General features: G+C 67.3%; 40 protein-coding genes (1 of these 40 running past the window's edge). 10 read left to right on the forward strand and 30 right to left on the reverse strand.

The window, feature by feature from the left end:
• The 3 genes from AC07NX_RS10560 to AC07NX_RS10570 all read right to left on the reverse strand — a co-directional run.
• Positions 1-75, reverse strand: a 75-nt coding sequence (locus AC07NX_RS10560) for a hypothetical protein (protein ID WP_494641857.1), incomplete at its 3' end; no start/stop codon positions are given.
• A 25-nt stretch (positions 76-100) separates the two neighbouring features.
• On the reverse strand, positions 101-313 hold the full coding sequence (locus AC07NX_RS10565; protein ID WP_494641618.1) for a hypothetical protein: 213 nt from the start codon (positions 311-313) through the stop codon (positions 101-103).
• A 100-nt stretch (positions 314-413) separates the two neighbouring features.
• Positions 414-1,895: an amidohydrolase gene (locus AC07NX_RS10570; RefSeq protein ID WP_494641619.1), complete on the reverse strand. Its 1,482-nt coding sequence runs from the start codon at positions 1,893-1,895 to the stop codon at positions 414-416.
• A gap of 213 nt (positions 1,896-2,108) precedes the next feature.
• Here AC07NX_RS10570 and AC07NX_RS10575 point away from each other — a divergent pair, with 213 nt between their 5' ends.
• Entirely contained in the window at positions 2,109-4,916 is a 2,808-nt protein-coding gene (locus AC07NX_RS10575) for a M14 family metallopeptidase (protein WP_494641621.1), read from the forward strand.
• Positions 4,917-4,993: 77 nt separating this feature from the next.
• Here AC07NX_RS10575 and AC07NX_RS10580 read toward each other — a convergent pair whose 3' ends face one another.
• Positions 4,994-6,019 carry a FecR family protein gene (locus AC07NX_RS10580; RefSeq protein ID WP_494641623.1) on the reverse strand — a complete coding sequence of 342 codons (1,026 nt, stop codon included), beginning with the start codon at positions 6,017-6,019 and terminating at the stop codon, positions 4,994-4,996.
• Positions 5,976-6,548, reverse strand: coding sequence for an RNA polymerase sigma factor (locus tag AC07NX_RS10585; RefSeq protein ID WP_494641625.1), 573 nt, complete (start codon positions 6,546-6,548; stop codon positions 5,976-5,978). The genes AC07NX_RS10580 and AC07NX_RS10585 overlap by 44 nt, the downstream gene beginning before the upstream one ends.
• Positions 6,549-6,832: 284 nt before the next feature.
• On the opposite strand from AC07NX_RS10585, the gene AC07NX_RS10590 reads away from it, so the two are divergent.
• The gene (locus tag AC07NX_RS10590) at positions 6,833-9,349 is read left to right on the forward strand and encodes a TonB-dependent receptor (protein WP_494641626.1); all 2,517 of its coding nucleotides are present in this window, start codon (positions 6,833-6,835) and stop codon (positions 9,347-9,349) included.
• A gap of 104 nt (positions 9,350-9,453) precedes the next feature.
• On the forward strand, positions 9,454-11,772 hold the full coding sequence (locus AC07NX_RS10595; RefSeq protein ID WP_494641628.1) for a TonB-dependent receptor: 2,319 nt from the start codon (positions 9,454-9,456) through the stop codon (positions 11,770-11,772).
• Positions 11,773-12,376: 604 nt separating this feature from the next.
• On the opposite strand, the gene AC07NX_RS10600 is transcribed toward AC07NX_RS10595, so the two are convergent.
• From AC07NX_RS10600 to AC07NX_RS10625, 6 genes are all read right to left on the reverse strand, one after another.
• Positions 12,377-13,336: a formylglycine-generating enzyme family protein gene (locus tag AC07NX_RS10600; RefSeq protein WP_494641629.1), complete on the reverse strand. Its 960-nt coding sequence runs from the start codon at positions 13,334-13,336 to the stop codon at positions 12,377-12,379.
• Between the two features lie 21 nt (positions 13,337-13,357).
• Positions 13,358-15,001 (reverse strand): sulfatase family protein, encoded by a 1,644-nt coding sequence (locus tag AC07NX_RS10605; protein WP_494641631.1) that lies wholly within the window; start codon positions 14,999-15,001, stop codon positions 13,358-13,360.
• The gene (locus AC07NX_RS10610) at positions 14,998-16,692 is read right to left on the reverse strand and encodes a sulfatase-like hydrolase/transferase (protein ID WP_494641633.1); all 1,695 of its coding nucleotides are present in this window, start codon (positions 16,690-16,692) and stop codon (positions 14,998-15,000) included. Before AC07NX_RS10610 ends, AC07NX_RS10605 begins: the two co-directional genes overlap by 4 nt.
• 60 nt (positions 16,693-16,752) lie before the next feature.
• Complete coding sequence (locus AC07NX_RS10615; RefSeq protein WP_494641635.1) at positions 16,753-19,260, reverse strand: TonB-dependent receptor; 2,508 nt, start codon at positions 19,258-19,260, stop codon at positions 16,753-16,755.
• A gap of 102 nt (positions 19,261-19,362) precedes the next feature.
• The gene (locus tag AC07NX_RS10620) at positions 19,363-20,343 is read right to left on the reverse strand and encodes a FecR family protein (RefSeq protein WP_494641637.1); all 981 of its coding nucleotides are present in this window, start codon (positions 20,341-20,343) and stop codon (positions 19,363-19,365) included.
• Positions 20,340-20,852 carry an RNA polymerase sigma factor gene (locus tag AC07NX_RS10625; RefSeq protein ID WP_494641639.1) on the reverse strand — a complete coding sequence of 171 codons (513 nt, stop codon included), beginning with the start codon at positions 20,850-20,852 and terminating at the stop codon, positions 20,340-20,342. Before AC07NX_RS10625 ends, AC07NX_RS10620 begins: the two co-directional genes overlap by 4 nt.
• Positions 20,853-21,309: 457 nt before the next feature.
• On the opposite strand from AC07NX_RS10625, the gene AC07NX_RS10630 reads away from it, so the two are divergent.
• Positions 21,310-23,247 carry a glycoside hydrolase family 127 protein gene (locus AC07NX_RS10630; RefSeq protein ID WP_494641641.1) on the forward strand — a complete coding sequence of 646 codons (1,938 nt, stop codon included), beginning with the start codon at positions 21,310-21,312 and terminating at the stop codon, positions 23,245-23,247.
• Here the strand turns inward: AC07NX_RS10630 and AC07NX_RS10635 are convergent.
• The 13 genes from AC07NX_RS10635 to AC07NX_RS10695 form a co-directional block, all read right to left on the reverse strand.
• Entirely contained in the window at positions 23,226-26,441 is a 3,216-nt protein-coding gene (locus AC07NX_RS10635; protein WP_494641643.1) for a family 78 glycoside hydrolase catalytic domain, read from the reverse strand. The two genes, AC07NX_RS10630 and AC07NX_RS10635, sit on opposite strands and share 22 nt — an antisense overlap.
• Before the next feature lie 285 nt (positions 26,442-26,726).
• Positions 26,727-28,247 (reverse strand): tryptophan halogenase family protein, encoded by a 1,521-nt coding sequence (locus AC07NX_RS10640; protein WP_494641645.1) that lies wholly within the window; start codon positions 28,245-28,247, stop codon positions 26,727-26,729.
• 186 nt (positions 28,248-28,433) lie between these two features.
• Positions 28,434-31,832, reverse strand: a complete 3,399-nt coding sequence (locus AC07NX_RS10645; RefSeq protein ID WP_494641647.1) for a TonB-dependent receptor — start codon at positions 31,830-31,832, stop codon at positions 28,434-28,436.
• Positions 31,833-32,204: 372 nt separating this feature from the next.
• Positions 32,205-33,104: an IclR family transcriptional regulator gene (locus AC07NX_RS10650; RefSeq protein ID WP_494641649.1), complete on the reverse strand. Its 900-nt coding sequence runs from the start codon at positions 33,102-33,104 to the stop codon at positions 32,205-32,207.
• A gap of 277 nt (positions 33,105-33,381) precedes the next feature.
• A complete protein-coding gene (locus tag AC07NX_RS10655) occupies positions 33,382-34,467 on the reverse strand; it encodes a glycoside hydrolase family 62 protein (RefSeq protein ID WP_494641651.1) in 1,086 nt (361 codons plus the stop codon).
• 149 nt (positions 34,468-34,616) lie between these two features.
• On the reverse strand, positions 34,617-36,482 hold the full coding sequence (locus AC07NX_RS10660; protein ID WP_494641653.1) for a glycoside hydrolase family 97 protein: 1,866 nt from the start codon (positions 36,480-36,482) through the stop codon (positions 34,617-34,619).
• A gap of 77 nt (positions 36,483-36,559) precedes the next feature.
• Entirely contained in the window at positions 36,560-38,644 is a 2,085-nt protein-coding gene (locus AC07NX_RS10665) for a beta-galactosidase (RefSeq protein ID WP_494641655.1), read from the reverse strand.
• A gap of 50 nt (positions 38,645-38,694) precedes the next feature.
• Positions 38,695-40,269, reverse strand: a complete 1,575-nt coding sequence (locus AC07NX_RS10670) for an alpha-L-fucosidase (protein WP_494641657.1) — start codon at positions 40,267-40,269, stop codon at positions 38,695-38,697.
• Between the two features lie 42 nt (positions 40,270-40,311).
• Complete coding sequence (locus AC07NX_RS10675) at positions 40,312-41,349, reverse strand: alpha/beta hydrolase (protein WP_494641858.1); 1,038 nt, start codon at positions 41,347-41,349, stop codon at positions 40,312-40,314.
• Between the two features lie 119 nt (positions 41,350-41,468).
• Entirely contained in the window at positions 41,469-43,148 is a 1,680-nt protein-coding gene (locus AC07NX_RS10680; RefSeq protein WP_494641658.1) for a DUF5597 domain-containing protein, read from the reverse strand.
• Between the two features lie 89 nt (positions 43,149-43,237).
• The gene (gene galA / locus AC07NX_RS10685) at positions 43,238-46,120 is read right to left on the reverse strand and encodes a beta-galactosidase GalA (RefSeq protein WP_494641660.1); all 2,883 of its coding nucleotides are present in this window, start codon (positions 46,118-46,120) and stop codon (positions 43,238-43,240) included.
• Positions 46,121-46,161: 41 nt separating this feature from the next.
• On the reverse strand, positions 46,162-46,995 hold the full coding sequence (locus AC07NX_RS10690; RefSeq protein WP_494641662.1) for a FadR/GntR family transcriptional regulator: 834 nt from the start codon (positions 46,993-46,995) through the stop codon (positions 46,162-46,164).
• Between the two features lie 28 nt (positions 46,996-47,023).
• A complete protein-coding gene (locus tag AC07NX_RS10695) occupies positions 47,024-47,326 on the reverse strand; it encodes a hypothetical protein (protein ID WP_494641664.1) in 303 nt (100 codons plus the stop codon).
• A 1,021-nt stretch (positions 47,327-48,347) separates the two neighbouring features.
• Between AC07NX_RS10695 and AC07NX_RS10700 the strand changes: the two genes are divergently transcribed.
• The 3 genes from AC07NX_RS10700 (at position 48,348) to AC07NX_RS10710 (ending at position 50,551) form a co-directional block, all read left to right on the forward strand.
• Positions 48,348-49,100: an IclR family transcriptional regulator gene (locus AC07NX_RS10700; RefSeq protein ID WP_494641666.1), complete on the forward strand. Its 753-nt coding sequence runs from the start codon at positions 48,348-48,350 to the stop codon at positions 49,098-49,100.
• 118 nt (positions 49,101-49,218) lie between these two features.
• Entirely contained in the window at positions 49,219-49,866 is a 648-nt protein-coding gene (locus AC07NX_RS10705; RefSeq protein ID WP_494641668.1) for a DsbA family oxidoreductase, read from the forward strand.
• A gap of 79 nt (positions 49,867-49,945) precedes the next feature.
• The gene (locus tag AC07NX_RS10710) at positions 49,946-50,551 is read left to right on the forward strand and encodes a sigma-70 family RNA polymerase sigma factor (protein ID WP_494641670.1); all 606 of its coding nucleotides are present in this window, start codon (positions 49,946-49,948) and stop codon (positions 50,549-50,551) included.
• Between the two features lie 34 nt (positions 50,552-50,585).
• Here the strand turns inward: AC07NX_RS10710 and AC07NX_RS10715 are convergent, their stop codons facing one another.
• Entirely contained in the window at positions 50,586-51,527 is a 942-nt protein-coding gene (locus tag AC07NX_RS10715) for a DUF808 domain-containing protein (RefSeq protein ID WP_494641672.1), read from the reverse strand.
• A 112-nt stretch (positions 51,528-51,639) separates the two neighbouring features.
• Positions 51,640-51,870: a hypothetical protein gene (locus AC07NX_RS10720; RefSeq protein ID WP_494641674.1), complete on the reverse strand. Its 231-nt coding sequence runs from the start codon at positions 51,868-51,870 to the stop codon at positions 51,640-51,642.
• Between the two features lie 188 nt (positions 51,871-52,058).
• Between AC07NX_RS10720 and AC07NX_RS10725 the strand changes: the two genes are divergently transcribed.
• Both AC07NX_RS10725 and AC07NX_RS10730 read left to right on the forward strand, forming a co-directional pair.
• Positions 52,059-53,135: an alkene reductase gene (locus AC07NX_RS10725; protein WP_494641676.1), complete on the forward strand. Its 1,077-nt coding sequence runs from the start codon at positions 52,059-52,061 to the stop codon at positions 53,133-53,135.
• A 96-nt stretch (positions 53,136-53,231) separates the two neighbouring features.
• A complete protein-coding gene (locus AC07NX_RS10730) occupies positions 53,232-53,666 on the forward strand; it encodes a hypothetical protein (RefSeq protein WP_494641678.1) in 435 nt (144 codons plus the stop codon).
• 161 nt (positions 53,667-53,827) lie between these two features.
• Here AC07NX_RS10730 and AC07NX_RS10735 read toward each other — a convergent pair whose 3' ends face one another.
• From AC07NX_RS10735 to AC07NX_RS10750, 4 genes are all read right to left on the reverse strand, one after another.
• Positions 53,828-54,265 carry a VOC family protein gene (locus AC07NX_RS10735; RefSeq protein WP_494641680.1) on the reverse strand — a complete coding sequence of 146 codons (438 nt, stop codon included), beginning with the start codon at positions 54,263-54,265 and terminating at the stop codon, positions 53,828-53,830.
• Between the two features lie 93 nt (positions 54,266-54,358).
• Complete coding sequence (locus tag AC07NX_RS10740) at positions 54,359-54,541, reverse strand: hypothetical protein (RefSeq protein WP_035075825.1); 183 nt, start codon at positions 54,539-54,541, stop codon at positions 54,359-54,361.
• A gap of 55 nt (positions 54,542-54,596) precedes the next feature.
• Complete coding sequence (locus AC07NX_RS10745) at positions 54,597-56,456, reverse strand: ABCB family ABC transporter ATP-binding protein/permease (protein ID WP_494641682.1); 1,860 nt, start codon at positions 56,454-56,456, stop codon at positions 54,597-54,599.
• Positions 56,457-56,461: 5 nt separating this feature from the next.
• Complete coding sequence (locus AC07NX_RS10750; RefSeq protein ID WP_494641684.1) at positions 56,462-57,280, reverse strand: Ig-like domain-containing protein; 819 nt, start codon at positions 57,278-57,280, stop codon at positions 56,462-56,464.
• A 115-nt stretch (positions 57,281-57,395) separates the two neighbouring features.
• On the opposite strand from AC07NX_RS10750, the gene AC07NX_RS10755 reads away from it, so the two are divergent.
• A protein-coding gene (locus AC07NX_RS10755; RefSeq protein WP_494641686.1) for an LOG family protein crosses the window boundary here: on the forward strand, positions 57,396-57,671 show its 5' end (the start). It continues 354 nt past the right edge of the window; only the first 276 of its 630 coding nucleotides appear in the window; its start codon is at positions 57,396-57,398; the stop codon falls past the right edge of the window.

The following is a 57,671-nucleotide window of genomic DNA, read 5'->3' on the forward strand; positions in this document are numbered from 1 at the left end:
CTGGTTGCAGGCCCAGCCCACGGCGACCCCGAGGACCATGGAGGCGATGATCAGATAGGCAAAACGTTTGTTCATGGAAACTTTCTGCGGGCGGACGCCGTCAGGCGGCCCGGGCCAGGGTCGAGCACACGCGCTCGTAGCGCGCCTGGATCCGCTCCCAGGTGCTCAGCTTGATCGGCTCGCCCTTGCGCAGCTTGCCCCAGGTGGTCTCGCTGATGCCGTAGACGCTGAACAGGTGGTCGCGGGTGATGGCGGGCAAGGCGCCCTTCAGCATCTCGAAACGGTCCCGGGGAACGATGATGGCCTGGGCCATGGGGGATCTCCGCGTTGGAAAACAATGAAGGGGGCGCGGCCGGCGCCAAACCGGGGGCGGGAGCGCCGGCCGCTAACGATCAAAAGGGGGTCTTCGATCGCTACTCGTGTCCGCCAGCGCTGGGCTTGCGGTAGTCGAGGGCCGGCGGGCGGTCGCCCAGCATGGCCTTGTAGGCGAAGGTCGGGCCGCGACGCTGGTCCAGCTCGGCCTTGGCCTTCTTGATGGTCTCGGGATTGGAGAACAGGTCCGCGCCGGTCAGGGCCAGGGTCTTGGCCGCGTTGACCGCGCCCTTGACGCCGATCGTCGAGCCGGCGGCCGCGACGTTCTGCCAGCTGTGTCCGGCCGAACCCGGCACGAAGGTCGCCGTGCCCAGTCCCACGGTCGGCGTCACCCAGCTGATGTCGGACACGTCGGTCGACCCGCCGCCGCCTTCCATTTCGACCTTGTAGGGCTCGACGGTCTTGACGCTGTCGATCGACGGCGCGCCCGGCAGGGACTCCTGCAGCTTCTTGGCGAAGGCGATCTCTTCCGGCGTCCAGGTGACGCCGCCCACCTTGCGCAGGTTGACGTCCATCACCTTGCCCAGGGTGTCGTTGGGCAGCAGGGCATAGACCCCGCCGGTGATCTCGCTCTCCACCGTGGTGCCGGTCGCCATCGCGGCGCCCTGAGCCGCCTTCTCGACGCGAGCCCAGACGTCCTTGACCACCGCCGGATCGGGGTGACGGACATAGTAGTAGACCTCGGCGAAGTTGGGCACGACGTTGGGCGCCGTGCCGCCGGCCGTGATCACGTAGTGGATCCGCGTCTTGTCGGGCGTGTGCTCGCGCAGGAAGTTGGTGGCCACGTCCATCACCTCGACGCCGTCGAGGGCCGAACGACCCTTTTCGGGCGCGCCGGCGGCGTGGGCCGAGATCCCGTGGAAGCGGAACTTGCCGCTGATATTGGCCATCGACACGCCCTGGACGGCGGTGTTGGCGTTGTTGGGGTGCCAGTGCAGGGTGGCGTCGACGTCCTTGAACAGGCCCGCGCGCACTAGGTACACCTTGCCCGAACCACCCTCCTCGGCCGGCGAGCCGTAGACGCGCAATTCGCCCTTGATGTTGTTCTTGACCATCCATGCCTTCAGCGAGACGGCCGCGCCGACCGAAGCCGCGCCGAACAGATTGTGACCGCAGCCGTGGCCGGCGACCTGGCCCGGGATGCCGGTCTTCACCGGGTCATGGGTCTGGGCCAGGCCCGGCAGGGCGTCGAACTCGGCGAGGATGGCGATGACGGGGCCCGGCCCGTTCTTGAAGCTGGCGACGAAGGCGGTCGGCATGCCGGCCACACCGGCCTGGACCTCGAAGCCGCCGGCCTTGAGCTGCTCCTGCAGCAGAGCCGAGCTCTTGGTCTCCTGGTAGCCGACCTCGGCGAAATCCCAGATCTTCAGCGCGGCGTCCGAGATCTGCGGCGCGTCGGCGTCGACGGCCTTGAGGATCTGGGCGCGATCGGCGTCGGTGAGCGGCTTGGCGCCGGCCGGAACCGCGAAGGCGGTCGTCATGGCGGCCGACAGCAGGACGAGCTTCAAGGTCGAAAGCTTCATTATGGACGTTTCCCCAGGGTAAGCGAAGGACGGCGCCGACGGGCGACTGTCCAATGAGACGCAACCTCGCGCCCGTCCCTCACCGCCGAGGCGTCAAAAAAATCTCTGTAATAAAGTAACGTTTTGCATTTTTGACGGTGAGGAAGGTTTCCCAGCTTCCGTCTTGAAGGACGAGGACCGCCGTGGGGGTGGATCCCAGGGGTTTCACCGACCATGCGCAGACCGCTACTGGCGACCGTCGCCATCACGCTCGCCCTGCAGGCCGCCGGACCGACGCTCGCCCAGACCGGTGGCGCGCCGGCGTCCGCCACGACCAAGGCCGCCGTCAACGCCGCCATCACCACGCCCAAGCAGGCTTGGGGCCACGAGGCCGGCGAGGACTATTTCCTGGCCAACTACACCCAGCTGGTCGCCTATTGGAAAACCCTGGCGGGACAGTCCGACCGTCTGAAGATGATCCCGATCGGCCAGACCGAGGAAGGCCGCACCCAGTACATGATGGCCGTCTCCAGCCCGGAGAACCTGGCCAAGCTGGACCACTATCGCCAGATCGCCCGCAAGCTGGCCCTAGCCAAAGGCGTGGACGAGGTCCAGGCCCGCGCCTTGGCCCAGGAGGGCAAGGCGATCGTCTGGATCGACGGCGGCCTGCACGCCAGCGAGATCGTCCCGCCCCAGCACCTGGCCCAGGTCACCTACGAACTGGCCAGCCACGACGACGCCGAGACCAAGCGGTTCCTGGACGGCGCCATCATCCTGATCGGCCAGGCCAACCCCGACGGCATGGAGTTCGTCTCCGACTGGTACATGCGCATTCCCGAGCCGACCAAGCGCGAGGCTAACTGGGACAGCCTGCCGCGCCTGTACAACAAGTACGTCGGCCATGACAACAACCGCGACTTCTACATGATGAGCCAGAAGGAGACCGAAAACCTCAGCCGGGTCTTCTTCCGCGACTGGTTCCCGCAGATCATCTACAACCAGCACCAGCCCAACAGCCCTGGCACCACGGTGGTGATGCCGCCGTTCCGCGACCCCTTCAACTACAACTACGATCCGCTGATCATGAGCCAGCTCAGCGAGGTCGGGGCGATCATGCACAGCCGGCTGATCGCCGAGGGCAAGGGCGGCTCTGCCATGCGCGGCGAAGCCCCCTACTCCACCTGGACCAACGGCCTGGAGCGTACGGTCACCTACTTTCACAACGCGATCGGCCTGCTGACCGAGATCATCGGCCATCCCACGCCGATGAAGCTGGGCATGGTCCCCGACCGCCAGTTGCCGCACAATGACCTTCCCCTGCCAGAGCGCCCGCAGGTCTGGCATTTGAAGAAGTCGATCGACTACAGCCTCAGCCTCGACCGGGCGGTCATCGACTACGCCGTCAGCAACAGGGAGCGCCTGCTGTTCAACGCCTGGCGCATGGGCCAGGACTCGATCGCCAAGGGCCAGACAGACAGCTGGACCATCACCCCCAAACGCATCGAGGCGCTGAAGGCCGCGGCGGGCTCTCAGGAGAAAGTCGACGCCTTCTCGTACGGCGCTCAGGGCGTCGATCCCAAGCTCTACGACGCCGTGCTGCACGATCCGGCCTACCGAGACGCCCGCGGCTACATCATCCCCGCCGACCAGGCCGACCTGCCCACGGCGGTCAACTTCCTCAACGCCCTGATCAAGAGCGGCGTCGAGGTCCAGCGGGCGACCAAGGCGTTCGACGTCAGCGACAAGACCTATCCCGCCGGCTCGTTCGTGGTGAGGACCGACCAGGCCTACCGTCCGCACGTGCTGGACATGTTCGAGCCGCAGGACCATCCGCACGACCTGGAATATCCGGGCGGTCCGCCCAAGCCGCCCTATGACGCCACCGGCTACACGCCGGCCATGCAGATGGCCGTCGGCTTCGACCGGGTGACCGAAGGCTTCGACGGCCCCTTCGAGACCGTGCCCGACGTAATCGCCACGCCGCCCGGCGCGGTCGTCGGTCACGCCGGCGCCGGCTGGCTGGTCAGTCATGCGCCCAACAACGCCTTCACCCTGACCAACCGCCTGGTGAAGACCGGCGCGCCGGTCTTCTGGCTCAAGTCGCCGACCACGGCCCAGGGCCGGACCTTCGCGACCGGGACCCTGTGGATCCCGGCTTCGGCCAAGGTCGACGCCATCGTGCGCAAGGCCGCGACGGATCTGGGCCTGACCGCCTACGGCGTCGACGCCAAGCCGAGCGGCGAGACGATCCGGCTCAAGTCCGTGCGCGTGGGCGTGGTCGACCTCTACGGCGGCCTGATGCCGACCGGCTGGACTCGCTGGCTGTTCGAAAAATACGAGATGCCCTACACGGTCGTGCGGCCGCAGCGCCTGGACGCGGGCAAGCTGGCCAAGGACTTCGACGTGATCCTGTTGCCGGATGGGGCCTATTCGCCCCCCATCGTCGGGGTCCGCTCGGCCTTCCGAACCAAGCAGCCGGACGCGACCACGATCCCCAGCGACTATCGTTCGTGGCTGGGCGCGATCACCCCAGACAAGACCGTCCCCCAACTCGACCGCTTCGTGCGCGACGGCGGGTCGGTGATCGCGGTGGGCGGCTCCAGCGCCATTGGCGCGTTGCTGGGACTGCCGGTGCGCAACGTGCTGATCGACGACAAGGACGGCAAGCCGACCATGGCCGCGACCCGGGACTTCTACATCCCCGGCTCGATCCTGCGCGCCAAGGTCGATCCGAGCCAGCCGCTGGCCTACGGCCTGAGCGACGCGGTCGACGTCTATTACGACAACAACCCCTCGTTCGCCTTACAGGACACCGCCGACGTCAAGCGGGTGGCCTGGTTCGGCGGCGATGATCTGCTGCGCAGCGGCTGGGCCCTGGGGGAAAAGCGCCTCGACGGCACGGCCAGCGTCGTCGACGCCAAGGTCGGCAAGGGACGGGTCATGCTGATGGGGCCCGTGGTCACCCAGCGCGCCCAGACCGCCGGCACGTTCAAGCTGCTGTTCAACGGCCTCTACTACGGTCCGGCGGTGTCGGGGCGCTAGGCGCTCCAGCAGGCCCATGACGGCAAAAGGGCGGGCGTCGCGAGACATCCGCCCTTTTTCATGCGCGTGCGGCGGGGCTAGGCCCGAGGCCGGATCAGGACGATCTCGTCACTGTCGGCGCGGCCGATATCCGCCAGGCCATAGCTGCGGATGGCGGCCACGAAAGCATCGACCTGCCCGGTCTTGAACACGCCGCTGACCGGCGTGGCGGCGACCACGGGATCGGCGACCCGCAGCTTGCGCGTCGAGAACCGGTTCATTTCATCGACCACGGCCGACAGTGGTTCGCCGTCGAACACCAGCCGGCCTTGCAGCCAGCTGGCTTCCTTGACCGTGTCGATGGCCGCGATGGTCCAGTCGGCGGCGTCAGCCGCGACGAACCTGGACCCCGCCGACATCTCGACCATGCGGTCTCCTCGCGGCGACGGACCGGCGATGCGCACGCGGCCCTCGAGCAGGGTCACCGACAGCTTGCCCGGATCCAGGCGAACGTCGAAGGCCGTGCCCACCGCCGTGACCTGCTTGTCGCCCACCGCGACCACGAAGGGTCGTGCGACGTCCTTGGCCACCTTGAAGAAGGCCTGGCCGCGCACCAGGGTCAGCCGCCGTTCGCGACCCCAGGGATCGACCCTGACCGCGGAGTCGGTGCTGAGGGTGACCATCGAACCGTCGGCCAGATGGAAGGTGGACAGCTCTCCCACCGCCGTCGTGAACGTCGGGGCGGCGGAAGGTCCGGCGGCTGGCGCCGCCCTCTTGCCGAGCACGCGCCAACCGACGGCCGCGCCGCCGCCGACCATGGCGACTAGGCCCGCGGCGGTCAGCAGTCCGCGACGGCTGAAACCTTGAGAGGGAGCCTCTCCCGCCGCCAGGGCGTCGGCCCGCAGGGCGGCCAGGGCGGGATCGGCGTCCAGCAGGCTCAGGCCGCTCCAGACATCCTGGCATCGCGCCCAGGCGGTCGTGTTGCGCGGATCGGCGGCCAGCCAGCGCTCGAAGGCCCGGCGGTCCTCCACCAAAACGGCGTCGCCCTGCAGTCGCGCGAACCAGGTCGCCGCGGCGCTGTCAGGGTCGTCGTGTCTGTCGTTGACCGGCGTGGTCGAGGTCATCCTGGTCCCGCAGACGCTCGCCCAAAAGACGCAGCGCCTTCATCACATGTTTCTCGACAGCGCTAACGGAGACGCCCAGGCGCTGGGCGACGAGCTTGTAGCTCATCTCCTCGAAGCGCACGAGGACGAAAACCCGCCGGGTCCGCTCCGGAAGCTCGTTCAGAGCCGCCAGCGCTCGCGCCATCTGTTCCCGAGCCTGTAAGACGCGCTCGGGAGACATTTCATCAACGGGATGATGAATTTCTTGAAATTCGCAGTGCGCCGACCGGCAGCGGGTGCGGTCGGCGCGTCCCTTGTCGATCAGAACATTGGCCGCCACCTCGAAGAGATAGCCCTCGACATTGTTCACCACCGCTTCGGGCTGGCGCTTGTGGATGCGGAGCAAGACTTCCTGAACGAGGTCTTCGACATCGTTCATCGGGGCCCTGCGCGAGAAGAAAGCCCGCAGGGCCGGCGTGAAACGGGCGCCCATGTCGATAAGCGCCTGGCCTCCTCCTGAGGGCGTCGCCGCCCTGCCGATACGCATCATCCACACAGCCCCGACGTCTACGCCAACGAGGTGAAAGCGCCCCGCCCCCTGTGTCAAGGCGCACGGCCGCGTGGAGGCCCGCCAAGCGCTACCCTGAGTGCGTTGCCTAAAGGGTGTGCAAGAGGCGATGTTGCGGAGCGTAAATTGGCGGTCGCAACACAGTTTGGGGTGGACTGGAGCATGGTCCGCGCCCTCTGGGGGCGCGGTTGGCGTACTGTCGGACGAGGGGTGCAAGAGTCGTCGTGTGGGGGTCGGGAGCGTCAAGGCGACTTCGCGTCGCGGCCATGGCCTGCGCCGCGAGCCCGGCGGCCCTTCTGGCGCCGCCTTACGCCCAGGCCGCCGGAGCCGAGGCGGCGTCGCGCTTCGACATCCCCGCCCAACCGCTCAGCCAGGCGCTCAACCAGCTGGCTCTGCAGAGCAACCGCGAGATCTTGTTTTCGCCGCGCCTGACCGCCGGTCGCCGCGGTCCGCCGCTGAGGGGTGTCTTCTCCCCCGAGGACGCCCTGGCGCGACTGCTGGAGGGGTCGGGGCTGATGGTGCGGCTCGAAGGGCGCAGCTTCCTGATCCAGCCGATCCCGGTCGCTCCCCCCGCGCCGCATCCGGCGACAACGACGCCAGGCAGCCAGCCCGACAGCAACGATCCACTGGAGCCGGTGGTGGTCACCGCGCTCAAACGCGACAGCGAAATGCAGAAGACGCCGCTCAGCATGACCGTGCTGACCGGCGAGACCCTGTCACGCCTGGGTATGGTCGATCTGGAGCGGGCCGCGCCCCTGCTTCCCGGGCTGAAGCTGATCTCGACCTCGTTCGGCCGACGGCTGGTGTTACGCGGCGTCTACGGGGCCGGCGAAGCCACGACGGGCCTCTATTACGACGAGACGCCGATGACCGGTCCGGTGGGCACGACCGCCGACCCCGGCGTCATGACGCCGGAGCTGGCCCTGGTGGACGTCGACCGGATTGAACTGCTGCGCGGACCGCAAGGCACGCTTTACGGCTCCGGCTCCATGGGCGGCGCACTGCGCGTGCTGTTCCGGCGCCCCGACCTGGACGACACGGGCGGCTTCGTCAGCGCCAGCGCCACCAGCCTGCGTCATGGCGACCAGGCGGGCGGGGTGAGCGCGGCGGTCAATCCAGTGATCGTGTCAGGCGAGCTGGCCGCCCGCCTGACGGTCTATGGTCTCGACACGCCCGGCTCGATCGACAACGTCCGCCTGGGTCTGTCAGACGTCGATTCCACGGAAGTGAAGGGCGCGCGCCTGGGCTTGCAATGGCGGCCGGACGAACGGCTTTCGGTGCTGCTGTCGGCCACCACCCAGACCACGCACCGCGACGACATCTCGGCCTGGCACGACGTCGCCGGCCCCTGGCGCACCCGCCATGCCGCGCGGGCCCCCTTCGACGGCCAGATCGACCTGGCCAACACCAGCCTTCACTGGCGGGGCGACGACATCGAGGTCACCGCCACGGCGTCCTGGTACCGATGGCGGCTGACCCGGCGGTCCGACTACAGCGGCGTGCTGCTGGGCGAACGCGACAGCGCCTCGGGCTGCGCGCGCTACTACGCGCTGAGCGGCGCCTGCGACGGCGGCCAGATGCAAGGCTACGCCAGCTACGTGGACAGCCTCTATCCGGCGATCCTCTACCAGCCCGCCCGATTGACCTCCTCGATCCAGGAAGTCCGGGCCTCGTCGGTTCGCGATAGTCCGATCAGTTGGACCGTCGGCGTCTACAATGAGGTCCGCGACGACCACATCGACAGCCAGGTCCCGCATATCGACCCGCTGACCGGCGCGCCACAGCAGCCGGTGGTGCTGATCGGCCGGCGCAGCATCGACAACCATCTCAGCCAGAGCGCGGTCTTTGGCGAGATTTCCTATGATCCGGCTCCGGAAACCCGCCTCACCCTCGGCGCCCGGCGCTTCAGCTACGTCAAGCGTGACCGGGGCGAGGTGCAGATCCCCAACGTCGTGTCCGGCACCTGGGCCGACTATGCGATCGACGCGCGGACCCCCGAGCAGGGCTGGAGCCTCAAGGCCCTGGCCAGCCAGCAGTTCACGGCGGACGTCCTGGGCTATGTCCAGGTCTCGCAGGGCTTTCGCCCCGGCGGGGTCAATGTCGTGCCCGGCCTGGCCGACACCCTGGCGCCGTACCGGTCCGATCGGCTCACCAACTACGAGGCGGGCCTGAAGAGCCAGTCGGCCGACCACCGCTTCACGGCGAACCTGGCCGTCTACCAGATCGACTGGCGCGACATGCAGTACAGCGCCCAGACCCAGAACCGCGCCTTCTCGTTCCTGACCAATATCGGCGCCAGCCGCATCCGGGGGGTCGAGGCCGAGTTCGCGGCGCGGTCGCTTTGGGACTGGGACGCCGCCGCCAGCGTCACCTTCACCGACGCACGCCTGACAGCCGACCAGATCACCAACACCGCCATCGGCCTGGGCCTCGAGGGCGACCGGCTGCCGATCGTGCCGCGGTTCGCGACCGCCGGCTCGCTGGAGCGGCGATGGTCGTTGACGAACCAGCTGGAAGGCCGTCTTCGCCTGGACGCGGCCTATACAGGGACCTCGCGATCGGCGTTCAGTCCTGGAAACCCCGACTATCTGAAGATGGGCGGCTACGCGACGTTCGGCGTCAGCTTCGGCCTTGAACACGCTTCGTGGCGCGGCGAGCTGGCGATCGACAACCTGCTGGATCGCGCCGGCCGCGCCTCGGCCCAGCGCAACACCTCCGGGCCCATCGACTACTACGGCATTCCGCCCCGCTCGGTGCGCCTGACGCTGGAACGCGGCTTCTAACGGCGTTCACCCATTTTTTCGCGCGCCGATGAGGACGTCCCCCTCCCTCACGTCTGACCTTTCGGACCGTCGTCGGCGGCGGTCGGAAAAACGAGGGGATAATCATGAGACAGCAGTTTCGAGGCCTGAAGGCCCTGGCCCTGGGCGCGACCGCGCTCACCGCCTTGGGCGCGCATGCGGCACTCGCGCAGGAGGCCGCGCCGCAGCCGGCCGACAACAGCACGATCGAGGAAGTGGTCGTCACCGCCCTGAAGCGCTCGACCACCATCCAGACCACACCCATCAGCATCAGCGCCGTCACCGAGAAGTCGCTGCAGGCCTTGGGCGCCTCGGGAATCCAGGACTATTTCCGCACCGTTCCGAACCTGCAGGTCGAAGGCAACTCGCCGACCAACCGCCGCCTGACCCTGCGCGGCGTGCGCAGCGCCGGCGAGGCGACCGTCGGTCTCTACTATGACGAAACCCCGCTGACCGGCCCGGCCGGCACCACCGCCGACGCCAGCTCGACCAGCGCCGACGTCAACCTGTTCGACGTCGAACGCGTGGAAGTCCTGCGCGGCCCGCAGGGCACGCTGTACGGCTCGGGCTCGATGGGCGGCACGCTGCGCGTCATCCTCAACAAGCCCGACAGCACCCAGTATTCGGGCGCGATCGAGGCCCAGGGCACCGCCCAGAAGGACGGCGGCACGGGCTATTCGGTCAAGGGCATGGTCAATGTGCCGCTGATCGAGAACAAGCTGGCCGCCCGCCTGGTGCTGTATGAGGCCGAGCAGGGCGGCTATGTCGACGACGTCCTGCTGAACAAGAAGGACATCAACGACCAGCACTCGACCGGCGGCCGCCTGATGCTGGGCTTCACGCCCACCGACAACCTGACGATCAACGCCTCGGGCCTGTTCCAGAAGACCACCCTGGACGGCCAGAACAGCTGGTATCCAGCCCTGGGCGCCAAGGACTACTCGACCAACGCCCGCACGATCGCGCCGACCGACGACAACCTGCGCGTCTACAACGTCACGGCCAAGTGGGATTTGGGCTTCGCCACCCTGACGGGCACCTCTTCCTACTACAAATGGACGCTGCTGCGGAACTCCGACTACAGCCCCACCCTCTCGGCCAACCGCGCCAACGCCACCTCGTGCCGCAACTACATCGCCGGCGGCCCGGCCGCCGCGGGGAGCACCAATCCGGCCTGCACCCCCGCCCAGATGACGCAATACACCGCCTATGCGGACAGCCGCACGCCAGGCGCGCTATACCAGCCGATGGGCCTGACCTCGTGGAACCACGAACTGCGGGCCAACGGTTCGCTGTTCGAGGACAAGATCGATTGGACGGCCGGCGTCTACTACGAGGACCGCTCCGACTACATCGAGAGCCAGGTGGCCAAGGCCAACGCTGCGACCGGCGTCATCAACCCTAGCGACCTGACCGCCTGGCGCCACGTGGGCACCGACACCAAGCAAACCGCCTTCTTCGGCGAAGTGACCTACAAGCCGATCGAGAAGCTGAGCCTGACCGTCGGCGCACGGCGCTTCGACTACGACAAGACCGTCTCGGGTCAGGTGCTGATCAGCAACTTCATCACCCAGTCCTATGTCGGTCCAGCCGCCCAGGTCGACGCCAGCGCCAGCGGCTGGGTCAGCAAGTTCAACGTCAGCTACCAGGTCACGTCCGACATCATGGTCTACGGCCTGGCGGCCAAGGGTTTCCGTCCGGGCGGCGCCAACAACGTGCCGGGCCTGGCGTCGGCCCTGCTGGCCTACGCGCCCGACAGCCTGTGGAACTACGAAGCCGGCGTGAAGAGCCAATGGTTCGATCACCGCCTGACCCTGAACGCCGCTGCGTACCAGATCGACTGGAACAACATGCAGATCTCGGCCACCAGCGCCAACGGCGCGTTCAGCTACCTGACCAACGCCGGCAAGGCGCGGATCAAGGGCGTTGAACTGGAAGCGGTCGCCCGCCCGATCCCCGGCCTGACCCTGAGCGCGACGGCGGCCTTCGTTGACGCCAAGCTGACCGAGGACCAGGCCAATTCCACGATCCTGATCACCGGATCGACCGGCCTGCGCGGCGACGAGTTCCCGAACGTGGCCGACTTCAGCGGTTCGGCGGCGATCGAATACAGCTGGCCGTTGACGGACAGCCTGAACGGCCTGCTCCGCGCCGACTACGCCTATGTCGGCGAGTCCGCTTCGCAGTTCCGCCCCACCTATGTCTACTACGAGAAGCAGGGCGACTACGGCTACGCCAACCTGCGTGGCGGCGTCGAAGGGACCGACTGGGGGGCCTATCTGTTCCTCAACAACGTCGCCAACGAAGTCGGCTTGATGAGCGTCACCTCCGCGCTCAACAACAGGCAGCAGGTCGTGAGCATCAATCCGCGCACGGTCGGTTTCTCCCTCCGCAAACGCTTCTAGGATCGACCGGGCGGCCTTGAATAACAGGGCCGCCCTTTGGGCTGCGCCGGCTCGCCTTCATCGCGCACGCCCGCCAGCTTGGTTTTCCGATAGAGGCGATGCTGATCTAGCCAGCTAGGCTAGAGGGCATGTCCGCGTCGCAAGAGGCGGGCGTCTTCACGTTTGCAGCACCGTGGTGCGCTAGGTCGCCCGATACGCTAGAGCCACGTGGGTTACTGCCGATCGAGTAGGACGGTCTAAGCTGCACGAGGGGTCGGTCTGACGCCGCTCCCCCGCCCAGCCGGTTTCGGCGAACCTGCGCCATGTTAAGACGACCGGGGAATCTTGGGCGGGAGATCGGCTTTCATCAAATAGGCGAATCCGCTCGAACAACACCCCCAGCTCTCGATTGGGCGCTCGGCACAAAGTTCGATATGCCTGCACAAAGGGGAGCCACCTCTGGTTTTTGAGAAGAATCCGGCCCTTCGGCCGGATTCTTCGTATCTGGGCCACGGGTTGCGGCGCGGACGCGCTCAAACGGGCTCGGCATTTCCCACAAAAAACGACCCTCGGGCAAAGGGGGCCCCGAGGGTCGGAGTTCGATCGAACCTCGACACGGAAGGTCTCAGGTCGGCGCGGGATCTCGCACGACACAGCGGAAGCCGATATGGCTGGTGGCGCTCTCGACCGTCTGCGGGATGCGCGCGGCGGGTCGGTAGCGCTGGCAGTAATTCTCGGCGCACAGGTGCGAGCCGCCCTTCAGAACCTTGCGCGGCTGGGGCGCCTGCGGCTGGGCGGGATCGAGGCTGGCTTCCGGCGTCCCGCCGCGCGGATTGACGGGCGGACAGCAGCCGGGCGCCTTGGGGCTCGGCAGCGACCACCAGTCCGAGGTCCACTCCCAGACATTGCCGATCATGTCGTGGACGCCGTAGCCGTTGGCCGGGAAGCGCTTCACCGGCGAGGTCCGCTCGAAACCGTCCAGGCGCAGGTTCCGCGCCGGAAACGCGCCCTGCCAATAGTTGCACATCATCTTGCCGCCGGGGGCTAGCTCGTCGCCCCAGGCGAACTCGGCCCCGTCCAGGCCGCCCCGCGCGGCCAGTTCCCACTCGGCCTCGCTCGGCAGCGCCTTGCCCGCCCACAGGGCGTAGGCCTCGGCGTCGCGGTGCGAGACGTGCACCACCGGGTGGTCCTGCAGGCCAAGGACCGAACTGCCCTTGCCGTAGGGCTTTCGCCAGTGGGCGCCGAAGGTGAAGGACCACCACGACAGCGGCGCGTCCAACGAGACCGGCCCCTTCGGCGGCTGGAAGACCAGCGAGCCGGCCCTGGCCATCTCGGGCGGCATGCCCGGATAGTCGCGCGGATCGGGCGCGATCTCGGCGTCGGTGACGTGGCCGGTGGCCCGGACGAACGCGGCGAACTGGCGATTGGTCACCGGCGTCGCGTCGATCCAGAACCCGTCCACGCGCACCCGCCGGACCGGCGCCTCTTCCGGATAGAAGCGCGTCGAGCCCATGGCGAAGGTCGCGCCGTCGATCCGGACCATGCCCGCCGTTCGTGTCTCGTCCATCGCCACGACCTGGCCCATCGCAATCTCCCGGCGGCGCGGCTAGTGGCGCGGAAAGTAGGGCTCGCCCTTGCGCTCGGCCTCGAGCTTGGCTGGCGAGTCGGGGAACAGTCCGTTGAAGCGGTCGACCGGATTGGCCGGCCGCAGCCAGGTCTCCGGGAACTCGGCGGCTTTGGCGCCGGCCAGGCTGCGGAACACCTGCCCCTGGCTGGTGCGCTCGGTGAACGGCACCACCCTCTGGCCCTTGGCGTTGGACAGCTGCTGAAACAGCGCCTTGCGCAGCTCGACCTTGGTCTGGAGATAGGCCGGGTCGTCGATGAGGTTGTTCATCTCGTCCGGATCCTTGGCCAGGTCATACAGCTCATCCAGGTCCCAGACGCCATGGTACTGGATGTACTTCATCCGGCCGCGCTCGATGGCGAAGGTGGTCGGGGTCTGGGGGAAGGTCCACTCCCAATAATACTCGTAGATGAAGTCGTCCGCCTTCCAATCCTCGGGCTTGACCTTGCCCGTGGCCAGGGGAAGCACGCTCTTGCCCTCGAACTGCGCCGGCCGTGGCGCGCCGGCCGCGTCCAGGAAGGTCGGGGCCAGGTCGAGATTGCGCACGCGGCTCTGGATCACCGCGCCCTTGGGGAACCGGCCCGGGGCGTAGGCGACCATCGGCACGCGGATCGAGGCCTCGTAGGCGTCGCGCTTGTCGATCAGGCCGTGCTCGCCGAACTGGAAGCCGTTGTCGCTGAAGAACACGATGATCGTGTTCTCCTCCAGGTGGTTGTCACGCAGGTACTTCAGGATGCGCCCGACGCTGTCGTCCACGGGGCTGAGGCCGCGATAGTACTCGCGCATATAGTCCTTCAGCGGCCGATCCTGGTTGTAGAAGAAGTCGACGCCGTGCCAGCTGTTGCGCTGGTTGCGCACCCACATCGGCTTGCCGCGATTGTTCTCGGGCGTGTCGGCCATGCTGGCCGGCAGCTTGATGTCAAGATCCCTGTATTGGTCGGCGTAGCGCTCGGGCGCCTTGACGTCGGAGTGCACGGCCTTGTGCGAAAGATAGAGGAAGAACGGCTTGGACCTGTCGCGGCCCTGTTCCAGCCAATCCAGGGCGTAGTCGCTCAGCTCGTCGGTGATGTAGCCCTTCTGGGCCACGCGCCGGCCATCGACATTGAGCAGGTTGCGCTGACCCGCCGCGACCTGCTGGGGCGTCAGGCCGTCGGTCGGCAAGTAGTTCCCCTGCCCCAGGAAGCTGATCCACCGGTTGAAGCCCGGCCGCGGTCCGTCGCTGGCGTCGCCCATGTGCCACTTGCCGATGAAGGCGGTCTGGTAGCCCGCGTCCTGGAGGTACCTGGGAAAGAAGGTCAGGCCGACCTCGGACGAGTTGTTGTTGTCGACGACCCCGTGGTTGCGGGCGGTCATCCCCGTCAGGATGGTCGCGCGGCTGGGCGAGCAGAGCGACGAGGTCACCACCGCATTGGGGAAGTAGACGCCGTTGCGGGCCAGGAAATCGATGTTGGGCGTGCGCAGGCCCGGCGTCAGGAACCCCAGGGCGTCGTAGCGCAGGTCGTCGACCAGCACGAAGACGATGTTCGGCCGCGTGGGTGGCGGCGGTTCGGCGCGGGCGACGCCCGCCCAGGCGGCGGCCAGCAGCATCACGCCAACCGCGCGCAAGATCGAAAGCAGGGATTTCATGGCTGCGTCTCCTGGGCGGTCCAGCCGCGTGGATTGGCCTGCGCCTCGGCGCGGAAGGCGGCCAGGCGCTCGGACAGGCGCCTGGCCTCGTCGGGGTGTTTGGCGCTGACGTCGTGGGATTCGTTATCGCCGGTGATGCGATAGAGCGCCGGTCCCGCGCCGTGCGGCAGGGGCGTCCCGGCCGGGGCCAGCGGCCACTTCTCCGACAGCATCTCGCGGTACTTGAACTGGGTGTCCCGGACCGCCTGGAACTCGCCCGAAAAGGCGGTGACATAGTAGAGGTAGTCATGGGGCGAGGCGCCGCCCGACAGCAGGCCGGCCATGTCGCGACCGTCGATCGCGCGGTCCTTCGGCAGCGGAACGCCCAAGGCCGCCAGCAAGGTCGGAAAGAGGTCGATGTTCATCGCCATGGCGTCGCTGACGGCGCCCGGCCTGGCGCGCCCCGGCCAGACCACGAAGCACGGCACGCGCATGCCGCCCTCGAAGGTCTCGCCCTTGCGGCCGCGCAGGGCGCCGACGCTGCCGGCCTGGTCGCCGCCATTGTCGCTGGTGACGATGACGATGGTGTCGTCGGCGATCTTCAGTTCGTCCAGGGCGCGCAGGATCCGGCCGACATTGTCGTCCAGGTCCTCGACCACGTCGCCATAGGTCCCGCCCTCCGACACCCCCTGATGCTTGGGGTTGGGATAGTGCGGCAGGTGCGGCGCGGTGAAGGGCACATAGGCGAAGAACGGCTGGCCGGCGCTGGCGCGCATGAAGCCGATCGCCTCGTCGGTGAACCGTTCGGTCAGGGTGCGCTGGTCGGTCTTGTCCGGCGGCGTGTCGACGCTGTTCCCGCGATAGATCGACAACGGGCTCATGTCGTTGCTGTAGAGGACCCCGAAATAGGTCTGGAAGCCCAGGTCGGTCGGACGATGCCCCGCCGTGTCGCCCAGGTGCCACTTGCCGAAGGCGCCGGTGCGATAGCCGGCGCGCGACAGCACCTCCGGCAGCAGGATCTCGTCGGCGGGGATGGCGTTGGCGTAGCCGGCCGAACGCCGGATCTGGGCCATCGGATTGTCGCTGGGGAAGAACACGTGGTTGGCCGACCGCGAGCGGGTCGGATAGCGGCCGGTCAGCAGCGCCGCCCGCGAGGGCGTGCACACCGGCGAGCCCGAATAGAACTGGGTCAGCTTCACGCCCCTGGTCGCCAGGGCGTCGATGTTGGGCGTCTTGATCAGCTGGTTGCCGTAGGACGACAGGTCGCCGTAGCCCAGGTCGTCGAACAACAGCACCACGATGTTGGGCTTGCGCGCGGCGGTCGGCTTGATGGCGTTCAGATAGGCCTGCTTCTGGGCCAGGTGCTCGGGCGCGGGCTCGGCGTTCAGGGCCGCTTCCCTGGCCAGGGCCGTGTTCGGCGCCAGTTGGACGTCCAGCCGCGCCACGCCGTCCTGGGGCACGCTGACCCGCCGGGTCTGGCTGGCCAGGCCCAGGGCCGTGACCGAGACCTCGTACTCGCCGCCCGGCAGGCGCGGCAGATCGAAGGCGCCGTCGCGTTCGGTGGCGTCCCCGCGCAGCAGGTCGTTGATCACCACCCGGGCGCCGGCCACCGGCGCGCCGCCGGGTCCGGTGACCTTGCCGCTCACCTCGCCCGCCTGGACCGGTCCGGCCAGCGCCAGCGCCGCGACGCCGATCAGCCATCTCTTGCTCATATACGCCTCGAAATCTGGAAGGCGGTCGAGGCGCCCGTCCAAGGACGGGCGCCCTCCCCGTCAGTTGAACTTCGCCGACAGCCGCATGCCGTAGAGGCGCGGCGGGGCGTAGAAGGCCGTGCCGTTGGTCGAGACCCCGGTCGTGGCGTTGGAGTTCGAATTGGTCTTCACCGCCTCGTCCTCAAGGTTGCGCACATAGGCCATCAGCGACCAGCGACCGTTCTCGCTGGCGTAGGTCAGGCTCAGATCGGTCTTGGTGAAGGCGCCCTGGCGGTTGGCGGCGAACCCGTGGAACTCCAGGTCCTTGGCGCTTTCGTAGTGGCTCTGGATCCGTCCAGTCAGGTTCGCGCCATTGGCGAGCTCGAAGGTGTGGGCGTAGCCGACGGTGATGCTCCAGTCAGGCGTTCGCGCCATGTGGCAACCCGAGAAATCACCCGCCCGCGGCGAGGGTTTGGTGTAGTCGGCCGTGTAGCAGTGCGACGTCGTCGCGTTGGCCGCGTTGTTCACGAACGGGTCGCCCAGCGGCAGGGTGAAGGTGTCGTAGCGACCGTGCAGCCAGGACAGGGTCAGATCGACGGAATCCGCGCGGGTGAGCTTGAAGTCGCTCTCGACCTCGACGCCGTAGATCACCGCCTTGCCGGCGTTGCGGGTGACCAGGGCGTTCTGGCCGGCGATGTTCTCGACCGCCGAGACCTGCAGGTCCCGGTAGGCATTGTAGAACCCGGCCACGTTCAGCCGCAGGCGCCGATCGAAGAACCGGTTCTTGGAACCGACCTCGTAGGCGGTGATGTGCTCGGGCGCGTAGGCGTTCGGCGGCAGGCCGTCGAAATAGCCGCCGGCCTTGTAGCCGGTCGAGGCCTGGGCGTAGAGCATCGAGGTCGGGCTGATGTCGTAGTCGACGCCCAGCTTCCAGTTCGTGGCGTTCCAGGTCTCGTCCGACAGGTTGCGCACGACCAGGGACAGGATCGAGAAGTCGGGTCTCAGCAGGAAGGTGTTGCCGCTGCGCCCCTTGTGGTCGTGGGTGTAGCGCGCGCCGGCGGTGATCCGCAGTTGGTCGGTCACCGAATAGGTCGCCTGACCGAAGGCCGCCGCCGAACGCGAGAAGATGTACGGCTGGAAGAACGCCAGGTAGTTGCCGTTGGCCTGCAGGATGCGGGTGTCGGTCGCGCTCTTCTCCATGAAGGAATAGAGGCCGGCCACCCACTTGAGCCTGCCGCTGTCCGCGCCCAGGCGCAGTTCCTGGGATTCGCTCCAGTTGTCCTGCGACTGATAGGTCGGACGGTGGTTGTCCGACGCCATGTTCTCGGTGACCGTATTGACGTCGACGTCGCGATGTCCGGCCAGGTAGGTCAGGGTCGCCCAGTCGAAGTCGTAGCTGGCTTCGAGCGTGACGTTCCTGAACGTGTTGTCCTGCGAGGTGTTGACCCTGGCGTTGGCCGCGTAGGGGTCGCCGGTTTCCAGCGGGTAGGCCACGTCGACGAAGCCGGCTCCGCCGCGATGCAGGTAGTCGCCGCGCAACAGCACCTTCAGCTTCTCGTTGGGCTGGTAGAGCGCCGACAGGCGGTACGCGGTGTCGTCCTGGTCGTTGCGGTCGTTGCCGCCCGTGCCCGGCCCCTTGTTCACCGCCTTCAGGTAGCCGTCGTGGCGACTGGTCTGGAAGGCCGCGCGCACGGCCAGGGCCTCGCCCAGCGGCAGGTTGACCATGCCCGAGGTGGTCAGGGCGGCGTAGTTGCCCACCTCGACGTCGAGCGCGCCCTGGTAGTCGTGCTTGGGCGCGTTGGTGATGATGTTGATCGCCCCGGCCGTGGCGTTGCGGCCGTACAGCGTGCCCTGCGGACCGCGCACGACCTCGACACGGTCCAGGTCGTAGAACGCCCCGCTGATCGCGTTGGCGCGCGAGACGTAGATGCCGTCGACATGCACGGCCACGGCCGGGTCGCCGACCACGGTGGTGTTGGTGCTGCCCACGCCGCGCATGAACACCTGGGCGTTGCCGCCGCCGCCGTTGCTGATCTGCAGGCTGGGGGCCTGGGCCGACAGGTCGACAATGTTCTTTATGCCCTGCTTGGCGAGGGCTTCGCCCGTCGCGGCCGACACGGCCAGCGGCACGGACTGCACCGTCTCGGCGCGACGCTGGGCGGTGACGACGACTTCTTCCACCGCGATCGGTTCGGCCGCGGCCTCGGCCCGAACCTGGGCGGGCGCCGAGGCCGGCGCGGCGACGCTCTGGCCGGCCACCCGGATCACTCCGGGCGCGTCGGCTCGTACGACGGCGAAGCCGTTCTGGGCGCGCACGAAGGTCAGGTTGGCGCCCTGCAGCAGGCGGCGCAGCGCCGCCTCGTCGTCATAGACGCCGACCACCGCGCTGGACCGCAGGCCTCGCACGCGGTCCTCGGTGAACGAGATCGGACGGCCGCTCTGCAACCCGAACTCCTTGAGCGCCCGGCCCAGGTCCTGGGCCTTGATGTGGTAGCTGCGTTCCTCGCCGTGCGCCGCGGTCGCGATCAGCGCCAGGGCGGCGCCTCCCATCAGCCACGGCGTCAGGCCGCCCCTCGCGTGGTGCGTCATTGTCCTGCTCCTCCCCACGGCATGTTCGCTGCCGTTTCAGGGTTAGAGCCGCCCCTGACGAAACACCTCAGCGGCGGAAGCAAAAAAAGTTCAAGCCTCTCCTCAAGGCGCCGTCAGAGCGTAGCCCGCGCCCGGCGCGCGACGCGCCAGACCCAGGGCTTCGGCCGAGGCGATGAAGGCTTCCGGATCCTTGGCCGGCAACACCGCGCTCATCCGTTGGCCGGCCACCTCGGGCGCCACCGTGATCGGCGTGGTGGAATAGCGGCCGAGTTCGGCGGCGATCACGCCCAGCGGCGCGTCGTCGAACACCAGGCGGCCTGAAACCCAGCCCTCGGCGCCGCGGGTGTCGGCGCGCGAAAGATTCCAGTCGCCGCCGTCGCGGGCGACCAGCTGGTAGCCGGCGTTCATGTCGACCGCGCTGGCCGCGCCGGCCATCGGACGGTCGGACTTGACCCGCACCCGCCCTTCCGAAAGCACGACCTTGAAGCTGGCGGGACGCAGATCGACGTCGAACTGGGTGCCCAGCGCCGTCACGCTGTGGTCGCCGGCCCGCACGACGAATGGATGGAGGCCATCCTTGGCCACCTTGAAGAAGGCCCGCCCCCGGACCAGTTCGAGCCGTCGCGTCTTGCCCGGCGCCCAGGCCCGCAGTTCGGAATTGGTGTCCAGCACGGCCAGGCTGCCGTCCGGCAAGCTGACGCTCATCGTCTGGCCCACCCGCGTCGCATAGCGGGTCGGCTGAGGCGCGACCAGGCCGGACAGGTAGCGCGCGCCCTGCCAGGCCGCCACGCCGCCCACGGCCAGCGCGACACAGGCGGCGATCGCCCCGATCACGCGGCGCGTCCGGCGTCGGCCGAGGGCGCCCCTGGCCTCTTCGCGCAGGCGCATCAGGCGCGGATCGGCCCTCAGGCCGTCGAGGTCGCCCCACAGGTACGCGGCCGCCTCGAACGCCTCGCGGTTAGCCGGGTCCGCATCCAGCCAGGTCTGGAACGCCATCTGGTCGTCGGGCGTGAGGGGGCCGGCGCGACGGCGGGCGAACCACTGGGCGATCTCACCGGCTCGATCTTGCAGGACCGCGTTCATCGATCGCGCCCTTCACGAAGGAACAAGGCCTTCAGGGCCGCCATCATGTGCTTCTCGACCGCGCTGACCGAAACGCCCAGCTCCCTCGCGATGCGCTGGTAGGTCATTTCCTCGAAGCGGTGCAGCAGAAAGACGTGGCGCGTGCGGGCTGGCAGATCGTCGAGAACCGAAAGCATGGCCTCGACGCCCTGTTTGCCGATCAGTGAGCGTTCGGGAGTCACCTCGTCGCGCGCCGCGAAGGCTTCGAGATCGTCGATCGCCTGCCAGGGCGGGCTCCGTCGATGCTGGCGCGACAGGACGCTGGCGGCCACGACGAAGATGTACCGCTCCAGATCCTGCACCGCCGCCGGATCGCGCAGGTTTAGCAAGCGCGCGAAGACCTCCTGCACCAGGTCGTCGACCTGCCCTCCCGGCGCGCGACGCCGGAAATAGCGCCGCAGACCGGGTTCATAGGCCAACAGATCCAGCGCCGCCGATGGCGATGGCGCCTTGAGAGGATCGGACGTCATGAATCCTCCAGACGGGGAATACCGTAGGGCTAGAGTCCGAGAATCCGAAAGACCTCACCCCGCTTCATCTTTTTTCGGCGACCGGCGGACGCGCCTTGGCGACCAGGCCGTCTCAGCCGCGCGGCGACGACGGCGTCCGCCGATCCATCGGCAAGGCCCTGGCCCAGCAGGCCTGATCGGCGCCCGAAGCCTGGTCGCGGAAGCTCCGTGAACGGATCACACAGAGGCCCCGCCCCCGAATCTGCCCCTTCGAAATTTACAAGTGAAAGCTCGTGGTGCTAATGAAAATATCCTGGCACGAAGAGGCGGCGACCGCCCCGCGGGTCGCCACGATCGCTCAGGAACGGGCAGGCGCTCGTCCACGACGATCGCCAGGCGCACTTAGGCGCTTCGTCTCGTAACCAGGCTGCACTATCATAACTCAGACAATACGAACATGAGCATTAGGGGTTTAACGATGACCGACGAACGCCGCGTGGGCCGCTCGCGCCGAGCTTTCCTGGCGGGCGCCGGGACGGGCGCGCTGATGGCGAGTTTCCCGGTCTTCGGGGCCGGGGCGGCTTCGGCGCGGACGACAGGGCAACCGACGGCGAGGCTGCGGCCCTTCGATCTGGCGGACGTGACCCTGGATGACGGCCCGTTCCTGCATGCGCAGCGCAAGACCGAGGCCTATCTGCTCGCGCTGCAGCCCGATCGCATGCTGCACAATTTCCGGGTCAATGCGGGACTCAAGCCCAAGGCGCCGGTCTATGGCGGCTGGGAGTCGGAGCCCACCTGGGCCCAGATCAACTGCCATGGCCACACGCTCGGACACTATCTGTCCGCGTGCTCCCTCACCTACCGCTCGACCGGCGACCAAAGGTTCAAGGCCAGGACCGAATACATCGCCCGCGAACTGGCCGAGTGCCAGAAGGCGGCGAACACGGGGCTGGTCTGCGCCTTCCCGGACGGACCGGCCCTGGTCACGGCGCATCTGCGCGGCGAGAAGATCACCGGGGTGCCCTGGTACACGCTGCACAAGGTGTATGCCGGTCTGCGCGACGCCGTGGTCCTGACCGACAGCGACACGGCGCGCGCCGTGCTGCTGAGATTCGCCGATTGGGCGGTGGTGGCGACCCGCCCCCTGAGCGACGCGCAGTTCGAAACCATGCTCGAAACGGAGCACGGCGGCATGAACGAGGTCTTCGCGGACCTCTACGCGATGACCGGCAACGCCGATTACCGTCAGATGGCGGAACGCTTCTCGCAGAAGGCGATCATGACGCCCCTCGCCGCCGGCCGTGACCATCTCGACGGCCTGCACGCCAACACCCAGTTGCCGAAGATCGTCGGCTTCCAGCGCGTCTGGGAAATCACGGGGAAGCCCGAATACCGGGACGCGTCGATCTTCTTCTGGAAGACAGTGGCGCTCACGCGCTCCTTCGCCACAGGCGGCCATGGCGACAACGAGCATTTCTTCCCGATGGCCAACTTCGCCGAGCACGTCTTCTCGGCCAAGGGCTCGGAGACATGCTGCCAGCACAACATGCTCAAGCTCACCCGCGCCATGTTCCTGCACGACCCGCAAGCGGCCTATGCCGACTATTACGAGCGGACGCTGTACAACGGCATCCTCGCCTCGCAGGATCCGGACACCGGCATGGTGACCTACTTCCAGGGGGCGCGCCCGGGCTACATGAAGCTCTACCACACGCCCGAGGACTCGTTCTGGTGCTGCACCGGCACGGGCATGGAGAACCACGTCAAGTATCGCGACTCGATCTACTTCCATGACGACGCTTCGATATATGTGAACCTCTTTGCGCCCTCCTCGGTCAGGTGGAAGGAAAAAGGGGCGGTGCTCACCCAGACCACGACCTTCCCCGAAACGCCGACGACGAAGCTGCGGTGGACGCTGCAGCGGCCGACGGACGCCACGCTGAAGCTGCGCCATCCCCATTGGAGCCGGGAGGCCGTCGTCCTGGTCAACGGCGCCGAAGCGCTGCGGTCGACCGATCCGGGCGGCTATATCCAGCTTGCCCGCACCTGGCGAACCGGCGACGAAGTGGAACTGCGCCTCACGATGGAGGTGGGCGTGCAGAGCGCGCCGGCCGCGCCCGACATCGTCGCCTTCACCTATGGGCCGCTGGTGCTCGCGGGCGCCTTGGGACGCGAAGGATTGTCGCCGGGGGCCGACATCGTCGTCAACGAACGCAAGTACGGGCAATACAACGACACGCCCTTTACCCCGCCGACCCTGGCCGGCGATCCCGAGACGATCGCGGACGGCGTGCGCGCCGGGGATCGCCCGCTGGAGTTCACCATCCTGTCAGCCGAGCAGCGGCCGGTTCGCCTGATCCCCTACCATCGTATCGCGCACGAGCGCTACGCGACCTACTGGCGACTGAACGCGTAGTCGCCGGCCCCGACCTCCAAGGTCAGCCGGTCTCCGGTCGCGACGAGAATCCGGACGTCGGTCCGTCCCTGAACTGGCCGGCCGCTTTCCCGCCAGCGTCGCGCGCCGGGCAGATGGACCTCGGCCGTCGCGTTCGGCGGCACGGTGAGCTTGAGGCCGGACAAGCCGGCCGCGTCGCCGCTCACCTGGGTGGAGATCAGGCCGAGGCTGGATCGGTATGACGCCCTGACGCCGCCGACCTGCGGCAGGAACAGCGGATCGACCCTGATCCTCCGGAAGCCGGGGCTCGCCGGCGCGATGCCGGCCAGGCGCCGGTAGTAGAAGCCGCACACCGCGCCGTAGGCGTAGTGGTTGAAGCTGTTCATCGCCAGATCGCCGGTGTCGCCGTTCCACCGCTCCCACATCGTCGTGGCGCCCTTGATCGGCATGTAGCCCCATGAGGGATAGCCGGTCTGCAGCAGCAGGCCCGCGACCACGTCGTCGTGACCGGCGTCGGCCAGCACGTCGAGCAGATACGGGGTTCCGAGGAAACCCGTCGACAGCTTCATGCCCCGCCGTCTGATGTCGTCGGCGAGCACCTGGGCCGAACGCGCCCGATGTTCCTCCGGCACGAGGCCGAAGTGAAGCGCCAGGACCTGGCTGGTCTGGCTGCCGTTGCCGGCCGCGCCGTCGCCACGCATCAGATGGGCGGCGAAGGCTTTTTTGATACGGCCGAACAGATCGCGATGCCGCGCCGCCTCGGCCCTCCGGCCGGTCGCCGTCGCCATCTCGGCCATGATCCGCGCGCAATGGCCCCAATAGGCCGTCGCGCACAGCACCCGCGGGGTCGTCTCGTCGCCCGCCCAGGTCCCGTCGACCGAGAGCCAGTCACCCAGGTCGCAACCCCGGCCGTTGCGCCAGATGAAGTCCGGATTGCGTGAGCCGAGATAGTCCATCCACCGGGTCATCGCCGGCCAGTTCTCATCGATGACCGCGGTGTCGCCGTAGCGCCGCCACAGGGTCCAGGGCAGGATCACGCCGGCCTCCGACCAGCCGGCCGTGACCGTCTCGCCGAACGACCGGGGCGCCGGCGTCACGATGGGATAGGCGCCGTTTGGGCTTTGGCCGGCGCGGACCTCGGCCAGGTAGCGACGGATGAAGGCGTCGACGTCCATGTTGAACGCGGCCGCGTCGAGAAAAACCTGGATGTCCCCCGTCCACCCCATCCGCTCGTCGCGCTGCGGACAGTCGGTGGGCACGCCGAAGAAGTTCGATCTCTGGCTCCAGAGCGCGTTTTGCCAGACCTGCTGCAGCAGGGCGTTGTCCAGCGACATCTCGCCGGTCGGCGCGCAGTCGCTGAAGACCACCACGCCCACGACGTCCGTCGCCGAGGGCTTTCCCGGATAACCCTCGACCTGGACGTAGCGGAACCCGTGATAGGTGAAATGCGGCTCATAGACTTCGCCGGCCGCATCGCCGCGCAAGGTATAGACGTCGCGGGCCAGCGCCTCGCGCAGATTGGCCTGGTCGACCTCCCCCGAGGGCTTCAGGTACTCGGCGAACTTGAGCGTGACCGACCGCCCCGCCTCGCCGCGCGCCTTCAGGCGGACATGGCCCGCGAAATTCTGGCCGAAGTCGAACACATGCACGCCGGGCCTGGGCTCGGCGATCTTCTCGGCCATGCGGGTCATCTGGGCCTTGAGACGCGGACTGGTCTGGGGAACCAGGCGACCGCGAGGCGCCTCGCCGACCTTGGCCACGGCCCAGGCGCTGGCGTCGAAATCCGGCAGATCCCACCCGGGGACCTCCAGCCGGGCGTCATAAACCTCGCCGTTATAGATCTCCGACTGAAGGATCGGCGAGGCCGCCACGCGCCAGTCGGGGCCGGTCGACACCCAGTCGTGGCTTCCGTCGGCGAAGTCCAGGCGCAGCTGCATCATCAGGCGACGCGGCGGCGGACCCAGGCTGTAGCGCTGGTTGTGCCAGGTGAAGGCGCTGGCGTAGAAGCCGTCCCCGACCAGGGCGCAAAGGCTGTTGACGCCGTCGACGATCAGGTCGCCGACGTCGTGGACCTGGTAGAAGAGATGGTCGTCGACGACGCTGATCTCGGGGGCCAGCCGCGCTTCGCCGACCAGCCGGCCGTTGATCGACGCCTCGTAGGCGCCCAAGGCGGTGGCGTACAGCCGCGCGCCGACGACGGGCTTGGCCGGCGTAAACGTCGTGCGCATCTGCAAAGCCGGCTCGGCGGGCAAAGGATAGGTTTTGGCGCGGTCGTTGACGACCCGCGCGGCGGTCCACCCCTTCGGCTCGAAATCAGGTTCGGTCCAGTCCGTCGGCGGCCTGTCCGCCGCCTTCCAATTCGATCCGCTGCCGATCCGCTGGACCGAGCCATCGGCGAGGTGCAGGCGGATCAGGCTGGCCACCGCCCCGCCCGTCACCGGGAAGAAGTCGCCCGTCTGCTGCGAGACCAGCAGGCAAAGCGAGTTCCTCCCCGGTCGAACCGCCATCGGCGCCGGCCGCAGGACGCCCCAGCTGGGATTGAGCGGCAGGCTCCAGGGAACCGGCTGGCCGTTGGCCCAAACGGCATGGAGCACGTCCTTGGCCGTCACCAGCACCTCGGCCCGGACCAAGGTCGGCGGGGCCTCGAAATCCAGCCGATAGGCGCGCGGCTTGTCGTCCAGCACGTCGCCGGCCCACACCCAGTCGACGCCGGCGGTCCGGTCGGCCGCCGCGAACGGGTCCTCGGCCACCAGCCACTGGCCGCGCCAGTCGTCCGGCCCGGTGAGGCCGGCCTCGAACCAGGCGGGCTCGGACACGACGACGCGCCCGTGGTTGTCATGGACCTCGACGCTCCACCAGACCCGCTGCTGCGAGCGCAGGTCCGGCCCGCCGAAGCGGATGTCCAGGCTGGCGTCGGAGTCGACCAGGCCGCTGTCCCAGAGATCGGCCAGGCCCGCCGCCACGTCGCTCCGCTTCGCGCCGGCCCGGATCCGATAGGCGGTCTGCGCCAGGCCGCGCCCGGAGCCGGTCAGCCGCCAGGACAGGCGCGGCCGGGCCACCGCCGTCCCCAGCAGTCCGGCGGTGTTCTCGGCGCGCAGATCGACGACGGCCAGCTTCGCCGACGTCGCGCTGGCGGAGGCCGAGCTTGCGACGGCGGAAGCCGCGGTCGCGAGACTGGAGGCGGCGAGAAACCGGCGACGGTTCATGGACGGCATGCGAAACCTCCCGTCGGGCAGTCAGGAAGCCTGTGCCGGAGCCGTCCCGCTGACGCTCGCCTTGCGCCTGACCTTGCGGCCTGGGCCGCCAAAGCGACCTGCATGACCGCCCTCCCCCCACGACGCGGCCCATCGCCAGCGCTCTCATTGCATTAGTCAGACAAATGACCTGGAGCGGTCTCCGTGTCAAAGCTCGATTGAAGGCCGCACAACAGCCGATTGGAGCGCCCCATTTGGAAGGCGAAGGTGGATTCGATTCCGGCCCCGCCCGGCCGGCCTGCGCGATCAGGCCCCCGCGGCCGTGGCCGGCGCCGCTTGGGGAGCCTTGCAGTAAAGATCGATGAAATCCTGGTGCGAAACGACCGCCTGCGCCGAACGCACGATCTCTTCCCGGCGCAGTTTCATGCCCGTGCGGATCTGCTCCAACGGATGGAGATCGGCCGATATGTTGTAGCGCGCCGGAACGACGCCGTTGCCCAGCAGGATGGCGACCCAACTCGGCTCCATATAGGATTCGGAATCGCTCAGGGCGACTTGTCCGCTGGCGTTCCAGACATCCAGCTTGTGCCGAAGGCTGTCGGGTATCTCCATGTCGCGGCACGCCGACCACAAGGCCTCGGGACGGCGCGACAGGTGATAGTGCGCGATGATGAAGTCGCGGATGCGTTCGATCTCGCGGGTGGAGAGCTCGTTATATTCGTTGCGCAGAACGGGATCGATGGTCCGTTCGGGGAAGTATCGAAGCAGCTTCAAGACCCCCATGACGATCAACTGCAGCCCGGTCGATTCCAGGGGTTCGAGGAAATTGGAGGCGAAACCGATGCCCACGCAATTGCGGTTCCAGAACTGCTTGCGATGGCCGGAGGTGAAGCGGAACAACCGCGGCTCGGCCAGCGGTTCGCCGTCGATATCGCCCAGCAAGGCCTCGCGCGCCGCGTCGTCGCTCCAGAAATCCGAACTATAGACCATGCCATTGCCGCTGCGATGCTGCAGCGGAATGGTCCAGCGCCAGCCCCCGGCGTGCGCGGTGGATCGCGTGAACGGCGTGGGCGCGCCGGTGCGTTTCGACGGCACGGCCATGGCGCTGTTGCAAAGCAGCCAGCGCGACCAGTCGACAAACGGCGTGCCCAACGCCTTTCCCAGCAGTTCGGACGCGAAACCGGTGCAATCCAGGAACAGGTCGCCGGGAACCGTGACGCCATTGGCGAGATGGATGGCGGCGATATTGCCGGACTCGCCATCCAGATCGACGTGCGTCATCTTGCCTTCGATACGCTGGACGCCCAGCTCGGTCGCCACGTCCCGCAGATAGCGGGCGTACAGCGTCGCATCGAAATGATAGGCGTGGTGATAGCGTGAATTCTGCGGATCGCTCGGGGCGAATTTGTTGTTCTTCGCGACGGCGTAGGCGAACGAATAGTCATCGATCGGATGGTCGTCGCCGGATTGCCGCACTCTCAGCCAGTAATGGTGGGTCGACACCCCTTCGACCGGGTGGCCATAGTCGCTGAACGCGTGGAAATGGCGGTTTCCGGCAACGCCCCAGTCGCAGAATTCAATGCCCAGCTTGAACGTGCCCTGGGTGCGGCGAATGAAGTCGAATTCATCGATGCCGAGCATGGCGTTGCATTGCGCCAACAGCGGCACCGTGGCCTCGCCGACGCCGATGATGCCGATCTCCTCGGACTCGACCAGAGTGATGCGCGTCCGATGGCGATCCGTCTTCTTGGCCAGTAGCGCGGCCGCGATCCACCCCGCCGCGCCACCGCCCAGAATGACGATTTCCTGTTGCTGGCCGCTGTTCATAAACATGCCTCGCCATGAACATACCCGGCACCCTGCCCAGCGAATGGGTTTCAGGCCTATGCGGGGGTTGGATATCGGTCAAGACGCGCCAACCGGCCGCGCCCGTGACCTGCGACCGGGCATGAACCGGCCTATTCAAAAGGGGAAGGGCGCTTCTCGACGAAGCGCCCTTCCCCATTCAGACCATTAGAAGCGCATCCGCGCGGTGAGCTCGTAGCGCCGGTCGCTGACGTTATGGTCGTAGGGCGCGAACGCGCCAGGCACGGGCTCCTGAAGGGTTTTCGATTTGGTGTCGAGAAGGTTGTTCGCGTTGAACGAGACAGAAACCTTTTCAGTCAACTTATAGTCGAAACCCATATCCAGGTAACCGGCCGCCGCCATGTAGGCTGGAACCATGTTGTACACGGGATAGGAATGGGCGTCGTCAAAGTTGGTCGGGCTAGTGTTGAGTATATAGGGATTGCCGCCGCTCGTCGCATAGGACAGCGGATTGACGTTGGTCGACAGCAGCGCCTTGTCGCGCCAGTTGTACGCCAGACGGAAATTGACCTTCTTGTAGCTGTACAGCAACTGGATATTGTAGGCCCACTTCGACATCCCGGCATAGGGGAGGTTGGAGTAGGTCTGCGGAACCGTGCCGTCCGGATTGAGGCCCTCCTGGAGGCCGCCGGGCGGGGGGGGAGTCAACACGTTGTTGGCCTGCTGGGCAGGGTTGCTGCTGTCGATGTAGGTCACGTTGCCTTCGATACCCAGGCCGCGAAACACTCCCGGCAGTTGGTCAAAGAACTTGCGGCCGCCGATCTCGAAGCCCTTGATATGAGCCTTTTTCGTCGCGGTTCTATTCTGCATATAGACCCACGGAAGATCCAAGCTTGTCAGCGTCCCGACTCGCGGCTGGCCGGCTGGGGGCGGAGCACCGGTGTAGGCGATCACCGGAACGGGAAGATTATTGGTGACGAAAGAATAAAACTGCGGATGATCCTCGATCTGCTTGGCGAACACATCGACATAGAAGAAGCTGGACGACGACGGATAGAATTCGAACGTCACATCCTCGCTAGTGATCATGGTCGGCTTCAGATTGGCGCCCCCGCCGTTGACGACAACACCTGTGAGAATCGGTTTTGCCTGGCTATTGGTGGAGTTTTCGAGCTGCCTGGGGCCGATCGAACCGCCCGCACGAATGTCATTGAGATTCGGCGGAGCAGACGACACCGACGCCGCACCGCGCACGATGAACTTGTCGGTTACGTCGAACTTGATGTTAAACGAAGGCAGAACCCGCGTATAACTATAGCTGCGGTTCTGCGGGGTATAAACAAAATCCTCTCCGTCTTCAGGTGGAATAAATCCATAGACCGTCGGGAATGTAGCGCCCGGTAGACCTTGCTCCGCGTTGAAGTATGCGGTGCTGTCCGCTTCGCTCAAGGCGAATTCCGCACTGTTTGCCGTCCTCAGCAGACCGCTCGCCCGCAGAGATTCGTGGAATACACGAACGCCGATGTTGCCCGAGAACGCCGGAACGAATCCGATACCATCATGCGCGAACTTGGCCTGGACATAGACGGCCTTGTTGACGATGCGGCTATCGGTCCTGTTCAAGCCCTGATCGATATACTCTTTCCAAAACTCATCCGCGGTCCGGGGCTGCCCGTCGTCGCTTGGCTGCCCGTTATACGTCTTGAGCAAATGATACCAGTCATAGCTCTGCAAGAGCGATCGGCTGGGGACGAGAAGCTGCGCCGGAAGGGGCGCTTTCCCGCCGAAGAAATTCGAGAAGGTGGAGACTTCATAGTCCGACTGCCGGACATTCGAGTTGGTGAGATATTGAATATTCCCCGGCCCATACGTCGGGTCCCCCGGATGCGGCCCCCACGGGTTCTGCAGCCAGGATTGACCCAGCGGCGCCCAGTAGGTCCCCACGTTGTCGTCGTTCTCGATGCGGTTGGCCGTTCGAGCGCCGACAGTGATGCTGCGCAGGAATCCATCGTCGCTGACCCGGTATTCAAGGTCGAGATTGGCGGCCACCATCTCCCCCTTGTTATTGGGTTTATGATAGGCCATCGAGGATAGGTACGCGCTATTCCTATCGAGCAGGGCGGCGGTGGGCAGGCCAGACAAAGTCGGCAGCGACCCCGTCAGATCGACGTCCATCGAGGTGACCAGCGGATTGCTCTGATTGAGAGCGACAAACATGTTCTGCCCGGTCGCTCGCGACCTGACATATTGCGCGGCGCCACGCACGGCCACCCGGTCCCCGGGGGTCCAGACGAAGCTCTGCGAAATATCCAGCGTGGAGTTCTTGCTGTGCGAGGCCGTCGCCCCGCCGCTCGGGTTGAACGTGCCGGCGGGGCCGCATTGCGCCAGAACGGCGCCCGGCGACCAGTCCCACTGAATCGTCGACGCGGGAATGCCATAGGTGGCGCCGCAATCGATCATATACTGGGCGGGGAACCAGGAGCCGTTCGCTGCCCGAAAACTGTCGCTCGCGGTCGTGTTCCCCCAATCCACCGAATTGCCGGTGGAACCGACCGTGAGGCGCCCTTTCCGGAAGGCGCCATTGGCGTCATATTCAACCGGACTGCCGACCACGGGCATAACGGCGGACGCCGCGGACGGGCTAGAACCCACGCTACCGCTGTTCCCCTCACTATCCTCGATATATTGCGAGAAGAACACGTTGTTGGTCAGCGTCAGGTTCGAACTCGGCTTCCACTGAAGGGCCTGATAGAAGCCGTATCGGTCGCGCTGGCTCTTGTTGGTGTTCCAGTTGAACGAGCTGGGAACAAAGGCAAGATCGTCGTCACGCGTGGAGGTCGGCACCCACTGGCCGAACATGGCGCCGACCTGCAGGTTGCTGCTCTGCTGGTGCAGACGGCTGTAGGCCAGGTCCCACAACACGCCAAATTCGCCGATGTTGGTGTCGAAACGCTTCGAGAACATGGCGGAGACGCGGGGCGAAGCCTTCTTCACCTGGGTGCCGTAGCTGCCGCCCGCGGTGACGTTGAACTGGGTGTCCTTGAAGTCGAAGGGCTGATGCGTGCGAAGGTTGATCGAGGACGCGCCCCCTTCGACGAGGTCGGCGCGCGACGCCTTGTAGACATCGACCCCGGCCATCAGCTCGGGCGTGACTTCGTTCCAGCTGATGGCGCTCGCGCCGTTGGCGCTGAACAGCTGCCGCCCGTTGAGCATGCTCGAATTGAAGGGAAGGCCGCGCACGGTGACGCCCGTGCCTTCGATCTGGAACGCGGTGTTGCCGCCGTTGGCCCCAACGAAACGCGAGATCGACACGCCCGACACGCGCTGAAGAACTTCGGTGATCGACGCGTCGGGCAGCCTGCCGGCCTCGTCGGCGACGATCGAGTCGACGATCGTGTCGGCGTTCCTCTTGATCTCGATGGCGCTCTGCAGCGCGCGGCGACGCGCGGTGACGACCACTTCCTTCACGGTGTCGACGACTTGATCGCCCTTGGCCGCGGGGGGCGCATCCTGCGCCGCGGCGCTGTCGAACGCTGTCAATGCACAGAGCGCGCCAAGCGAAGCGCCGGCAACGAGCAACCGGCGCGTGCGGATCGAATTCTTCACGTCAACTCCCCTCCCCAGGGTCCCTTTTCGACGCCGGTCGACCGACGTCACTTTCACATATGCTATCTGTTTTCATTTTTATAAGTCAACGATGTTTCATATGTGTCAGCTCGGGAATGTCGGCCGACACCTTTTTCGAACAACCGAAGCACACCGCGCGCCGTCGGCTCGCAGCCAGGGCGAAACCCGCCCCGCCAGAGGCGCTCATCCGATTGTGGGAAATGGGCGTGGCGCGACGGCCAAGGGCGCCCGCGCTCGTCGCTGGATCAAAGATCCACGGCAAATAGCTCTATGGTGCGACTGGGTCGTGGTCGGCCATGGGCTGCCGCCCCTCGAAGCGCCAGGCGTCGCCAGGCAAGCCGGGGCCGCCGTCTAGGCTGGGAAATTGTCTTTTTGCCGCAAGTTCCGAGACTTGCCTTTCACCGCCCCTCCCCTCGCGCGGCTCTCGACCGACAAGGGGGCGATGCGTTCATCCCGTTCGAACCAGCCCAGTTCCGTGGAGACGCGCTTGCTGGTCGACGCCAGTTCGGCCTGGGCGGCGTACTCGTCAAAGATCTGCAAGCCGTCGATGCGAACCATGAAGGGTATGGTCAAGGCGGCCACGACACGGCCGCCAAGCCCAAAGATCGGGTAGCTTATGTCGGTCACGCCGCTGATGCGTGAACTCGGTCGCATCTCAAAGCCGCGGCTACGGACGAGCTTGAGGCGGCTCATCAAGGCCGCGCGATCCTTGGGCGACAAGGCCGCGTCAGCGTCAAGAACATCGGCGACCCACGCATCGTCGCCGAAAGCCAGCAGCACCTGTCCGGAGCAGCTCCGCACAAGATCCAGATCCGCGCCGAGCCTTACAATAAAGGCGGTGTCGCCGGGGTTCTGCTGCCTCAGCACGACGAGGCCTCGCCGGCCGTTCGGCATGACCAAGTGACAAGACTGGTCAATCTTGTCGGCTATTTCGCGCATATACGGGCTGGCCACAACAGTCAGCTCTTCAGCCGGCGTCGCGCGAAAGACAATTTCCAGAATTCTGGGATTTACACTATATTGATCCGTCTCCGGATCTTTATTCAACCATCGCCGACGCTCCATGACGACGATGATCCGAAAAATCTCACCGATTGAAAGGTTGAGACCGGCGGCGATTTCACTGGCCGTCAGGCCGCGGGGCGCCCGGGCCAGCAGTTCGATGACATTGAAGCCTCTCTCGAGCGCCGGCGCGGAATAGGTCTTCGGCGCCGGACGCTGTTCCTGGTCGCGTGTCGAGGAGGAGCTCATGCCGAGATGGGTATCCCATGAGTTTTACCTTGGCAAGCTGCTCGCACCCGGAGAGACTTGGCGGGCCAGCCCACCCCGCTTCGTCATCGCGAGCCCGGCGATGGCGCGCTGGACTTGGCGAGCGGGGCCGCGCCGGCTCATGTCGGGACCACAAGCCTGACGCTCGAGGGGGCCTGGAGGACAACGAAGGTCTGACAGCTCTCCTGCCCCCTCCGGCGGTGTCCAGGCTGGCGGCAACCGCCCTCCTCTCCCGCTCGGCGGAGTCTGTGGGACATCGTCACTTGACGGATCGCGGACACATCCGGCTGACGGGGTTCGGCGTCGTCGCGGTCAGCAGGCCGAGCCGGTAGGGCAACCGGATGTAGTCCGTACCGGGCGCGTGGGTCGCCAAGCCCTGGTAGAGGAACCGCAGCGGCTTGCAGGGATCGATCGCCAGCGTCTGGTCATGGCCGTCGCGCACCAGTTCACCGTGGGAGACGCCTTCGGACCAGGCCGCCCCGTCGAAGGTGACGTTGTCCGAGCCCGCGAACGGGTTTGAAACGCTATCGGCGAGCGGCCGCCACTCGCCGTCAAGCCTATCGCTGATCCACGAGCGGAAGTAGCGGCCGCGTGGGCCGATGGCCTCGACCAAGGTGAGGTAAGCGTTCGCGCCAGTGATCTTGTAGTGCATGCTGGCCTCGAAGATGTCATCGCGACGGCCGGCCAGGACGATCTTGGTGTCCGTGAAACCCTGGGGAAACTGGCCGATCGGGGTCTGGGACCGGTAGAGGTTGCCATTGTCGTCCGTGTTGAAGAGATGGCAGTTGTCGTCATCGCAGATGACCCAGAAGTCGAGCCACGCCGCCTGACCCGAGGCGGTCTTGACCACCGCCGGGGGCTCCGAAAAGAACGGCTTCGGCGCGCTCCAGGACATCGGGTCTTCGATGTTCGCGGTCGTCGAATAGACGGGCGGTCCGCTCTGATAGATCATGTACCAGAGCTTTTGCGGCGCGAAGTAGAAGACCTGCGGGGCCGCGCGATAGCCGGGGCCGATTCCAGACGGCTTCAAGCTGACGAGGGGGGCTTTCGACGCCTCGGACCAGTCCGTGAAGCGGGTGTAGGCCATGTGCCACCCCTCTGGCGCGGCGGTGGTCATGAAGACGTGATAGGCGCCGTTGAAATAGACGACCGAAGGATCCTTGAGGCCGGAATAGGCGTGCTCGCCCTTGGCGGCGGGTGCGATCAACGGCCGGGACGAGCGCCATTCGAAACGCGCCGTCGGGCCCGCGCCCGCCTGCGCCTGGGCCGCCCCCACCCAACTGGCGACGCTCAGGACTGCGGCGAGCGCGATACAGGCCGAGAGCCGGTGCTTGGTGATGGTCATGGGCAGGTGTCCTGTTTGGAAATCGGAAACAAAGCCGAATGGAAGGGGGAGACCGGCCAGGCGATCGCCCGCGGGGCGGACCAGCCGTTTCCCGCCCTCCGCCTTTCGACCGCGAACTGGGCGACGGGCGAGCGATTTGGCCCCGCGACCTAGTGAACGGGCTTGATGGTGACCGCGGCGCCGCCGCCGGCGCTCATGGGGATATGAAGAACGTCGCGGCTCGAGACCGGCCTGACGACATGTTCCACCGCGTTGGCCGTGGCGCCGTCCTGCCAGATGTCGGCCTTGAACGTCCCGTCCCCCAGGAAGGCGAGCGGTATGGCCACGGTGCGAGACGTCTCGTTCGTCATGGCGCCGACATACCAGGCCTCGCCCTTGCGCCGCGCCAGCACGACGTGGCTCTCCGGGGTTCCGTCGATGAATCGCGTCTCGTCCCAGGCGGTCGGAACGTCCTTGAGAAACTCGAAGCCCGGCGCGTTGGCATAGGCGTCGGGGTCGTCGGAGATCATCTGCAGCGGGCTGTCGAACACCACGTACTGCGCCAGGACCTGGCCCCGCGTCGTGCGGGTCATCGGCATCAGCTCCCGAGCGACATAGGTTTCAGGCGTGCTGTTGCGGAAACCGCCCGGCGTATAGTCCATGGGTCCCAGCAGCATGCGGGTATAGGCCAGCTTGACGTTGTGCCCGGGCGTGACCTGTCCCCAGGCGAACTTGTCGTATTCCAGCCCCATCACGCCTTCCTGGGTGATGTAGTTGGGATAGGTGCGCGCCAGGCCGGCCGGCGGAAAGGCGCCGTGCATGTCCAGGAGCAGACGGCGCTTGGCGGTCTCCTGGGCCAGGCGGACGTAGAACCGAACCATGTCCTGGTCGTCCCGCTCCATGAAGTCGACCTTCACGCCCTTGATCCCCCAGGCCTTATAGACGTCGAGCACCTCGGCCATTCTCGGTTCGACGTGTTTCCAGTGCGCCCACAGGATGAGCCCCACCCCTTTGGCTCGCGCATAGTTCACCAGGGCGGGCATATCGATCGCCAGATCACTGCGGGTGATGTCCGTTTTCGGGTCCGCCGCGCAGCACGGGCCGGCATTGAGCGCCCATCCCGCATCGATCAGGAAATAGGGAAACCCGGACTCGGCCGCGAAATCGATGAACCGGCGGTACCGCGCCATGGACGGCTTCTCGCCCGCCGTCGGTCCGGACCACCAGTCCCAGGCCGCCTTTCCGGGCTTAACCCACGAAAAGTCGCCGCTCGCCTGCGTCGCCAGGTTCCCGATCAGGGGCGATTCAATCAGGTCGCCGGCGCGGTCCCCCATCATGACCACGCGCCAGGCGCTCGTCAGGCCGGCGGCGGAGTCGACGGCGATGTCCTTGCGGCCGGGAAGCGGCGTCACCCTGACGCCCAGCCCGCCATCGACCGGAACCAGGCTCGAGCCGGCATAGGCGTCTATTCCCGACTGCGCGATCGCGTAGTGGGTCTGGCCGGACGCGGACGAACAGACCACCGGCACGTCGTAGAGCTTGGCGCGGTCCAGTTCGGAGACCTTCTTCAGGACCCATGCGTTCTCGTGGGAACCCGAATATTCGGTGACTTCGCATGAAGGGTCGCCTGGAAGCCGGTACGCCGTCATTTCCCCCTTGAGCACGACCCTTGCGCCCTTGGGCGACAGGTAGCGAAACGCGACCCCGTCGTTGGCGGCTCGGGCCTCCACCGAGAGCGTGCGGCGGCCGCCGGCCTTCTCGCGGAAGGTGACGATCGCTCCATTATGCCAGTCCCGCGCCGTCCTGGCCTTCGTCGCCGTCAGAGGAATGTCGCTCCGCCGGCTTTGCCTTTTGACCTCGACGACCTCCAGGTCCGAAAAGTCGGGCGCGTCCGCCAACATCAGGCCCATCGGAGAGTCCGAAACGATCGGCTCGCCCTTGCGATAGACCGAATAGCTCGCCCCGTCGGCCGCGATCCTGATCTCGGCCTTCTTGTCCGGCGAAGCCACGATGATTTGGGATGCGGCGAGCGCCATCACAATATTGAACAACTGAGGACTCCCTTGGAGTGCGAATTCTGGGAATACGGGGTGATGAGGACGACGAGGCGCCGTCACCGATCCTGCAAAAGTTCGACGCCGTAGGGTTCGAGGTCGATCTTCCCGTCATAGGTCTTGTGGGTGAGCAGGCCCGACTTGGGGCCCGCGAAAGTCACGGTCACGGGGGCGTTGTTGGTGTTCACGTACATCGTCCGCCCCTCGACCACGCGCGCGACGACGCCCCTAGGCGTTTGCGGGCCGCGCTCGATCCCGAGCTGGGGGTAGAGCGAACGCAGCAGAGGGCCGATGAGGCTGGGCTGGGCGGCGGTGGCCAGATAGATGGCCTGCCCCTTGCCGAACCGGTTGATCGAGATGGCCGCGCTCTTGGCGGGCGTGTTCTCGAAGGTCGCCAGGGGCTTGGCGGCGCCGAGCTCAAGCACTTCGTAGTAGTTGTCGGCGCCGGTCAGGGTTTCGCCGTTCAACCGGACCTTTAGCGGTTCCCAGTGCCGATAGAAGGCGTTGGTGCGCAGGCCGAACACGTCGGCCAGGCGTCCCGGCAACGACGTTTCGAACCACTTGCCGGTCTCGTCGACCTTCGCCGAATAACCCGTCATGACGACCGTGCCGCCATCGGCGACGTACTTGCGCACCGCCGCGGCCGTCTGCTCGTCCATCACGTAGGCGCTTGAAAGAACGATCAGCTTGTACTTGTCGAGCTTGTCGTGGCCAAAATCGATCACCGCCGCGTCGATATTGTCCTCGAACAGCGGCTGATAGGCCGCCTTCACCTGTTCGGTGTAGTTGCCCTTGAAGTACTCCTGCATCGTGTTCGGGCCCGGGGGCGGACTGGTCAGCCACATGGTGTCGAACGAGTAGTTGACCGCGACCTGGGGCTGGCGGTCGCGCGGGAAACCCATGCTCTGGAGGACCTTGAATTCGCTGGCGATCCGTCCGAACTCGTCGACCTTCCAGGACGGACGACCGTCGTGATCGACCAGCCCGAAAAGCGCCTGTTCTTCGCCGCCGATATGCGAATTGAATGTCCAGGCCAGGAAGGTCTGTCCGTAGTAGAGCAGCCCGAAATAGGCCCACATCCGTGACCGTCCGGGGTCGCCATAGAAGCCGCCGCCCCCGGCCGTGAATTCGTTGAACCAGATCGGCGTCTGGTGCCCGGCCCTGTTCATCATGACCTCGAAGCCCGCGCCCAGGGGATCGCCGGGATAGAAGCCCTGGGCGCCATAGGTCGAGATCTCGTCCCACGAGCGCAGATAGTCGAACCCCTTGGTCCAGGCCGTGGGCCAGAAGTTCGACCCGACCGGGAGGTTGGGCGCGTGCTGCTTGCGGACCGCCTCCAGGTCCTTGAGCGCGCCGATCGTGTCGTCCGACCAGTATCGGCGCAGGTCGAGATAGCGCTCGTTCGGTCCCGGGCCGCGGATATAGGGCAGGTCGACCTGGTCCCAGCTATTGATCCGCCGCGACCAGCGCTGCGTCGCCCAGGCCTTGTTCAGCGCCTCGATCGTCCCGTATTTCTTCTGCAGCCAGGCGACGAAGCGTTCGCGGTCCGCGGGCGAATACGAGACCTGGCCGTTGCCGATCTCGTTGTCGTACCCGACGGCGATCACCGCCGGGTTTTTCGCGTAGCGCTCCATCATCTTCTGCCCGAGCCGCTTGGCCAGACGGCGGTAGTCGGGGTCGCTGATATTGTCCCAGTAGCGCGTGGCCGCGTTCAGCCTGACGCCGTCCTGGTTGACGACATCGACTCCAGGATAGCGCTTGTGCAGCCAGATCGGCGCGGGCTGACCTGGAATGTCGACGATCACCTTGATCCCCGCCGCGTGCATCTGGGCGATCACCTGGTCGAACCACTCGAAGGTGAAGCGACCCTCCTCGGGTTCGAACGAGTCCCAGGACAGGTCGCCCATGCGGACCATGTTGAACCCGGCCGCCTTCATGATCGCGATGTCCTGGCGGATCTGCTCGGGCGACCGGTCGATCGGCTGATAGCAGGCGCCGACGAACAGTCGCCCCTTCCCCGGCCAGTCCGGGTGCCCCACCGCGCTTTGCGCCTGGGCGGGCGCCGGCTGGACGGCAAGCGGAATTGCGGTCGCCAGCATCAGCGCCAAGGTGGCGCCCGCCAGGCGGACTGAGTGCTTTCGCATCGGCCTCGGAGTCCTTGTTGAACTGGATCTTTTTTCGATCGCGGGACGCGTCAGGCGAACCTGATCTTGAAGACGCTGGCGTGTCGCGTCGGCATCCTGGCCGGAAGGTCGATCGACAGAGCGCTGGCGTCCTGGCGGAACCTCAGCGGCCCGCGCAGGCCCAGCATCTCGACCCGGGCAACGCGCCGACGCTCTTGGGGATTGCCCACGGCGAGCGCGGCGATCCGGGTCACGCCCGAAGGTTCTCCCAGCGTGATCGCGTAAAGGGCGTCGCCCTTGGTCGTGAAGCGGATGTCCCGCGCCGTATAGGCCGCGCTCTCCTGGAACGCCCCGGCGGCGGCTTCGGTGGGCCCTTCGCCGAACATCTTCCACGGTCGCGTTCCATGAATGGCTTCGACGTTCACCGCCATCCACGGCGCCAGTTCGTCCAGGAGCAGCTGCGACTCGGGCGGCAGGCTGCCGTCCGGATACTGCACGACGTTCAGCAGCAGGTTGCCGTTCTTGCTGACGATGTCGGCCAGCATGGCGATCACTTCCGACGTGGTCTTGTACTTGAAGCCGTCGCTGTAGAACCAGTCGCCGTTGGACGTATCGGTCTGCCACGGCAGCGGGTTGACGCCGCTCAGCACCCCGCGCTCGACGTCCTGGACCGCCCATTCCTTGTGGAATTCGCCAGAGCCCAGGTCCTTGCAGTTGTACACGGCCTCGAGCTTGCCGCTGCGCGCGATGCTGCTGTTGTACATGTGCGCGACCAGGGTGCGGCCCACCTCGCCGAACGGCAGGCCGCCGTCCGAGTACAGAAGATCCGGCTCATAGGTGTCGATCAGGTCGCGCATGCGGTCGAACCAGATCTGATGGAACCTCGGGTCCTTGGTGTACCAGGTGTCGGCCGTGCCGCGATAAGGCTCGTTGTGCGCCGGATGGTAGAGGTCGGCGTACTTGGGGTCCGCGCCATCGTAGGCCGTGCCGTTCTCGGGCCAGGTCTGGTTGTAGAGATGGCTGGGATGCCACCAGTTGTGACTGGCGCCCAAATGCTCCGACACGCCGAAACGCAGCTTGCGTTTTCGCGCTGCGGCCTTCCACGCGCCGACGATGTCGCGTTTGGGGCCCATGGCCACGGCGTTCCAGCGGTGATGCTTGGAGTTCCACAGGTCGAAATTGTCGTGGTGCACCCCCATGCTGACGAAGTACTTCGCGCCCGCGGCGGCATACTTGTCCATCAGGCCTTCGGGATCGAACTTCTCGGCCTTCCACAGAGGAATGATGTCCTTGTAGCCGAACTTGGAAGGCTGGCCGTACTTCTTGACGTGCTGGTCGTAGTGCCAGTGGCCCGGAACGTACATGTAGCGCGCATACCAGTCGCCGAGGCGCGGCACCGCCTGCGGGCCCCAATGCGACCAGATCCCGAACTTGGCGTCGCGGAACCAGTCCGGGGTCTGGTAGGTCTTCAGGGAGTCGGGTTCCGGACGGAACGGCCCCTTGGCCATGGGCAGCCGATAGTCCGGCGCCGGCGGCTTGGCGCATGCGCCCGCGGAAAGCTCATCCTTCGCTTGCGCGGCGCCAGCCAGGCCCAGCGCCGCGAGCGCCGGGACGCCCAGGAAAGCTCGCTTGTTCAAGGTCACCACGTTGTTCACTCCCCAACATTTCTGAATATTCGCAAGGCGGCTTTATTGGTCGCCCGATTGAAGTACGCGCCCGAAGAACGGGAGCACGTTGCTCTGGAAGCGGCTCGCGACGGCGCTGCCGTGATCCCCGCTGTAGATTTCGAAGGTGTTCCCGACGCCGAATGTGTCCATCCGCTCGTGCAAGGTCGCGGCGTCGATGCGCAGCCCATCCTGGTCGCCCACGTCGATGGCGATCGCCCGGTATCGCCTAAGGCTGAAGACGTACTGATCCAGCATGCTCAGGGGCGCATTGGCGGCCCAGCGGGCCAGCACCGACCGGTCTTCGACGCCATTGGCCGTTGGCAGGTCGACATAGAAGGGCGGCTTCTTCGGGTTTGGCGACCAGGCGGCGGCGACGGCGAAGGTGGCGCGCGGCAGGAAGTCGAGCCTGGTCGCCTCCTCCCGCGTCTTGACGGCCTCGACCGTCGCGGCCGCCTGCGGGGGCGGCGCGTCGCGCGCCGAGAGACAGCACGGGCTCATGATGTAGAGCGCGCTGAAGGTCTCGGGATGCTTCATGCCGATCCGCGCGACGCCGTAGCCGCCCATGGAGTGACCCGCGAGGCCGCGGCTCGAGCGATCCGGGAGGGTGCGGTAGTGAGCATCGACATAGGCGACCAGGTCGCGGGCGATGAAACCTTCCCAGTCGCCTGTCGTCACCGAGCTCGAATACATGGAGCCGTTGTGCAGGGTCTGGGTGTCCGGCAGGACGACGATCATGCCGGGGACTCCCGACGCAAAGGCCCCCTCGATGGTCGACGGGGCCTTGAGCAATCCCGCGAACCCGTCGGCGGTCAGGCCGTACCCGTGCAGCGCATAAACGACCGGATAGCGGCGCGCCGGGTCGGCGGCGTAGCCGGGCGGGAGATAGACCACGACATCCCGATCGGGCGTCTCGCCTTCGAGATTGCCCTGCAGGGCCACGCTGCGGACCTTGATGCGATCGACGGTCACCGATCCGGCGCCCGCCGCGATCGGCGCCGCGGAAGGCGGAGGCGAGGCCGCCCGCAAGTCCGTGCCCGTCGCCGCCAACAGGACGGCCATCGCCATGGAAGCCCAACCGATTTTCACGTGCGTTCCCGCCTCCTTCACAGGTGGAAGCCTGCAACCGCTCCACCGTTCTTCTGCTCTGTTGCGCCCCCTCGCAGGGCGCGGTCAGTGGGCTAGTTGGGGTTTCCGACCGGAATGATCGCCGCAGCCTGGGTGGTTCCGAACTTGATCCGCAGGACCTGTTGCCGATCGACTAGGTTGAGGCCGTAGTCGGTCTGGTCGCCGTTCCAGACGCGCCTGAAGATCCATTTGCCGTTCTCGAACCGGCCTTCTTCGACGCGGAGCATCTGGCCGCTTTCGGGCTTGGTGGGCTCGAACCGCACGCGGGTGTTGAAGCCGGTCAGCAGGTAGTCACCCGGACCAAGCTCGGCGATCGCCGCACCGCCCACGGGCTGGGGATTGCCCGTCGGCTTGTCCGTCCCGAACTGCCATTGGCCGAAGGTGGCCGTGGCGCGGTAGGGGCCGAGTTCCATGACCTGGGTGTGGTTGGCCTTGGGATCGGTCGGCTCGGAGACGCCCCAGGTCTTGCCCGCGAAGGCCAGGGCCGCCCACTCGCGCGCCATGGGCCCGAACAGGCTGTAGTTGCGCGCGAAGAGCTTGAGCTTGGCCTCGTCGAAGTCCTTGGCGCCGAGCGGGTAGTTGTAATAGCCGGTGTCGTCCATGCCGAACGGCGAGAAGCCGATCGCCCCCTTGCCGACGGCCGCGAAGAAATAGCGGGCGAACTCCGTGTCGTTGCCGGTCTCCGGCACGAAGAGCGCGTTGTCGGGCCGGGCGTAGTAGTCCAGATAAGCCAGATACGCGGCATGGTCGCGGACATAGATGTCGGGCGCGACGAGATCGATCGACGGCGCGGCGGCCTTGTAGACGTCGATCACGTGGTGCACCGGACCGCCGCTGGCATAGGTCGCGGCCGGCTGCCGGCCGAAGGCCGAGGCCAGGGCTGCGTTCATGTACATGGGCAGCGGCTTGACCGCCTTGCCGGCCTTGGCGATCTCCTCGACATAGGCGGCGAAATGCCAGGCATTGAAATATTCGTCGGCGTCGGTTCCGAACACGGCCTTCCAGGTCCCCGGCGACTTGCCCAGGCGCTTGAGGAGCGCGGCGGGCACGGGCCTGTCGAACAGCTTCTGGGCCGCGGGCGAGAAGTCCCGGACACTGCCGTAGGAGCCGACCTCGTTCTCCGGCTGGATCATGATGATCGTGTTCTGGGGGTCGATCCGCTTGATGTGCTCCATCAGCTTGACGAAGGCGCGCTTGTCGGCCTCGAGGGTGTTGCGGCTATGCGGCGACGGGACATAGTGGGGCTGGCCGCTGGCGGTGATCATCCGTGGGAAGCGCTTGCTGTCGAGCTTGACCCACTCGGGCGTGTAGGCGGGCCCGGTGTTCTTCCAGGTGCCGAACCACAGGAGCACCAGCCGCACCTTGTTGGCGCGGGCTTGGTCCACCAGCGTGTCCACGAACGAGAAGTCGAACCGCCCCTCGACGGGCTCGATCTGCTCCCAGGCGACCGGGACCTCGACGGTGTTGGCGTGGATGGCTTTGATGGTGGGCCACACCTCCGGCAGGACGTCCGGGTAGTTGCTGCTGTTGTTGACCTGGGCGCCCAGCATCAGGAACGGCGCGCCGTCGACGAACAGGGCGTGGCGACCGTCGCGCGTCACGATGCGAGGAATAGGGTTGGTCGTCGCCGGCGCGTCGGCGGCGGTCGCCACCCCGCCGCCGAGGGCCAGGACCAGCACCGCCAGGCCGCCCATCAGGCGCGGCGACCGGCCGCCATGGATCGAAGTCCACATGTTCGGAAATAACTCCATGGGCCGCCTGAACGGCGAGCTCGACATTGGGGATGGGGGTTTGGCCGGGCGCCCCGACCTCTGGGCGGCGTTCAATCCAGTTCCTCGACGATCACCGCGGCGCTCATGCCGAACGGTTGGCCGGGCGCGACGGTCATCAGCACCGCCACGGTCCGTTCGCCCTCCTTGGCCGGCAGCGGCGCGATCAGGGCTCCCGGCGCGGCGTCCGTCTTGGCCGCGGCCTTGACGCCGTCGACATAGACCTCGGCCGGACCGGTCAGGCGGCCGAACACCAGCTTTCCGCCGGCCCGCCGCACCGCGCCGCGCGGCGTGAAGGTCTGGCGATAGAGCACGAAGCCGCCGTCGGGATCGGCGTCCTGCAGCGGGCCCGGCTTCGCCCAGGTCCAGGAATTCATGTCGTTGTCGGCCGGCCTGGCCGCCGGGTCGGGTCGGACCCGCGCCACCGGGGACAGCCGCCAATCGGACAGGATCGAGACGGGCGGGGTCCGGGGGACCAGCGGACGCGCCCCGGGCTGGACCGACAACCGGACCTGCGCGACGCGCAGCCCCGGCGCCGAGGCCTTCAGACGCAGGACGCCGCTGGATCCGCGCTCGCTCTGCACGATCACCTGGGCCAGGCCGTTGAACAGGCTGCGCGCGGCGCCCTTTTCCGGTTCGTGGCAATTGGGGTCGCCGTTGCCCAGGCCGATGATCCGCCCGTTGTCGATCTCGAACGTCACCGGCAGATTGGCCGTGGGGACAGCCCTTCCGGCCTTGTCCAGCGCCTCGACGGTGACCGGCGCGGCGTCGTCGCCGTCTCCGGTCAGGACGGTTCGATCCGGCGTCAGCCGCAGGGCGACCGGCGGGCCGGCGGTCTCGACGACCGCCTTCGACACCGGCCGGCCGCCGACATAGCCGATCGCCTCCAGGCGCCCGGGCGCATAGGGCACGGTCCAGGACGGCATGACGAAGGGATCGACCGCCTGGCGCGAAATCAGCCGGTCGTTGAGGCGCAGCTCGACCGTCTCGGCGTTGGTCAGGGCCATCACCTTGATCGGCTGGCCTTCCTTGCCCGGCCAGGTCCAGTGCGGGGCCAGGTCCAGCAGGGGGCGATCCTTGATCCACTGCGCCCGGTGCAGGAAGAACGCCATCTTCGGGAAGCCGCACAGGTCCATGGCCCCGAAGAACGAGCTGGCCGAGGGCCATTCGAACGGCGTCGGCTCGCCGCGATAGTCGAAGCCCGACCACAGGAAGGCGCCCGCCACGAACGGACGCTTGGCGATCGCCTCCCAGCCCTTGCGATGGGTCGTCCCCCAGGACGACGGCTCCTCGTCGTTCTCGGCCAGGATGTTGCGCGCGCGGTCGGTGAACCATTCGCCCCGGGTCATGAACGCGGAGGTGTCCTCCGAACTCATCATCGGCAGGTCCGGATGTTCGGCGTGGAACCGGTCGTAGTTGCCGGACTGGTAGTTGAAGCCGACCACATCGACGGCCTGCGAGACGTTGATCGGCGTGAACATGCCGTCGTTCATCGCGGCGGTGACCGGGCGGCTGTCGTCCAGGCGCTTGACCGCGGCCACCATCCGCCGAACCATCTGATAGCCCGCCTCGCCGCCCTGCATGGGTTCTTCGTTGAACACCGACCACAGAAAGACGCTGGGATGGTTGCGGTCGCGGCGGATCAGCCACTCCAGTTGCCGCATGTAGTCGGGGCTGGGATTGAAGTTGCGGTTCTCGTCGAGGATCAGGACGCCCAGCCGGTCGGCCGCCTCGAGCATTTCTGGGGCCGGAGCGTTGTGGGCGCAGCGGACGGCGTTGGCGCCCATCGCCTTGACCCGGCGCAACCGGAAATCCCACAGGCTGTCGGGCACGGCCACGCCGACCCCGGCATGGTCCTGGTGCAGGCAGACGCCGTGGATCTTCAGCGGGCGGTCGTTGAGGAAGAAACCCTGCGCGGCGTCGAACCGCAGCGTGCGGAAGCCGGTCGAGGTGACCGCCTCGTCGACCACCTTGCCGGCCTGCAGGACGCGGGTGCGCACCGTGTAGAGGGCCGGGTCGCCGATCGACCACAGGCGCGGGGTGGCGACGTCCAGGACCAGGCGGGCCTCGGCCTGGTCCAGCGACGGGGCCTCGGCGGCGACGCGCCCCGCGCCCACCACCTTGCCCCAGGGATCGACCAGCTGGGCCTCGACCTCGACCGCCTCGGCCTTGGGCCCGATATTGCCCAGGGTGGCGACGACCGGCAGGGTCCAGCGCCCCGCCCCGTCTCGTCGCGGATCGGCGTGGACGCCGTCGTCGACGATGTGCACGGCCGCGCGCTTGGTCAGCCAGACGTGGCGATAGATGCCGCCGCCCTCGTACCACCAGCCTTCCATCGGATCGGCGTCGACCCGCACGGCGATGCTGTTGAGTTCGTCGCCGTAGCGGGCGAACGGGGTGATGTCGATCTGCAGGGCGTTGTAGCCGCTCCAGTTGCGGGCCACGACGCTGCCGTTGAACCAGACCGTCGCATTCGTGGCGATGGCGCCGAATTCGATGGAGAGATGCTTGCCGCGATCGGTGGGATCCAGCCGCAGGGCGCGGCGATACCAGGCCTTGCCGCGCGGGCGGTAGCCCTGGGCGAGGTTCTCGTCCTTGTCGAACGGCCCCTCCACCACCCAGTCGTGCGGCAGGTCCAGCTCGCGCCAGTCGCTGTCGTCATGCTCGGGCGAGGCCGCGCCCCAGGCGCTGCCGGCCTTGGCGTTGGCGTAGGACCAGCCATGGCCCTTGACCTTCGGAAACGGCACGTCGCCGAGGTGGAAGCGCCAGCCGTGGTTCAACGACAGCCGCTCGCCCGGCGCCTTGAGCTGCGCCCGGGGATAAGGCCGCTCGGACCCGACGGCCGCCCCGGCCCAGGTCAAGCCTGGCGCCCCGCTGGCCGCGGCCAGGGCGACGGCCGAACTCGTCCATAGAAAATGGCGACGGTTCAAGTTCAAGCCATTGTCTTCATTCATGTCGCTTGTCCCCGCCGCGTCGCTCAACCGATGACATCGCGCATGGCGGCGGCGGCGCTCGCCTCGTCACCGTCTCGGATCGCCCAGAAGACGCGACGCATCGCCTTGGATCGGCTCCCCGTCGATCCCCGTCCCCATCGGGCGTCAAGCAACAGGTGGGCCTCGATCAGGCCGGACAGGGAGCGCATCACGGGCCGGTCCGACGCCGCGCAGATCGTCAACCTGAAGACGCGCTGGATGACACGGGCCGCGGTGTCGGACGGATCGGCCGCAAGATCGGCCAGGCACTGCTCCAGGACCTGCAGGTCGTCGGCCGACCGTCGCTTGGCCGCCCGGCGCGCCGCCTCGCATTCCAGCCCCAGACACATCGCCCGCACGTCTTCGCCAAACACCGGGTTCTCGCCGGCGCCAAGGCGCCACCGCAACACGTCGCGGTCGAAATGGCTCCAGTGCTCGGCTCTGCGGACCGTGGCGCCGACCCGCGTCTTGACGCTCAGGAATCCCTTCGCGGTCAGGCCTCGGATGACCTCGCGCAGGAACGAACGCGAGACCTGGAAACGACGCAGCAGCGCCGTCTCGCTTGGAAAGCCGGTCACGTCGAAGGCGCCGTCCATGATCTCCAGGGCCAGCACGCGCAGCATCTGGTCATGGGCCGAACGCGGACGCTCCAGACCCAGGCCCGGCCAGGCGCCTCCATCTCTCCCCGTGGGGATCAAGGGCGACGCCTCGCGGGGGTGTCCCCCCCTGCCCCTCCGGAGACCGCGCCCTTCAAGGCGACCGGACTCGTCGATGGGCAACGCCGCCAATCCATGATCCCGGGCCTGATCCCCGGCCTTCCCTCGCCCGCCGTTGTTCATGACGCCATCCGCATCACGCGCCCCCTCCCTAACGCGAGACGATCTGCACGGCCGCGAGGGCCTGGGCGCCGAGGCCCTTGTCGCCGGAGGCGGTGAGCTTGCCGGCCTTGTCGTCCCAGTGCGGCTTGACGGTCTTGCCGCCCTCCTTCTCGTAGGCGTAGGTCTCCACCGACACATACGAGCCGTTGCGGTCCACCACCGCCATCGGCCCGGCCTGGGCGACGCTCACCCCGCCGGCCAGGCCGCCCACGACCCCCGCCGCCAGGCTCAACGCCAGCGCCGACACCAGTCCCGCCGACCACCGGCCCGCGCCCTTGTTCAGCTGATGCAATTTGGCCTCCCCAATACGCCCTTAAGCCCCGCCGCCCGGCGTCGCCGCGCCAGACCTCTCCTTCGCCCCACATCGTTCTTGGTGACTGGCCGCTGCGCGATCCTGGGATCCCTCGCCGCCCGTGGGTCGTTTGCCTTTCATGCCACGCGTCAGCGGGCCGCCCGGATCCTCGGGCCCATTCCTCCTGCCTGCGGCCGGTTCCGACGCTCTGAAGGCGTTAGTTGAAACCGGGCTTTCCGCCGCCCGATGGCAGCGTTGTCATCCCCAAGGACCTATCCCATCACCGGGATTTGGCAAGCCTATTCCTCATACAAATAGGATGAATTTTCACAAAATTGGAGACTGCCGCACTGACACCGGTGGCAATCAGGGGCCCGTTGCGCGTCGACCAAATAGGCCGCCAAAAGCGCCGAGACCTACATTATCACCTTGAATTACCGAGATAATTATAAAATCAAATTTCTAAATTCATCCTCGGAAGCGACATAGGACATCGACAGTTCCGCCCGACATCGCAAGATCCAATTAGTCAGACAATTTATCCACTCACCCGGAACCACGTGCTCATGGTCGCCTGAGGCGACACATGGAACGCGACCCTGATCCTCCCACCAAACTCCGGTATGGTAGCGCTACCAATTTTACACCGCCGCCACCTTGAGCGAACCGATGGGAAATATATTGATATTTTTTATTTGCACAAAGATTTTTACATACGCACCCAAAAGCGTCTCACATCGGGCGGCGAAGCGGCGGTTTGCAGGTCCGCGAAAAACGGCGCTTGAGCGGCGCCGGCGTTGCGATCGCGCCTGAGCACCCCGCCGCCCTGGACGCCGCGCACGGACCGGAGCGACGTTCGGCGAACCCCTGCGGAATGAGCCGCCGACGCCCTCCCCGCCGCGGATTTCGCCACCCGCTCCAAAGGCCGGCGCCGGAACGATCCGCCCTCCCCTAAGCGTCCGCTTGCCCACGCGCGCGCTGGAAGCTAGAGGCTGGAACCCCGGGTTTCGAAGGTTTCGCCATGACGGATCGCAAGTACACCGCGCCCGCCCTGGAAAAGGGTCTGGATATTCTGGACCTGCTGGCGAGCCACGGCCAGGCCATGACCCTTTCCCAGATCTCGGTGGCGATGCAGAAATCGGTCGGCGAGATCTTCCGGATGATCCACGTCCTGGAGTTCAAGGGCTTCATCGAGACGGTCCCGGGCGCGGAAGGCTACGCCCTGACGAACCGGCTGTTCCGCCTGGGCATGGCGCGCGCGCCGGTCAAGACCCTGCTGGAGGCGGCGCTTCCCCAGATGCGCGAACTGGCCGCGAGGGTCGAGCAGTCCTGCCACCTCGCCCAGGCGTCACGCGAGCAGATCGTCGTCGTCGCCCGGATCGAGAACCCCGGCTACTACGGCTACTCGGTGCGCACCGGCCACCGCCGCGACATCGTGGAGGCGACTTCGGGCATGGTGCTCTACGCCTTCCAGCCCCCGCCCGTGCAGGCCCGATGGCGCGAGGTGATCTTCGACGGCGTCTCCAAGGCCGAACAGGCCGCGTTCCTGGCCAACGCCGAGCAGGTCGCGCAACAGGGCTACTGGCGCGCCGAAAGCGACCTCGTGCCGAACGTCATCGACGTCTCCTCGCCGATCATGGCCGACAAGGCCGCGATCGCGGCCCTGACCATGCCTTACATCTACAAGCGCGGCGTGAGGCCCGCCGACGAGATCATCGCCGAGGTCAAGGCCACCGCCGCGGCGATTTCGCGCGAGATTCAAGGCGTCACCTAGCCGGAAATCTTGCTTTGAAACGCGGCGGGCCGGCGGAGCCTCGCCGGCCTTCGTCCGCGCCGATGCAATCTTGGCCTTGCCCCCCATATGTCGGGGTCTCGCCATCACGGATCGCGCCATGACCAAGCCGCTGAAGATCGATTTCGTCTCCGACGTCTCCTGCCCCTGGTGCGTCGTCGGCCTGGGCGGGCTGGAAGCGGCGCTCGATCGGGTCGGCGACCTGGTTGACGCCGAGATCCATTTCCAACCCTTCGAACTCAATCCGAACATGCCGCCCGAGGGCCAGAACATCGTCGAGCACATCGCCGAGAAGTACGGCGCGACGCGCGAGCAGTCGGCGGCCAACCGCCAGGCCATACACGACCGGGCCGCCGCCGTCGGCTTCTCCATGGTGACCGACGAGAACAGCCGGATCTACAACACCTTCGACGCCCATCGCCTGCTGCATTGGGCCGGCCTGGTCGGCGACCAGAAGGCCCTGAAGCGCGCCCTGTTCGACGCCTATTTCACCGAGGGCCAGAGCCCTGCCGATCACGAAACGCTGGTCGCCGCCGCCATGAAGGCGGGGCTCGACCCGCACGCCGCCCACGAGGTGCTGACCTCGGGTCGGTACGCCCAGGAGGTTCGCGAGGCCGAGCGCAGGTGGCGGGCGGCGGGGATCAATTCGGTGCCGGCCGTGGTCATCAACGACCGCTACCTGATCTCGGGCGGCCAGCCGGCCGAGTATTTCGAGCAGGCCCTGCGCCAGATCGCGGCCGAGGCCTGACCAAGATCGTCAAATATATTTACCGCAAAGCGGAGCCTTGGTTGGTCGAGCGCGTTCATTCTCCGAACGGGAACATCGCATGACCAATCCGACCTCGACCCAGATCACCGCGGAAAAGGCGACGTTCGAGCGCGAACTCGTCAGCCTGATCCCGCATCTGCGCGCCTTTGGCCGCTCGCTGACCGGCAACGCCAGCCACGGCGACGACCTAGCCCAGGACGCCCTGGCCAAGGCCCTGGCCTCCCGGACCTCCTACCAGCCGGGCACCAACATGAAGGCCTGGACCTTCATGATCCTGCGCAACGTCTTCTATTCGGAGAAGCGCCGCTCGTGGCGCTCCTGCCCCCTCGACCCCGAGGTCGCCGAACGGACCCTGGTGTCGACCACCAACCCGACGGCGGCCCTGGAACTGGACGAGCTGCGCCGGGCGCTGGACATGCTGCCCCCCGACCAGCGCGAGGCCCTGATCCTGATCGGCGCCGCCGGCATGTCCTACGAGGAAGTCAGCGAGGTCACCGGCGCGGCGCTGGGCACCATCAAGAGCCGCGTCAGCCGGGCGCGCGACCGCCTGGCCCTGATCTTCGCCGAAGGCAAGATCACCGAGGACCATCAACCCGCCCACGCCGCCATGGCGGCGATCTTCCGGCGCATCGACGGCTACCGGGCGGCGTCCCGCGCGGCCTAGCCGGCCTTCTCGAACGGCAAGCCAAGGCGGCGCCTCAGTGCGCCGCCTTTTTGCGTGGGATCAGGTGAAGCACGCCGACGATCGCGCCGCCGACGATCAGGCCGACCACGGCCGAGCCCGCCGCCATGGCCAGCCAGCCGGTCACCGGGCCGATCCCCGGAGCCCCGCCAGCCCAGTGCGACGCGCCCTCGACCCAGTGCGGCACGGGGGTCAGGTGGAAGTGCTCCAGGCCGTGGACGATAATGCCGCCGCCAACCCACAGCATGGCCGCCGTGCCGATCACGGTCAGGGCCTCCATGGTCACCGGCATGGCCTTGACCAGGCCGCGCCCCAGGGCCCGGGTCCCGGCGTTGGACCGCTGGGCCAGATGCAGCCCGATGTCGTCCATCTTCACGATCAGGGCCACGACGCCGTAGACGGCGATGGTCAGCGCCACCCCGATCACCGCCAGGGCGGCGGCCTGGATGGCCAGAGGCTTGTCGGCGACATCGGCCAGGGCGATGGCCATGATCTCGCCCGACAGGATCAGGTCGGTGCGGATGGCCCCGTTGACCTTCTCGGCTTCGAGCTCCGCGCTGCTCAGCGCCAGGTCCTCGGTCTCCTCGCCGGCGATCTCGTGGTGCGCGAAGGCCTCGATGATCTTCTCGGTGGCCTCGAAGGCCAGGTAGGCCCCGCCCACCATCAGGATCGGCGTCACCGCCCACGGCGCGAAGGCGCTGAGGATCAGGGCGCCCGGCAGCAGGAACAGCAGCTTGTTGCGGAACGAGCCGACCGCGATCTTCCAGACAATCGGCAGTTCGCGGTCAGGCGTGAAGCCCATGGCGTAGCCGGGGGTGACGGCGGTGTCGTCCACCACCACGCCCACCGCCTTGGTGCCCGCCTTGCCGGCGGCGGCGCCGACATCGTCGAGGGACGCGGCGGCCAGCTTGGTGATGCCGGCGATGTCGTCGAGGAGGGCGGCGAGGCCGGAGGGCATGGCGGATTCTCTATGGCGAAGGACCAGGCTAGGCGAATAGACCGGACCACTCGCCGAGGTCGAGCCCTAAACCCGTCCTCGGAACGGCGACGCCTTTCCTTGCCGTCGGCGCTCAAGGTTTCGGATGGGCGGTACCCAGCGCCTCGACGGGCGCGTCGTCGTCGCTGTCGTCGTCGTCGCTGTCGTCGCCGTCGGGGGTGACGACCTCGGCCGGTTCGTCCTGCCGGGCCAGGTCGCGGGCCCCCACGCCGCCGCCCTGCTGGATGTTGCGGTTGGCCTCGACCGTCGAGGGATCGTAGGCGTCGTCGGCTTCGTCGCCGTTGGTGACGTCGGGTTGGGCCATGGAAGCGCTCCAGTCTCGTGGCAAGCCAACGACCGGCGGGCCGGGCCGTTCCCTTGAACGGCTTCCCAGATTCCCTGCGACGGCCGTCAGAATAAAATCAGAGCCTGTGGCAGTTGCGGTCAGGCCGAGGCTCGCCAGATATGCGGGACGCCGACGCGGGGTCGGCGAACCGCTCCAGGGACTGCTTCATGCCCACTCTGTTCGATCCGCTTCGCCTCGGCGACCTCGAATTGCCCAACCGTATCGTCATGGCCCCGCTGACCCGCCTGCGGGCCGGCCCGACCCAGATTCCCAACGCCCTGATGGCCGACTACTACGCCCAGCGCGCCTCGGCGGGCCTGCTGATCACCGAGGGCGTGCCGGTCACCCCGCAAGGCGTCGGTTATCAGGGCGTGCCGGGCATCTGGTCCCAGGAACAGGTCGAGGGCTGGAAGCAGGTCACCAAGGCCGTGCACGACAAGGGCGGCCGCATCTTCATGCAGATCTGGCACGTGGGCCGGATTTCCGACCCCTCGTTCCACGGCGGCGAGCTACCGGTCGGTCCCAGCGCCATCGCGGCCAAGGGCCATGTCAGCCTGCTGCGCCCCGAGCGCCCCTACCCCACGCCGCGCGCCCTGACGACCGACGAAGTGGTCGGCGTGGTCGAGGCCTTCCGCAAGGGCGCCGAGAACGCCAAGGCCGCCGGCTTCGACGGCGTCGAGATCCACGGCGCCAACGGCTACCTGCTCGACCAGTTCCTGCAGGACGGCTCCAACCAGCGCACCGACCGCTACGGCGGCTCGATCGAGAACCGCGCCCGCCTGATGCTGGAAGTCGCCGACGCCGCCGTCTCGGTGTTCGGCCCGGGCCGGGTCGGCATGCACCTGGCGCCGCGCGCCGACAGCCACTCGATGGGCGACAGCGACTTGGCCGCCACCTTCGGCTACGTGGCCAAGGCGCTGGGAGAGCGCGGCATAGCCTTCCTGTGCGCCCGCGAATACGACGGCCCCGACAGCCTGGGCGCCGACCTGAAGAAGGCCTTCGGCGGCGTCTACATCGCCAACGAGAAGTTCACCGCCGCCACCGCCCAGGCGGCATTGGACGCGGGCAAGGCCGACGCCGTAGCGTTCGGCAAGGCCTACATCGCCAATCCGGACCTGGTGGAGCGCCTGCGGCTCGGCGCGCCGCTGAACGACCCGGACCCGACCACCTTCTACGGCGACGACGGTCGGGGCTATACCGACTACCCCGCCCTGAGGACGCCCGTCGTCGTCGCGGCTGAATAGATCAGGGCGCGGCATTTCCGCTCAAGCCTGTATCCGCTGCGCCATTTGCCGCGTTGGGTCTTCACCAGCCGGCGCGTAGCGGATACAGGCTTAACCATGAGCGCGACCAACGATCACTGGAAGACCATCCTGCAGCGCGGCGCCAACGCCCTGGCTTTCCGGATCACCAGTCCGCCCAACGCCGTCAAGCCGATCATGATCGCCGAGCCGGCGCCGCAGAAGCGCGTCCTGCCCGTCATGGTCTATCACGCGGTCGCCGCCTGCGCCCTGGTCGATGGCTGGGTGGTGGGCGGAGACGGCGAGATCCTGATCGACCGCCCAGCCGTCCTGACCCGCCAGAAACTGGTCAACGCCAAGGCCGCCGAACCGCCCGGCAGCGCCCAGTCGCCCTTCTCGACCGGCTACGCGGCCGACTATCGGCTGGAGCTGGCGCGGCTGGCCTGGCTGGCGATCATCGACGACCCGGCGCAGCGCCTGGAAGCCCTGGCCGCGGCGTACGAGCCGCCGGAGCCGAGGGTGAAGCTGGTTTAGGCGCGCGAGAGCGAGCGATCTAGAAGTTGTCATCCCGGAAAGCGCGAAGCGCTTGTCCGGGACTCAGGACAGCCGCACCGCATCAGCCCAGTCCCCTGGGTCCCGGACAGCCTCTGCGAGGCTTCCGGGATGACAACTACTTTGGGCTGGATCGACGCCGCCTACCAAGCCCCCGTGTTCGGCATCGAAGCCCACGGCTCGGCCGGATCCAGACTGCCGTCCTGCAGCAGTTCGATCGAGATGTTGTCGGGCGAACGGACGAAGGCCATGTGGCCGTCGCGCGGCGGGCGATTGATCGTCACGCCCATGTCCATCAGCCGCTGGCAGGTCTCGTAGATGTCGTCCACCCGATAGGCCAGGTGGCCGAAGTTGCGGCCGCCCTGATAGTCCTCGGGGTCCCAGTTGTAGGTCAGCTCGACCAGCGGCGCCTTGCGCTCCCGGGCCAGCTCGACGTCTTCCGGCGCGGCGAGGAACACCAGGGTGAAGCGCCCCTTGTCGTTCTCCATCCGGTACATCTCGGTCAGGCCCAGACCTTGGCAATAGAACCGCAGCGAGGCGTCGAGGTCCTTCACGCGGACCATGGTGTGCAGATAGCGCATGGGCGGCTCCTCGGATCAGATCGGCGTGGCGCAGGATACAGCCGCCCGCCGCCGCCGCACCCCACATTTGTCGGCGGAAACGGTCGTGAAGGCCTATTCGCCCGCCCGGGCGGCCTGGCCTTGCAGCGCCTGCTGGGCCCGTTCGACCGCCTCCATCAGATGGCCCAGGGCCAGGCCCTCGGGACTGTCGGCGCGGTAGATCTCGCGCAGGGCCGGCACCCGGTCCTTGCAGGCCGCCATCGCGTCCAGGGCCCGATCGATCTTGCGCGTCAGCATGACAGTAACCGCCGTTGATGTTCTATATTCGTTCTACAATGGCGGTTTTTGGATATCAATCGACGACCGCCCCCGCCTCCACAGGTTTCTCCCGAGTCTGCCGCCGCCACAACGCCGCGTATTCGCCGCCGGCCTCCAAAAGCGCCGCGTGGGCGCCGCGCTCCACAACCTTTCCACGGCGCAGAACGATGATCTCGTCGGCGTCGGCGATGGTCGACAGGCGGTGGGCCACGACCAGGGTCGTGCGCCCGGCCCGCGCCTTGCGCAGGGTGGCCTGGATGGCGGCTTCGGTGCGGCTGTCCAGGGCGCTGGTCGCCTCGTCCAGGATCAGCACGCGGGGGTCGGCCAGCAGGGCCCGGGCGATGCCCACCCGCTGGCGCTCGCCGCCCGACAGCTTCAGCCCGCGCTCGCCGACCTTGGTGGCCATGCCCTCGGGCAGGCCCCGGATGAACTCGCCCAGCTCGGCCGCCTCGGCCGCCGCCCAGACGTCGGCTTCGGACGCCTCGGGCCGAGCGAAGGCGATGTTGGCCATCAGGCTGTCGTTGAACAGCGCCACGTCCTGGGGCACCAGGGCCACGGCCCGGCGCAGGGAGCCTTGCTTCAACGCCTTCAGGTCGTGGCCGTCCAGGGTGACCCGGCCGGCCTGCGGGTCGATCATCCGCAGGGCCAGGCGCACCAGGGTGGTCTTGCCCGCGCCGGAGGGACCGACGATGGCCACGGTGGTTCCCGGCCGAGCCGCGAAGGTCACGTCCTGCAGGCCCTCCGACCGCGCGCCATGGCGGAACGACACGCCTTCGAAGGCCACCGCCCCGCCCCGCCGGTCGGCCGGCGGCGGCAGGTCGATGGCGTCGACCGCGTCGGCCACGTCAGGCCGGGCCCGGCGCAGGTCCAGCATCGCCTCCATGTCGATGAACGACTGGCGGATCTCGCGATAGGCGAAGCCCAGGATGTTCAGCGGTCCGTACAGGTTGACCAGGATCAGCACGGCGGCGGTGACGTCGCCGGGCCCGATCCGCCCCGCCGCCGCCTCGCCGCCCGCCAGGATCGCCATCACGCCCAGGCCCAGGCTCATCACCGCCGACTGCACGCTGTTGAGCAGGGTCAGGGAGTTGGTGGCCTTGATATTGGCCGCGCCGTAGGCCGTCAGGGCCGCGTCGTAGCCGCCGACCGCCCGGTCCTCGGCCCCGAAGGCCTTGACCGTCTCGTAGTTCAGCAGGGCGTCGACGGCCCGGCCGGCGGCCTCGGCGTCGGCCTCGTTCATCACCCGCCGGTGGCCGATCCGCCAGTCGGAAATGGCGAAGGTGACCACGCCGTAGATCACGACGGTGACCACCGCCGTCAGGGCGAACCGCCAGTCATAGGCCTTGGCCAGCACGATGGCGGCCATGATCAGCTCGACCGCCGTCGGCGCGATGTTGAACACCAGGCCGCGCAGCAGGAAATCCATCGACCGCGCGCCGCGGTCGATCACCCGCGACAGCGAGCCGGTGCGCTTGGTCTGGTGGAAGTCGATCGACAGCGACAGGGCGTGGGCGAAGGTCTCGACGGCCGCGCGGGTCTGGGCCGCCTGGGCCACCGGCGTGAACACCGCGTCGCGCGCCTGGGGCGCGACGGCGGCGATGAAGCGGATCAGGGCCCAGCCCCCGGCAAGGGCGGCGAAGGTCAGGCCGACCTGCACCGCCGCGCCCTGTCCGGCGCTCAGCGCATTGACCGCCTTGCCCAGCAGCAGGGGCGCGACGACGCCCAGGAACTTGCCGACGAAGGTGAAGACCAGGGCCAGGGTCACGCGCCAGCGCAGGCCGGGCGCCTTGGAGCGCATCACCAGGCTGAACAGGTCGGCCAAGGCCTTCCAGCCGTTGGGCTTGATCTCCGCGGGCGCGACCGCGCCGGCCACGGGTCCGGATCGCGACGCCATGCCCCTCACCGGGCGGCGCCCAGCAGCTGGGTGCTCTGCACGCCGCCGCCCGGGGTCATCCAGTCGACGCGCCAACCCACGGCCGTCAGCGTCGAGGACGCCGGCCCGCCGGTGGGCGGCATGGGCGGGCGGACATCGACGACCACCTGTTGCTCGCCGCCCTCGCCCGCCACCTGGATCGTGTGGGCGCCGGCCGCCAGCGGCTGGTCGAGCGAGATCGAGAAGCGGCCGACCTCGTCGACCTTGCCTTCGCCGCGCGTGACGCGGTCGACGCGCACGCCCAGGCCCGCGCCCGGCGCGCCGACGCCGGAGACCATGGCCCCGCCGCTCCGGTCGTAGTCGATCGCCAGGACGCGAGGCGACAGCGAACTCTGGCCCATCACCTCGGCCCCCGCCCCGGCGCGCAGCAGCACCGCCGCGCCGCTGGGCGCGACCATCAGATAACCCTGGGCCTGCACGGTTCGCCCATCCATCGTCATGGACAGGCCGTAGAGCCTCGGCTCGGCGGCCAGCGGCGCCACCAGCCGCCAGGCGCCCGCCGCGTCGGCCTTGCCCACCAACGCTTCGCCGGTCGGCGCCCCCAGCCTGACGCTGGCCAGGGGTTCGGCCCGCCCCGACAGCGCCACGGCGTCGCCCTGACGGACCGCCGACACCACGCTGGGTGGTTTCAGATAGCTGTCCAGCACCGAAACCTGCTCGGTCTTGGCCGCCGTCGGATCGTGGCGCCAGCCCTTGTCCTCGCGGCCGCACGCGCCCAGCGCCAGCAAGGCCAGCGCCGCGACGGCGCAGGTCGACTTGAAACCGATCTCGCGAATCCTGATCATGGCGTATCCAACGGCCGACGACGCCCCGACGGCCCGTTTCTTGGCTGTTCACGTGCGGCGCGCCGCCCTTGGGTACAAGGACCGGCGCGCTGATTATTTTCTGGAGTGGACGACGATGCCCGACCTGTCCAGCGGCCAGGCCGCCGCCGTGGAGGCCGCCAAGGCCGTCTGCGTCTATTGCGGCTCGTCGAACACGGCCGACCCGGCCTTCCTGGAAGCCGCGTTCGAGATCGGCGGCGATTTCGCCAGGGCCGGGCTGAAGCTGGTCTATGGCGGCGGCGGCGTGGGGCTGATGGGCGCCACGGCGCGAGGGGCCCATGCGGCCGGCGGCCGGGTCCTGGGCGTCATCCCCGAGTTCCTGCGCGGCCGCGAGCAGCCGTTCGACGACGTC

It is taken from the genome of Caulobacter sp. GW821-FHT09A05 (genome assembly GCF_059418465.1).

Coding starts and splice junctions, on each gene's coding strand:
- AC07NX_RS10565 (WP_494641618.1), bottom strand. CDS start 313: ATGGCCCAGGCCATCATCGTTCCCCGGGACCGTTTCGAGATGCTGAAG.
- AC07NX_RS10570 (WP_494641619.1), bottom strand. CDS start 1,895: ATGAAGCTTTCGACCTTGAAGCTCGTCCTGCTGTCGGCCGCCATGACG.
- AC07NX_RS10575 (WP_494641621.1), top strand. CDS start 2,109: ATGCGCAGACCGCTACTGGCGACCGTCGCCATCACGCTCGCCCTGCAG.
- AC07NX_RS10580 (WP_494641623.1), bottom strand. CDS start 6,019: ATGACCTCGACCACGCCGGTCAACGACAGACACGACGACCCTGACAGC.
- AC07NX_RS10585 (WP_494641625.1), bottom strand. CDS start 6,548: ATGATGCGTATCGGCAGGGCGGCGACGCCCTCAGGAGGAGGCCAGGCG.
- AC07NX_RS10590 (WP_494641626.1), top strand. CDS start 6,833: ATGGCCTGCGCCGCGAGCCCGGCGGCCCTTCTGGCGCCGCCTTACGCC.
- AC07NX_RS10595 (WP_494641628.1), top strand. CDS start 9,454: ATGAGACAGCAGTTTCGAGGCCTGAAGGCCCTGGCCCTGGGCGCGACC.
- AC07NX_RS10600 (WP_494641629.1), bottom strand. CDS start 13,336: ATGGGCCAGGTCGTGGCGATGGACGAGACACGAACGGCGGGCATGGTC.
- AC07NX_RS10605 (WP_494641631.1), bottom strand. CDS start 15,001: ATGAAATCCCTGCTTTCGATCTTGCGCGCGGTTGGCGTGATGCTGCTG.
- AC07NX_RS10610 (WP_494641633.1), bottom strand. CDS start 16,692: ATGAGCAAGAGATGGCTGATCGGCGTCGCGGCGCTGGCGCTGGCCGGA.
- AC07NX_RS10615 (WP_494641635.1), bottom strand. CDS start 19,260: ATGACGCACCACGCGAGGGGCGGCCTGACGCCGTGGCTGATGGGAGGC.
- AC07NX_RS10620 (WP_494641637.1), bottom strand. CDS start 20,343: ATGAACGCGGTCCTGCAAGATCGAGCCGGTGAGATCGCCCAGTGGTTC.
- AC07NX_RS10625 (WP_494641639.1), bottom strand. CDS start 20,852: ATGACGTCCGATCCTCTCAAGGCGCCATCGCCATCGGCGGCGCTGGAT.
- AC07NX_RS10630 (WP_494641641.1), top strand. CDS start 21,310: ATGACCGACGAACGCCGCGTGGGCCGCTCGCGCCGAGCTTTCCTGGCG.
- AC07NX_RS10635 (WP_494641643.1), bottom strand. CDS start 26,441: ATGCCGTCCATGAACCGTCGCCGGTTTCTCGCCGCCTCCAGTCTCGCG.
- AC07NX_RS10640 (WP_494641645.1), bottom strand. CDS start 28,247: ATGAACAGCGGCCAGCAACAGGAAATCGTCATTCTGGGCGGTGGCGCG.
- AC07NX_RS10650 (WP_494641649.1), bottom strand. CDS start 33,104: ATGAGCTCCTCCTCGACACGCGACCAGGAACAGCGTCCGGCGCCGAAG.
- AC07NX_RS10655 (WP_494641651.1), bottom strand. CDS start 34,467: ATGACCATCACCAAGCACCGGCTCTCGGCCTGTATCGCGCTCGCCGCA.
- AC07NX_RS10660 (WP_494641653.1), bottom strand. CDS start 36,482: ATGGCGCTCGCCGCATCCCAAATCATCGTGGCTTCGCCGGACAAGAAG.
- AC07NX_RS10665 (WP_494641655.1), bottom strand. CDS start 38,644: ATGCGAAAGCACTCAGTCCGCCTGGCGGGCGCCACCTTGGCGCTGATG.
- AC07NX_RS10675 (WP_494641858.1), bottom strand. CDS start 41,349: ATGGCCGTCCTGTTGGCGGCGACGGGCACGGACTTGCGGGCGGCCTCG.
- AC07NX_RS10680 (WP_494641658.1), bottom strand. CDS start 43,148: ATGTGGACTTCGATCCATGGCGGCCGGTCGCCGCGCCTGATGGGCGGC.
- AC07NX_RS10690 (WP_494641662.1), bottom strand. CDS start 46,995: ATGAACAACGGCGGGCGAGGGAAGGCCGGGGATCAGGCCCGGGATCAT.
- AC07NX_RS10700 (WP_494641666.1), top strand. CDS start 48,348: ATGACGGATCGCAAGTACACCGCGCCCGCCCTGGAAAAGGGTCTGGAT.
- AC07NX_RS10705 (WP_494641668.1), top strand. CDS start 49,219: ATGACCAAGCCGCTGAAGATCGATTTCGTCTCCGACGTCTCCTGCCCC.
- AC07NX_RS10710 (WP_494641670.1), top strand. CDS start 49,946: ATGACCAATCCGACCTCGACCCAGATCACCGCGGAAAAGGCGACGTTC.
- AC07NX_RS10715 (WP_494641672.1), bottom strand. CDS start 51,527: ATGCCCTCCGGCCTCGCCGCCCTCCTCGACGACATCGCCGGCATCACC.
- AC07NX_RS10720 (WP_494641674.1), bottom strand. CDS start 51,870: ATGGCCCAACCCGACGTCACCAACGGCGACGAAGCCGACGACGCCTAC.
- AC07NX_RS10725 (WP_494641676.1), top strand. CDS start 52,059: ATGCCCACTCTGTTCGATCCGCTTCGCCTCGGCGACCTCGAATTGCCC.
- AC07NX_RS10730 (WP_494641678.1), top strand. CDS start 53,232: ATGAGCGCGACCAACGATCACTGGAAGACCATCCTGCAGCGCGGCGCC.
- AC07NX_RS10735 (WP_494641680.1), bottom strand. CDS start 54,265: ATGCGCTATCTGCACACCATGGTCCGCGTGAAGGACCTCGACGCCTCG.
- AC07NX_RS10740 (WP_035075825.1), bottom strand. CDS start 54,541: ATGCTGACGCGCAAGATCGATCGGGCCCTGGACGCGATGGCGGCCTGC.
- AC07NX_RS10745 (WP_494641682.1), bottom strand. CDS start 56,456: ATGGCGTCGCGATCCGGACCCGTGGCCGGCGCGGTCGCGCCCGCGGAG.
- AC07NX_RS10750 (WP_494641684.1), bottom strand. CDS start 57,280: ATGATCAGGATTCGCGAGATCGGTTTCAAGTCGACCTGCGCCGTCGCG.